Origin of the sequence: Vibrio sp. S11_S32 (assembly GCF_014694465.1) — a bacterium.
Lineage (GTDB): Bacteria > Pseudomonadota > Gammaproteobacteria > Enterobacterales > Vibrionaceae > Vibrio > Vibrio algicola.
On the sequence record NZ_JAAUWS010000002.1, the window covers coordinates 173,015 to 230,685 of the forward strand.

Below are 57,671 nucleotides of genomic sequence, written 5' to 3' on the forward strand. Positions count from 1 at the left end.
TCTTTTAGGATCGCAACTTCTTGTTCCATTGCGCCAATAATGCCAACTTTCATAATGTTCTCTGCTTCAATCTAGGTCAATAATGGCGCGATTGTATCATATTAAATGCGAGGGTTAAGGCTGGATCAGATTTTGTTCGAGTAACTTGGTGCGCAGTTTTTGTAGGCGCTCACGATTGACGCCAAAATCTGAATGCCCGACACGAGACTTAGAGCGAATGTGTAAATGGATACCCTCTTTAACGATCTCTACATCATCGGTAAAGCGCAACACTAAACTGGTAAAAGTTAAATGCAGATAATCATCGTTTTTTTCTATCGTTTCAGTGCGAGGAAAGCTTAATGCCACCGTTTCGATTTGGCTTAGACTAATATCGCTGGAAGTCAAAACAAACGGCGCAACTTGATAATCTTTGCGCGTTTCTTGAGTGGATACACAGTTGGGTTTTGAACTGCATAGCATTGGCGCATGAGGTGATGTTTGATTAGATTCCATAATTTTACTCTGGCTGCTGCAACTGGTTAATAGTATAACCATAGCGAATGAGATGAATTTGTGCATATAAACCCTAAGAAAATAGTGATGTTAATCGAATTATTTATATCTAAAAATCTAACCAATATGGATTGATAGTATTAGACTAAATTTACCTTTTAAAGCGTAAAAATAAAGCCCTACACAGTGAACTATGTAGGGCTTAAAGCGTGACTCAGATTCAATGAGCTTATGCAGATTTCATTAATGAATCGGCGCGAGCTTCAAGGTTTGAACTGCCCATTAAGTAACTGTCGATAGCGCGAGAACACTCACGACCTTCGTTGATACAACGCACCACTAAAGATTGTCCAGTACGCATATCACCGGCAGCAAACACACCTTTTTGGTTGGTTTGATAATCTTGGCTGGCCACATTACCGCGATCATCCAATTTAATATCAAGCAGTGCTAGTACGCCTGTTGGTTCTGGGTGTAGAAAGCCCATTGCCAAGAAAGCTTTGGTACATGGGATCACTCGCTCAGAGCCTGCTACTTCATCAAAGCCTGGGCGCTCACCGGGTTTCGCATCTTGCCATACGATATCGGCGATACGTAAACCGGTCACATTACCTTGCTCATCACCAATAAACTCTTTGGTCAGAATATTCCAATGACGCTCACAACCTTCTTCATGTGAAGAGGTGGTTTTCATGATCATTGGATATTGTGGCCAAGGTTGGTTAGCTGGGCGCTCACCTGGTGGAATTGGCATGATCTCAACTTGCGTAATGCTGGTTGCACCATGACGGTTGGAAGTCCCCACACAGTCAGAGCCCGTATCACCACCACCAATCACCACCACATGAGCATCTTTGGCGTGAATTTCTTCCGTTTTAAGATCCATATTATTGGCACGGCGGTTATTTTGGCCAAGGAATTCCATGGCAAAATGAACCCCTTTAAACTCACGTCCAGGGATCGGAAGATCACGCGGAACGGTTGAGCCACCTGTGAGCAAGAGCACATCAAAATCTTGACGCAGTTGCTGAGCGTTAATATCGACACCGATATGCGCATTGACTTCAAACTTAACCCCAGCTTCACGCATCAAATCGATTTTACGATCGATAACGTCCATGCTGAGTTTGAAGTCAGGAATACCAAAGCGCAGTAGGCCGCCGATTTTCTCGTCACGTTCATAAACGGTAACCGAGTGACCCGCCGCATTTAATTGCTCAGCTGCCGCCAGTCCTGCAGGGCCAGAGCCGACAATCGCAATGGTTTTTCCGGTACGTGAACGTGGTTTACGCGGCTTGGCATAGCCTTCTTGGTAAGCGCGCTCAACGATGTTTTTCTCGATATTACAAATCGTGATTGGATCTTGGTTAATCCCAAGCACACAAGCGGTTTCACAAGGTGCAGGGCAGACGCGACCGGTAAACTCCGGGAAGTTATTGGTGCTGCTTAAGATATTCCATGCTTCTTCCCAACTATCACGATAAACCGCATCGTTAAATTCAGGAATGATATTGCCGATAGGGCAACCGCTATGACAAAACGGCACCCCACAATCCATACAACGAGACGCTTGAGTGTTAATTTTTTCACCAAACTCTTGGTCGAGTACGAATTCTTTATTGTCTTGTATACGAACACTCGGATCGACCTTTTTAGGTAGTTCACGACCGTGCTCTAAAAATCCAGTAGGCTTACCCATTTTATACTGCCTCCAACTGTTCCGTGTTTTTAACCGCTGCCTTACGTTTTAACATGACCGCTTTATAATCGCGTGGCATTACTTTCACCATCTGCGCTAAATTGGCGTCAAAATCATTAAGGAAACCTTTTGCTACACTACTTCCGGTGTAGTCAACATGCTTGGTGAGCATATCGCGTAGCAAGGCTTTATCTTCTGCTTCTAGTGGATCCAGATCGACCAGTTCAGCGTTGAGTTTGGTTTCGAAATCACCATCTTTGTCCCAAACATAAGCGACACCGCCACTCATGCCGGCAGCAAAGTTACGTCCGGTAGAACCGAGGATAATGGCACTTCCGCCGGTCATGTATTCACAACCGTGGTCACCAATGCCTTCAACTACCACATGCGCGCCAGAGTTACGAACACAGAAGCGCTCGCCAGCCATGCCGCGAATGAAAGATTGACCAGAGGTGGCGCCGTAGAAACATACGTTACCGACCACAATATTATCTTGTGCTACTATGGTCGATTTTGTATCTGGGTAGAGTACGATAGTACCGCCAGATAAGCCTTTACCCCAGTAATCGTTGGCATCGCCTTCGACTTCAAACTTGACGCCTTTAGCTAAGAATGCGCCAAAAGATTGACCAGCAGAGCCTTTGAACTTAACGTTCATAGGTTGTGGTAAGCCCTGATCTTTATACACTTTCGATATTTCATTCGATAGCATAGTACCAGTACTACGGTCGGTGTTAATGATAGGGAACTCAGCCTCTACCGCTTCACCTTTAGTTAACGCCGGTTGCGCCGCTTCAATTAACTTGCGATCAAGCACCGCTTCAAGGCCATGATTTTGTTGCTTCTGATTGTAAATACCATCTTCAGCACGCGGTTTCTCAATAAACAGAACAGGGCTTAAATCGAGATTTTTGTATTTCCAATGTTGGATATCATCACGCACTTTTAACTTGTGAGATTGACCGACCATTTCTTGAATAGTGCGGAAACCAAGCTCAGCCATGATTTCTCGTAGACCTTCCGCCAAGTATTGGAAGAAAGTGACCACATCTTCTACACGGCCATCAAAGCGTTCACGCAATGATTTATTTTGAGTTGCGATACCAACAGGGCAGGTGTTTTTATGGCACTTACGCATCATGATACAACCTTCAACGACGAGCGCTGCGGTTGCTACACCCCATTCTTCTGCGCCAAGTAATGTTGCCATAGCTAAATCGCGCGGCGTTTTCATTTGGCCGTCAGACTGAACCACGATGCGGTTACGCAAGCCGTTTTTCAGTAGAGTTTGGTGGGTTTCGGCTAGGCCTAGCTCCCACGGCAAACCGGTATGACGAATAGAAGACATTGGTGATGCGCCTGTACCGCCATCAAAACCGGCGATAAGTACCACATCTGCTTTGGCTTTTGCAACGCCTGAGGCAATGGTCCCGACACCTGCTTCCGACACTAACTTAACGTTAACGCGGCTATCACGGTTGGCATTTTTCAAATCATAAATCAGCTGGGCTAAATCTTCGATTGAATAAATATCGTGATGCGGTGGCGGTGAAATTAGACCAACACCTGGGGTGGAGTGACGGGTTGCACCAATCCAATCATCGACTTTGTCACCTGGCAATTGACCACCTTCACCCGGTTTCGCGCCTTGTGCCATTTTGATCTGTAGCTCGGCTGCGTTGGTGAGGTAGTAAGAGGTGACACCGAAACGACCCGAAGCCACTTGTTTAATTGCCGAGCGCTCCCAATCGCCGTTGTCTTTTTTCTCAAAACGAATAGGGTCTTCACCACCTTCGCCTGAGTTAGATTTTGCGCCAATACGGTTCATCGCAACCGCAAGAGTTGAGTGTGCTTCGTACGAAATCGAACCAAAGCTCATTGCGCCAGTGGCAAAGCGTTTTAAGATGCTTTCAATCGGTTCTACTTCCGCTAAAGGAATCGAACCGGCTGGGTTTTTAATGAAATCTAATTGGCTGCGTAGTGTCGCTGCATTATCACCTTGGTCGTCAACGGTTTTCGTGTATTGCTTAAACTGACTGTAATCTTTATTACGGGTTGATTGTTGCAATAAAGCAATGGTTTCAGGGTTAAACAAGTGTTTTTCACCACGTTGTTTCCACTGATAAACGCCGCCTACATCCAGCATTTGCAATGGCACTTCACGAGTCGGGTAACCAACACGGTGACGAACCAAAACTTCTCGTGCGATATCATCAATGGTTAAACCTTGAATGCGCGAGACAGTACCGGTGAAGTATTTATCTACCACAGATTTGTTGATACCAAGCGCTTCAAAGATTTGCGCGCCATGATAAGACTGTAGCGTTGAAATCCCCATCTTAGAGAAGATCTTCAATAGACCGGCGTTAATGCCTTTACGGTAGTTATTGAAAAGATCATCCGATGGCGTTTCAGGATCCAGCTTTTTCTTCTTCTGAAGATCAATAATGGTTTCCATTACTAGGTATGGGTTAACCGCATTAGCGCCATAACCAATTAAGGTCGCAAAGTGGTGAGTTTCACGTGCATCACCGGTTTCAACCACGATGTCACATTTAGCGCGTAGACCTTTGCGGATCAAGTGGTGATGAACTGCGCCCACTGCCAGCATGGCTGGAATCGCAGCATGGTTGGAGTTGGCCGCGCGGTCAGTCAGTAGAATGATAGAGTAACCATCGACCACAGCATCTTCAGCGTACTGAGAGATTCGTTTTAGTGCGCGCTCTAACTTGCCTTTTTCTTCGGTAGCACGGAAGACGATATCCAGTGTTTTTGCTTGTAAGTGCTCGTTATCAATCGCGCGTAATTTTTCCAATTCGGCATTGGATAATACTGGCGATTCTAACTCTACTTTTTGGCAATGCTCTGGCGTTTCGGTTAGCAGGTTATGATCACGACCTAAATAGGTATTGAGTGACATCACCATTCGCTCACGGATCGGATCGATCGGTGGGTTAGTTACCTGAGCAAAAAGCTGTTTAAAGTAATGAGACAGATGTTGTGATTGATGCGATAAAATTGCCAGCGGCCAGTCAGCACCCATCGACATTAATGGCTCATAACCGGTTTCAGCCAACACTTGAATGATATCTTTCACTTCTTCAGAAGTAATACCAAACGCTTGTTGATGTTGCAGTAAACGTGCGGTTGACGGCTGATGGTGCATATTATCGGCTTCAGGTAAGCGTTTAAGGATTAACAGATTATCGTTGACCCATTGTTCATAAGGTTTTGAATTGGCAATGCCATCTTTCACTTCTTCATCAGAAATGATGCGGCCTTGCTCAAGGTCAGCGACAAAAATACGCCCTGGTTGTAAGCGGCCACGATATTCGATGTTCTCTGGGGCAATTTCAACTGCGCCAGATTCAGATGCCATAACCAAGAAGTCATCTTTGGTCACAGTATAGCGAGACGGACGTAGACCATTACGGTCTAATGTAGCACCGACTTGAACACCATCGGTGAAACAGACTGATGCCGGGCCATCCCATGGTTCCATAATATTGGCGTGGTACTGATAGAAAGCACGACGAGCTGGGTCCATGTTTTTGTTTTCTTGCCATGCTTCAGGGATCAGCATCATTAACGCATGTGGCAAAGTACGGCCAGAAAGAACCAGCAGTTCTAGTGCCATATCAAAGTTAGAGGAATCAGAACTGTTTTCTGAACAAATCGGCAATAGCATGTCGATTTCAGCTTGAGTGAATAGGTCGGATTCTAAAATAGCTTCGCGTGCTTTCATCCAGTTTAAGTTACCGCGCACGGTGTTAATCTCACCATTATGTGCAATATAACGGAATGGTTGCGCTAAGCGCCATCTTGGGAAAGTATTGGTAGAAAAGCGAGAGTGAACCAAAGCCAGTGCAGTGACCATGCTTGGGTTTTGTAAGTCTAAGAAATACTGAGGAACTTGATCTGTGGTTAATTGCCCTTTATAAACCAAAGTCTTGTAAGACATTGAGTTAATATAAAAATCATCACCAATATTAGAAACTGACTCTAAACATACTCGAACGGTGTAGTTACGCAGAACATAAAGTTTACGTTCCAGTTCTGCAGGAGTGGTACTCGGGCCACCTGAAATAAACACATGTTCAAATTGAGGTTCGGTGCTGAGGGGATCTTCACCGATCATGGAATTATCAACCGGCAATACACGGTAGCCAATAATTTCGAGATCAAGACGAGCCGCATTGCGCTCTAGAATATCGCGACACTGTTGACGCTTGTATTCATCTTTAGGAAATAGAACCACACCGACGCCATATTTTTCAAATGACGGTAGGCGAATGCCGAGCTTAACGGTTTCTTCTAATAAAAATTCATGCGGTTTTTGCAGTAAAATACCCGCGCCATCACCACTGCATGGGTCGCAGCCTTGACCTCCACGGTGTTCCATACGAGCCAACATATCGAGGGCTTGTGTGACCACGGCATGAGATTTTCGGTTTTTTAAGTGGGCAACAAAACCGATTCCACAGGCGTCATGCTCCAATTCCGGAGTGTACAATCCCTGTGTACTTTGCTCTCTACTTACCATAGATACATCCTTCCAAGTTAATGGCAGAACTAGGCTGGGCATCATGCCCCACAACTAGTACTACTTGTCCTTTATATATTTATAATCTTTTGCTGATCTCACTCAAACTTGGGAAATCAACCCGATTCCTTTCCATTATTCGCAGAAAAATATGTGCGAAAAAAATGATTCCATAGGTGTTTCGTTTGCTATTTTAGTAAATCGACAGGGATTTCTATTGCCAATATGGCGAAATCTAGCGATTTATATTTTCCTTTTAGCGTGACAATTATCACGAAAAAAGCAGTTTCGTATAAACATCCTACATTTTTGTACTATGTAATTCCAACGAAACTTTACTCGATAGATACATTTTTTTGACATTTGTTGAATATTAAATACTTAAAAACGTGGATTAATGATTTCTTATGCCAATTAGTTGAATTTATATTGCCATTATTGGTTTATTGATAACTTGCTTTTTTGTTATGTGATACGCATAAATTTAAGCGTTAATCTTTGTGTTTAGTCTCGATATGATGCGATCAAACACTTAGTTTTGATTGGTGGATTAAGAACAAGAGTTCTAGATATATGCCCACATTAGAAGGGAGTGAATATTGGCTTGCGAATATGTGAAGGTAGATAAGAATAAATACCTCTTTATGGTAGGTTTCCTTGTATTATGTAGGTGACAATTTTAATAAAGTATTTAATGTAATTTAAATGGGTGAAAAATGAATGAACTCGCCGCTGTCAATCATGGGCTTATTGTCGACTTGATCCTGCTCACTGTAGTGATCAGTATTGGGCTTTTTTTGTATTATCAATGTCAGTCTAGATTATCTAACTTAGTCCAAGATACCCCGATTGCTATTTTGCAGATTGATAAAAAAACCGGTCAAGTGGTAGATGCTAACCGAATGGCAATGCAAACATTAGGGGTACGGCATGTAGGTCGGCGTTATTTACTTCCGCCTCTGATGTCTTGTGAAATCCTATTGGAAATGATTCAAAGTGCCAATAAGCAAGAATTTAAACGATGGCAGGTGTCGGAGTCTCGTAGCATACAAGTGCAGCTTACAACCAATAGTACCACTGTTTTTCGTCGTCCTATTTGGGTGGTGCATGCGCTACCTGTAAGCAATAATATAGCGTCCTCTTCGGAAGGATATATCAAAGATTATTTAGCGAAGTTTGCGCTAGATTCGATATCGGAACTGGTGTTTTTTAAAGATAAAAATGGTCAAGTATCAGGCACCAATCGAGCGTATGACCGTTTTTGGCTCGAGCGAGAAGCAGAAAGTTGTGCCAAATTAAGTTGGGATGATCAAACTTCGCGCGCCACTGTTAAACGTTGGACCACGTTACCAACCGGTGAAAGTTGTTTACTTGAAACCCATATTAGCGCTTTGATGGGAGATGCAGGGATACCTATTGGAACCATTGGCATTACTCACGATGTGACCGAGTGGTATAACACCGAACAATCTTTTCTTTATGAAATGGAACGTCGTCAAAATATGGAAATTGAACTTGCTCAGCGTGACACTATGTTGCAATCATTGATGAATGCTTCCCCAGATCCGATCGCTATCTTCAACCAAAATCGAGTTCATGAGGCATGTAATCAACCGTATGCCGACTCTTTAGGGATAGCCAATCCCGACATGCTGATCGGTCAGCGTTTAGAGAATTTATTGCCAATCGAATTAGTCGAACGTTTTAAACAGTCGGATTTGGAGGTTTTAAAAGAAGGGAAAACCATACGTTTTGTTGATACCACTGAAAATACAGCGGGAGAATTAAATTGGTATGACATCGTCAAAGTGCCGTATACCGATCCACTCTCTAATACCACTGGTTGTTTATTGATGGCGCGTGATATTACCGCTCGTATGCATGCAGAGCAACAACTTGCGCAAGCCAATGCGGAACTGGAGCAGTTAAGCTTTTTCGATGAGCTAACTAAAGTGGCTAACCGTCGTCGCTTTGAAGTGGAGTTAAAAGCGATTTGGGCATTGCACTTACGTCAAAGCAGTCCGTTTACCATTATTATCTGTGATATCGATTACTTTAAAAAATACAACCAATTATATGGTAGAGAGCAAGGCGATATCACCTTAACTAAAGTCGCTCAAGCACTAAAATCTGTACCATTACGTGGTGCGGATTTAGTCGCCCGTTATCTCGATGGCCAGTTTGTGTTCTTACTCCCCGAAACCAAAATGCCAGGCTGTTTACATATTGCTGACAAAATCCATCAAGTGATTGCGGATCTTAATATTGAGCATGCGAAATCACCGATTTCAGATAAATTAACCGTTAGTCTAGGTGTATCATCCTTGATCCCAAGGCGCAGTATGCTAGAAAGTGAATTTATCGCTCTGGCGGAAGATGCCCTAGCTCAAGCTAAAGAAAAAGGCCGGATGCAAACTCAAGTGCAATTACTCAATGATGATTACACCCCAACCATACATGCTTCACGTAGGGGAGGCGTCGATGAGTCCAATTAAAAACCTCGCTCAATATTATGTCGACTTATTGGTTAAGCTTGGTTTGGTTAAATTTTCCATGTTGTTGGCGGCGGCGCTAGTCTCATTTTCGGTATTGATCCAAGCTTGTGTCAGTTTGGTATTACGCGGTGATATTGAAAATGTGGTAATTATAAGCTCAGTTTTTTTTGGCTTATTAGTGACACCATGGGCAGTGTATTTTATGACCGTGGTGGTGGAGCAATTAGAAGACTCTCGCCAACGGTTAAGCCAATTAGTTGAAAAGCTAAAACAGATGCGCGCACGCGATGTTGAGTTGCATTTAAAGCTCCAGCAAAATATTGAAGAGCTGAATCAACAAATAGAAGAGAGAGAAAAAGCCGAAGAAGCGCGTGAAGAAGCGATGCAAGATCTCGAAAACGAAGTGTTTGAACGGGAAAAAACCCAAGTAGAATTAGCGGAACGAACCGCGCTATTACGTTCATTTCTCGATGCTTCTCCCGATTTAATTTACTACCGTAATACCCATGGTGAGTTTTCGGGCTGCAATAAAGCGTTTGAAAATTTAGTCGGTTTAACCTTGAATCAATTAGTCGGTTTATCTATTTATGATGTGTATTCCGATCAAACTACTCGCCAACAAGTTGAAGCCACCGATGCCAAAGTATTTGCCGACAATAAAGAGCTGACTTATGAGATCTGGCTTAGTTATCCCGATGGTAAAAAGGCTTGTTTTGAATTTCGTAAATTGCCATTTTACAGCAAAAGTGGCGAGTTATTAGGCTTGGTCGGCTTTGGACGTGATATTACTGAGCGTCAGCAATACCAAGATGCGTTAGTCAAAGCCAGCCAAGATAAAACCAAATTTATCTCCACCATTAGTCATGAGCTAAGAACTCCGCTAAATGGTATTGTAGGGTTAAGTCGTATTTTGTTAGATTCCAAGCTGGATACTGAGCAGCATCAATATATGCAAACCATTAATGTCAGTGCCATTACTTTAGGCCATATTTTTAATGATGTTATTGATTTAGATAAGTTAGATCGTAGTGAATTAGAACTGCTGCCGGTGGATACCGACTTTCCGAGTTTTATCACCGATATTGAAACTATTTCTCATCTTATGGCAGAGCAAAAAGGCTTGCGCTTTGATATGGATCGCCTGACCTCACTGCCGAGCGGGGTCAGTATTGATGCCTCACGTCTGCGCCAAGTATTGTGGAACTTAGTCAGCAACGCGATGAAGTTCACTAAAGAAGGTGGGGTAACGGTTAATATTAGCGCCGACTATGATGAGCAATATGCCAATATTGAATTTGAAATTGAAGATACTGGCATTGGGATCCCAGAATCTGAAATTGACAGTATTTTTGGCATGTATTATCAAGTGAAATCGGGCAAAGATAACTTACACGCGGTCGGAACCGGTATTGGTTTAGCGGTGTCGCAAGAGATCATTCATCGCATGGATGGCGAGATCTCGGTATCGAGTGAACTGGGCTTTGGTAGTACCTTTAATGTCTCGATTCGTGTGCCTGTCGCTCAAGTGGCCGCGATGCCATCTAGCCATTATCAATCACAGTCGAGTTTGCGTATTTTTATGGTGGAAGACATCGAACTCAACGTGACCGTCGCCCGATCAGTGCTAGAAAACTTAGGTCATACAGTTGAAGTAGCAATGAGCGGAGAAGTGGCTCTACAACGCTTTAATCCAGAAAATTTTGATTTGGTATTATTGGATATTCAATTGCCGGATATGACCGGTTTTGATATTGCGCAAATCCTGCGTCAGCGTTATGCACACTTGCCGCCATTAGTGGCATTAACCGCTAATTCGATGACAGATAAAAGTGAATACTTAGCCAATGGTATGGATGATGCGATCAGCAAGCCATTATCCGTCAAAGCCATTTATCGAGTTATCGAAGACTGCATTGAACACCATCTGCACGAGAATAAATCAGTGGCAACTAGCTTTGAAACTGAGCTCACTATATCTGACCCTGTGGACTCCATGATAGTAGCAGAAGCTCCGATTGTGGGTGACTTATCGTCTGAGTTGTTTGATATTGAAATGCTAGAATCTTATATCGAGATTGTTGGGGTCAAACCTATGCTGGAGGGCTTGGATATGTTTGCCCAAGCACTGCCTGAATACCTAGCCGATCTTGATGGTTATATCGAGCGTTGGGATAAGCATAATATGGAATCAGAAGCGCATAAAATCAAAGGCGCAGCAGGATCGGTTGGATTAAAACGCTTGCAGCAATTGGCTCAAAAAGCGCAATCTCCCGAACGAGAAGATTGGCAGCAAAGTGTGGTGTCGTGGATTGATGCAATCAAACAAAATTATCAAGCCGATATTGAACAACTGAAGCAGCATTTAGCTAAATCATACTAGGAAGGGGATTAGAGACTTATTCCGATGACAGTCACTACCTGTGATTTTCCAGTGACCTGATGATCGAGTTACTCTCATTAATATTAAATGAGTCTTGAATATAAAAAAACCTCGCATTGTAATAATGCGAGGTTTTTTATTTGAGGCGATAAATAAATCATTCTTAATATTGAATAAAGTTAAGCCGGTTATTAACGCTTAACTTAGCAATACAAGTTAATTTAGTTACTCTGCTAACTCACCACAAAAGCGGTAGCCTTCGCCGTGAATGGTCGCAATGATTTCTGGGGTATCTGCTACCGATTCAAAATGCTTGCGGATGCGACGAATTGTAACATCTACAGTACGATCATGTGGTTTAAGCTCACGACCGGTCATCTTCTTCAGTAAGTCTGCACGAGTTTGGATTTTGCCTGGGTTTTCACAAAAGTGAAGTAGGGCGCGAAACTCAGAGCGAGGTAACTTGTAGCTTTCACCTGCTGGGTTAACCAAAGAACGGCTATTAATATCGAGCGTCCAATCGTTAAATTCATATTTTTCGACACTGCGTTTTTCTTCTTGAGCTTCACCTTGATTCATTGAGCGTTGTAGCAAGTTACGCGCACGAATAGTCAGTTCACGAGGGTTAAACGGTTTAGTGATGTAATCATCAGCGCCGATCTCAAGACCAAGGATCTTGTCGACTTCATTGTCGCGACCGGTTAAGAACATAAGAGCAACGTTTGCTTGCTCTCGCAATTCACGAGCGAGTAATAAGCCATTTTTACCTGGTAAGTTAATGTCCATGATGACCAGGTTAATTTGATTATCCGTTAGGATTTGGTGCATGTTGTCACCATTGATGGCTTCAAAGACAGTATATCCTTCTGCTTCAAAAATAGTCTTGAGCGTATTGCGTGTGACTTGCTCATCTTCAACGATAAGAATTTGTGGGGTATGCATAGGAGTACCTAAATCGTGAATAATATAAGTAATTTTAGTTTAAAAAATAACATTTTGTTAGCTTGATTATGAGTTGGTTAAGTCATTGTTATATAGAGTAACCAATTATGAATTACCTTTAATATCAATAATTGTACCAAATAGACCAAACCAACATTCTATCATTTGGAATGTCGACTGATGAAAGAGAGTTTACAGTCTTAACAGGCTGCTAACAATATCCGATTGTTAACTAATATTAACTTTGTTGATTTGCATCAATGGAATCAAGCTAGACAAGGTAACTTAATACTGAATACAAGCAAGATAAGTGAATTTGAACGATGTTAAATAAGTAAAATTACCACATTTTACCACATTTTTTCACATTCACTCATATCAACTGATTTAGATGAATTATGCGAAATTAATCACTGATTATTATTTATCAGTAGGTTTTACCTGTGGGTTTTTAATGATTAATTAGTCAATTGTAATGTGTGTGTTTTTTGGGGGGGCGAGTTTAATGCTAATAAAATGAAGTTTTGATTGACTCATCGAGCTTAAATCGGTATTTCTAGTATCAGTTCTTAAGTTAAGTAGATTTTTTATATGTTTTCGACTAGCGCTATGATGATGACCAGCACCACCATTATTATTACCGACACTATAAATGTTGGAGCAGGCTGGTAAGCGAAAGTTTTCAAAAAAAGGCCTGTATCTCTCACCAGATACGGGCCTTTTTTATGCGAGATTAAAACTAAGGAATACCGGAGGAAGGGATGCGAGTATTAAAATTTGGCGGCTCATCATTGGCCTATGCGGATCGATTTTTACGAGCCGCGGACATTATTATTAATAATGCCCAACAGGAAGAAGTGGCAGTGGTATTGTCAGCTCCAGGAAAAACAACCAATAAGTTAGTTGCAGTCATTGAAGCGACATTAAAAAACGGTGAGGCTGAATTACAAATAAATGAGCTAGAGCAGTCATTTTATGATTTGTTTAAAGCGATTAAAGCGGAAATAGGCAACCTAGAAAATAAAAATTTCGATGCCCAAGTTAAAACCTCAATGTTACAGCTGCGCCAGTATGTGCATGGTATTAGCTTACTTGGTATGTGCCCCAATCATGTTAACGCGCGAATCATCAGTAAAGGCGAAAGGATTTCGATCAAACTGATGCAAGCGGTTATTGAAGCTAAAGGTAAATCTGCCAGTCTTATTGATCCGGTGGCCTACTTATTGGCCAAAGGCGATCACCTTGAAGCTATGGTTGATGTTGATGCGTCAACGGTGAATTTCCAACATAACCCGTTACTTCAAGGTCATATCAATATTATGCCAGGCTTTACTGCTGGTAATGCTCAAGGTGAACTGGTTACCCTAGGGCGTAATGGCTCGGATTATTCTGCGGCAGTTCTTGCGGCTTGTTTGCGCGCCGATTGTTGTGAAATATGGACCGATGTCGATGGCGTTTATAATTGCGATCCACGCTTAGTTGAAGATGCGCGTTTATTGAAATCGCTGAGTTATCAAGAAGCGATGGAGCTGTCTTACTTTGGCGCTTCGGTACTGCATCCGAAAACCATTGCCCCTATCGCACAATTTCAAATTCCATGCTTAATCAAAAATAGCTTTAATCCTCAAGGCGCGGGTACTTTAATCGGTCAAGACACCGGTGAAGATAACTTAGCAATAAAAGGCATCACCACGTTAAGTAATTTAACCATGGTTAATGTGTCAGGTCCTGGCATGAAGGGCATGGTAGGCATGGCGAGCCGAGTATTTGGCGCGATGTCGATTTCGGGTGTGTCAATTGTCCTTATTACTCAATCGTCTTCTGAGTACAGCATCAGCTTTTGTATTGAAGCCGCCGATAAACTCAAAGCGGAGCAATCCTTACAGGCAGCCTTTGAGCTTGAGTTAAAAGATCATCTGCTGGATCCTATTGAATTTACCGATGATGTGGCAATTGTGACCTTAGTGGGTGACAAAATGCGCACCGCGCGTGGCGTGGCATCACAGTTCTTTGCCTCGTTAGCTGAAGTGAATGTCAATGTGGTGGCGATTGCGCAAGGCTCATCTGAGCGCGCGATTTCAGCGGTGATCCCAGAAGATCGCATCGCAGTGGCGGTGAAAGCGTGCCATGAAAATCTGTTTAATTCTAAGCATTTCTTAGATGTGTTTGTGGTCGGTCTTGGTGGTGTCGGCGGCGAACTTGTCGATCAATTCCAACGTCAACAAGCCAAACTAGCTGAAAAAGGTATTGTGATCCGAGTGTGTGGTCTGGCAAATTCAAAAGGTTTATTGCTAGATAGTGAAGGCTTGCCTCTTGATGATTGGCGTGAGCGTATGGGGCACGCGACGGAAGAGTTTAGTCTTGCTCGCATGATCGCATTAGTGCAACGTAATCATATTATCAACCCTGTGCTGGTGGACTGTACCTCAAGCGAATCTATTGCCAATCAATATATTGACTTTCTTGCCGCCGGTTTCCATGTGGTCACCCCGAATAAGAAAGCCAATACAGCTAGCATGAGTTACTACCATCAATTACGTGAAACTGCGCGCAGTACTCGTCGTAAACTCATGTATGAAACCACGGTTGGCGCAGGTCTTCCGGTGATTGAAAACTTGCAGAATTTGATTTCAGCCGGTGATGAGCTCGAGAAGTTTAATGGCATTTTATCCGGTTCGTTATCCTATATCTTCGGCAAGCTGGATGAGGGCATGACTTTAAGTCAAGCGACTAATATTGCTAATGATAATGGCTTTACTGAACCCGATCCACGGGATGATTTATCGGGAATGGATGTGGCGCGTAAACTGCTTATTCTTGCCCGTGAAGCTGGAATGGAACTTGAGTTAGACGATGTCATTGTTGAGCAAGCATTACCACCGGGATTTGATGATTCAGGCAGCATTGATGAATTTATGGCGCGTTTGCCACAAGCTGATGGTTACTTTATTGAGTTATCGGCCAAAGCGGCAGCCGAAGGCAAAGTATTGCGTTATGTTGGCAGCATTGATGGTGGTGTATGCCGAGTAAAAATGATCGCGGTTGACGATGATGACCCTATGTACAAAATTAAAGATGGTGAGAATGCGCTGGCTTTCTATAGCCGCTATTACCAACCGATCCCATTGGTGTTGCGAGGTTACGGCGCGGGTACTCAAGTGACCGCAGCGGGAGTGTTCTCGGATGTTATGCGCACCCTTGGCTGGAAATTAGGAGTCTGATCATGACATTAAAAAATGAAAGTGTAGTGGTGTATGCCCCCGCTTCAATTGGTAATGTGAGTGTCGGCTTTGATGTTTTGGGCGCGGCAGTGTCACCGATTGATGGCACCTTGTTAGGTGACCGCGTATTAGTTGAATCTGGCAACTCGCCTTTTGAGTTAAAAACCGCCGGTAGTTTTGTGAGTAAACTGCCCACCAATCCGAAAGAAAATATCGTTTATGATTGCTGGCGTGTGTTTGCGCGCGAGCTTGAGAAAAAAGGCATTGATTTGCAACCGTTAGCCATGACGCTTGAAAAAAACATGCCGATTGGTTCGGGGTTGGGATCAAGTGCTTGTTCGATTGTAGCGGCGCTTGATGCGTTAAACCGTTTCCATCACCAGCCTCTTAATAAGATGGAGTTACTGGCGTTAATGGGCGAAATGGAAGGCCAGATCTCAGGTGGTGTTCACTATGATAATGTGGCGCCATGCTATTTAGGCGGCTTACAATTGATGCTAGAAGAATTAGGCATTATTAGTCAGCAAGTACCGTGTTTTGATGACTGGTATTGGGTGATGGCGTATCCGGGGATTAAAGTTTCGACCGCTGAAGCGCGATCTATTTTACCGTCGCAATATCGCCGCCAAGATATTATTGCTCATGGTCGGCATTTGGGCGGTTTTATTCACGCTTGTCATTCGGCGCAACCTGAACTAGCTGCCAAACTTATCAAAGACGTGATCGCCGAACCGTATCGTGAGAAGCTATTACCAGGCTTTGCTAATGCGCGACAATATGCGATGTCGGCCGGTGCGTTAGCATGTGGCATTTCAGGTTCAGGGCCAACTATCTTTACCATTTGTTCGAAAAAAGATGTGGCAGAGCGTGTGGCTCACTGGTTAGAAGAAAATTACCTACAAAACCAAGAAGGTTTCGTGCATATTTGTCGCTTAGACAAGGATGGTTCGAGCGTAACAGGAAGTGAATTATGAAGCTGTACAATATCAAAGAAAATGATGAACAAGTCTCTTTCGGCCAAGCGGTACGCCAAGGATTAGGTCGTAACCAAGGGTTGTTTTTTCCTGCCGATATCCCACAATTTGATGATATCGATGCGCTGCTAGCAGAAGATTTTATTTCGCGTAGCAGTAAGATTTTATCGGCATTAATTGGTGATGAGTTATCAAGTGAGCAAGTGGCTCAATTGGTGGATGCGGCATTCCAATTCCCAGCACCGATTAAATCGGTTAAAGATGGCGTCTATGCGTTGGAGCTATTCCATGGCCCGACGTTGGCGTTTAAAGATTTTGGTGGTCGTTTTATGGCGCAATCACTGGCTGCCGTCACTGCTGATAAAAATCAAAAAATCACGATTTTAACCGCCACATCGGGTGATACTGGCGCGGCGGTGGCGCATGCGTTTTATGGTATGGAAAACATTAATGTGGTGATCTTATATCCGAAAGGTAAGATCAGCCCACTGCAAGAAAAACTATTTTGTACGCTGGGCGGGAATATTCATACCGTGGCGATTGATGGCGATTTTGATGCCTGCCAAGCGTTAGTGAAACAAGCGTTTGATGATCAAGCGTTACGTGAAGAAATTGGTTTGAACTCGGCGAACTCAATTAACATTAGTCGCTTGATGGCACAGATCTGTTACTACTTTGAAGCCGCGTCTCAAATGAGCAAAGCGGAACGTGAAAACCTAGTGATTTCAGTGCCAAGTGGTAATTTTGGTAACTTAACGGCCGGCTTACTGGCGAAAGCATTAGGTTTACCGATTAAACGCTTTATCGCCGCCACCAATGCTAATGACACCGTACCGCGCTACCTTGAAACCGGTAAGTGGGATCCTAAACCAACCGTTGCCACCACCTCGAATGCGATGGATGTCAGTCAACCAAACAATTGGCCACGAATTGAAGAACTGTGCCGGATTAAAGGTTGGGGTTTAGATACCTTAGGTAAAGGGATGGTAACCGATCAACAAAGCGCTGAATCTGTGGTAGACCTTAATCAACTGGGCTACTTATGTGAACCGCACGGTGCGATCGCGTATCGAGTATTGACTGAACAACTTCAAGCAGGTGAAACTGGGTTGTTCTTATGTACCGCGCATCCGGCTAAGTTTAAAGAAGTGGTGGATGAGATTTTAGGCTCGGATATCGATGTGCCTGCGCCTTTAGCTAAACATGGTGCGATGGAATTACTCTCACAAGACCTGGCGGCAGACTTTGATTTACTTAAAGTGGTATTAAGAAGTGTGCAAGGGTAATAATAAGTCGCTCTTAACCAGTATGCTTTAAAAGCGGGATTGCCTATCTATTGACTATCTATTGCCTTAGCACAGGGGGTACAGGGCACAGATATGAACTTACGTTTTTTTGGCTTCTAAGCAGAAAAAAGACACAAAAAAGCTCAAGAGTGATCGCCACTTTTGAGCTTTTTATTTGCTTGCCAATCCGAATAACAAACAAGGTTATTCGGAAGCAGTCATTTACATAGTTTCTGTAAATGTACGTGCGATAACGTCACGTTGTTGCTCAGCAGTTAGAGAGTTGAAACGTACAGCGTAACCCGAAACACGGATAGTTAGCTGTGGGTAGTTCTCTGGGTGAGCAACGGCATCCTGTAGAGTTTCACGAGAAAGCACGTTTACGTTTAGGTGTTGACCACCTTCTACGCGTGGTGCAGTTTCGATTGCAACTTCACGGAATTCGATTTCGCCTAGTGCGTCAGTAGCAACAACTTGATCAGCTTCAAAGCCAGCGTCTGCAGCAACACAACGAGCTTCGTTTTTCTCGTTGTCTAAAAGCCAGATTGAATTTAATAATTCGTCATTTGCTGCTTTAGTAATTTGGATACCTTGGATCATGTCCATCTCCTTTGCCACACAATGTGGGATTAATATGTGCTCACTTTCTTATGGGAAAGCGTCGTTTGTCTCAATGTCGCTATTATATACGCAATAACCATAAAATTCATATTGATTTAAGTCAAAAAACTACCAATTTTATTTTCCATTATTGGTGGTTTTTGTTGCTGTAAATCAAGAAAACCTTAATAAACGTGGCTTTGTAACTTGTTTTTAAGATTTAAAATATATTTGATAGCTCATTTTGTCGTAATTTTACGACGATTTTAAATGAATTTTTTATGTCAGCAGAGGTAAGTTAGAGGTAAAATAAACCCAATACTGACAAATTTGAGTGACAAGAGGCAATGAGATGGATTGGGCAACAATAATCAAACAGCAGCAACAACTGCCATATTTTCAGCAATTGATGGCATTTGTTGAATCGCAACGTTCTGATCCTGAGATTGAGATCTTCCCTCCTCAAGAGCAGGTTTTTAGCGCATTTGATTACACGCCATTTGAGCAAGTGAAAATAGTGGTGCTAGGGCAAGATCCCTATCATGGACCGAGTCAAGCTCATGGTTTGGCTTTTTCTGTATTGCCCAATGTGAAAGTGCCACCGTCGTTGGCCAATATTTATAAAGAACTTGCTTTGGATATTAAAGATTTCACCACGCCTTCGCATGGTTATTTGGAAAGCTGGGCTAAACAAGGGGTGTTATTGCTTAATACTGTGTTAACGGTGGAACAAGGCAAAGCACATTCTCATGCTAAATCAGGCTGGGAGACCTTTACCGATCACATTATTGATCAGATCAATCAGCATAAAACGGGTGTGATCTTTTTATTGTGGGGGGCTCATGCGCAAAAGAAAGGTGCGAAAATCGACAGTGACAAACACTTTGTACTCACTGCGCCACATCCTTCTCCTTTGTCTGCTCATCGTGGTTTCTTTGGCTGTGAGCATTTCTCGCGCAGTAATCAGCTATTAGAGCAGCAAGCAATGACCCCGATTGATTGGCTTTTGCCACCACTTTGATGATCATGGATTAAAATGACTGATGATTTTTTGTTCTCATTTTGTTGCTTTATTGATCGAGAATAAGAGGGACTATCGAAATCGCGCTATAATTAAAGCAGCGAAACTGCACAAGGAGACAGTTATGTTAGGCGAAATTATTAGTCGAGAACACAGCTATATGGTGCGATTGTTGGTGGTGTTAGATAAGCTTTTAGCCGATTTAAAGGCTGAAAAAAGTATTGATTATAATGTGATAGCAGAAGTAATCCATTATCTGCAACAGCATTCAGAACAAACTCATCACCCTAAAGAAGACATTATTTATCATTATTATTTAGAGCATTATGGCAATGATGAACAAATCGCCAATCTTGAACAAGCGCATCATGAGTTAGCGCAGGTGAGCCAAGAGTTTGCCGAACTGGTTGAAATGGTTAATCAAGATGCGGTGGTGCCACATGATGTTTTTTACCAAGCATTAGCCAATTTTATTCATCAACAAAAGAAACATCTTGATTTTGAAGAGCGAGAAATACTGCCGCAATTGAAGAAGATGTTTACTGACCAAGACTGGCAACAGGTTGAATCTCTATGGGGCGAAGCGGATAAAGACCCGCTATTTGGTGCTGATATCGAGCAAGATTATGCCAAATTAGTGGCGTTGATATAACCGTTAAAAATGGTGAACTCAAGATTGAAAATAGGCGCTATTAGCGCCTATTTTTGATGATAAACATGAAACGGTATAACCAAATTATTGATGTTTCAGTTATGGTTAAATTTGAATATCGTCGAGCTTGTACTCACCACTGTAATCCAATTCCATTAATTCCTTTTGGAGTTGTCTTCGGTCGAGAATCGCTTCAATTTCTCTCCATTTACGTTTGCCTGCTTTTACTCTGGTCGAGCGGTACTGATCCGTTTCCATATCCATGATGCTATCGAGTTGAAAACCTTCCATAATATGATCCCTCTCTACTATAGATTATCCAAGAATAGTGTGACTCAAGAATAAATTTATCCCAGACAAACACCTTAAACCTAATGCTTATTTGGAGAGTTATAGATACCACACTTTTGAAAAGCTTAACTTTGAACTATTTCTCATTTGTTTCTAAATAATGAAATTTTCATGTCATTCTGCAAAGACTATCAAACTTTTTGAAGGTGAGGTTAAAAAGTGACCACTTGGTTGTGTTTATGTAAAATTAAATCTCATTAATAACTCTGATAATTGTTAATATTTCGTTACCAATGTCAATTGGAAGGAATAGTGATTTTTTGTTAGGTGGTTCTGTTGATGACATGGTTCGAAGTAATTTATGCAAAGTTAAAAAGGCCTTGTTTCATTGGTGGTTTTTTAGGTCGAAGTCAGATTGTTATATTTGAATAGCAACAGATAACACATCTCTAAAGATTAGGGTTTAATGCCATTTTTATGATCATTTACCGACTAAATATATTGAATACTTAGGTTTCGATAGCAAAATAACGCATAGTTATGAAATCAGATTCATATTGATTTTTGACGCTTAGCCCTGCATTATCCTGCTGGTCATTATATTTCTCTGCCGATCTTATATTGGTATAGACTGATGAGCGTTTGAGTGTCGGCATCGAGGGAAAGTTTGGTGTCAGGGTTTTACCTTTTGTGATTATGACAAGATTATAAAGATAAAAGGTAAGACAGAAGGAACCTACCAATGAGTGGTGGGGGTGAATGTTGTCATAAATTTATGTGAGGTTTACGTGACGGATCTACTTGGGTTAGTAAACGGTCTTCTTTGGGGATCGATCTTAGTGTATTTATTGGTTGGGGTGGGCGTGTTCTTCACTGTTCGTCTTGGCTTTATTCAATTTCGCCACTTCGGCCACATGTTTTCGGTTTTAAAGCATAGCCGTAAAGCCGACAAAGATGGTATATCTTCCTTTCAAGCTTTTTGTACTAGCTTAGCCGCGCGTGTCGGTACCGGTAATATGGCCGGTGTGGCAGTCGCGCTTATGGTGGGTGGTCCCGGTGCTATTTTCTGGATGTGGTTGATTGCCATGGTCGGTATGGCAACGGCATTCGCAGAAAGTACTTTAGCTCAGCTTTATAAAACCCCCGGTGAAGATGGTGTTTACCGTGGTGGTCCAGCTTATTATATGGAAAAAGGCCTAGGCATGCGTTGGATGGGGACTTTATTCTCTGTCTTTTTGATCATTGCTTTTGGTTTGGTATTTAATGCGGTGCAATCTAACTCGATTGCTGCGGCTATGCATACTGCTTTCCATTGGGATAAAACCATGGTTGGTGTTGTATTAGTGCTGCTGTCTGGTTTTGTTATCTTTGGTGGTATCCGTAAAATTGCACGAACTGCCGAATTGTTAGTGCCGATTATGGCGATTTTCTACTTAGTGCTCGCTGTATTCGTTATTATCATGAATCTTGATAAAGTGCCTGCCGCATTTGAGCTTATCTTTAAGAGTGCTTTCGGTCTGCAAGAAGCCGCCGCAGGTGGTGTTGGTTATGCGGTTATGAACGCAATTAAAACCGGTGTTGCTCGTGGTTTGTTCTCCAACGAAGCGGGTATGGGTTCTGCGCCTAATGCTGCCGCCGCCGCTACGCCATACCCTCCACACCCAGCATCGCAAGGTTATGTGCAAATGCTAGGTGTATTTGTTGATACTATTGTTATTTGTACTGCTACCGTGTCTATCATTTTGTTATCGGGTGAATATGTTCCTGGTATGCAAATGGATGGCATCGTATTAACTCAGAATGCATTGAGCTCTCAAGTTGGCGAATGGGGTAAAACCTTTGTGGCGATTGCGATTTTCTTCTTCGCATTTACTTCAATTATTGCTAACTATTCTTATGCTGAAGGTAACATTGTCTTTATCTTCAAAAAATCACAGCATGCAAAAAATATCTTCCGTGTGATGGTGTTAGGGATGGTAATGTTCGGTGTGGTAAAAGATGCGCCAACCATCTGGGCATTGGCCGATGCATCAATGGGTTTAATGGCGATTGTTAACTTGGTGGCGATTATTTTGCTATCGGGTATCGTGATTAAACTGGCAAAAGATTACAACAAACAACTGGATGAAGGTAAATTACCGACGTTCGATGCCAATGATTTCCCTGAATTGAAATCACAAATCGAACCAGGTGTTTGGGGTACAGAAAAGAAAAAAGAATCCGCTAAGTTGTAATAACCCACGCAGATGAGACTAATAGAGAAAACCGTACAGTGATGTGCGGTTTTTTTTGTTATATTGATAACCATTGAATTTGAGAATGAATAATTATAGTCATTCGATGGGATCTTTGGTCCATTTGAACATGCCGAAAAGACGCGACTCTACCCTTGGACACTTGAAAAAGACCGTCCATGGCCTTTGACTCTTTTCTCTATGCTCAATATTGGCAGAGTATAAAACCCCTTGGATTGATATCAAAGGACGGACAAATTATGTTGATCTTGGTTTCCCCGGCAAAGACGTTAGATTACGACTCACCTTTATCCACGCGTAAGCATACCCAGCCAGAGTTTATTTCACACTCTGCGCAACTGATCGATGTGTGTCGCAAGCTTTCACCACAAGACATTTCTGGCTTAATGAAAGTTAGTGATAAAATTGCTGGTTTGAATGTGGCGCGCTTTGAGCAGTGGAGCGACCACTTTGATTTTGATAATGCTCGCCAAGCCATTTTTGCTTTTAAAGGCGATGTTTATACGGGGTTGGATGCGACCAGCTTATCCGATGCTGAGCTTGACTATGCTCAATCGCACCTGCGAATGCTTTCCGGTTTGTATGGTTTATTAAAGCCGTTAGATCTGATGCAACCGTATCGTTTGGAAATGGGCACTCGCCTGGCTAATGAACGTGGTACTAACTTGTATCAATTCTGGGGCGACATTATTACCGAGGCGGTTAATCAAGCGCTACAGGCACAAGGGGATGATTTTCTAATTAATCTTGCTTCGAATGAATACTTTAAAGCCGTGAAACCAAAGAAAGTGACAGGCCAGATCATTACGCCGGTGTTTAAAGATTGCAAAAATGGCACTTATAAAGTGATCAGCTTTTATGCCAAAAAAGCCCGTGGCATGATGGCGCGTTATATCATCGAGAATAAGGTTTCATCATTAGCGGATCTAAAAGAATTTGATGTCGCAGGTTATTATTTTGTTGAGGCTGAATCGAGCGCGACCGAATTGGTGTTTAAGCGCGAAGAGCAGAAGTAGCACAAGCTGTTCGATTAAGCGTGCTATTCCAACGAATCAATGGCCATAAAAAAAGGGAGCAAATGAATGCTCCCTGTTTAGATTTGTCTTTAGTGCTACTGAACTGAGATCAGCGGACTATTTCTTTTTCTTCTTCACGGCGGTCTTTTTCTTAGCTGCCGCAGCCGCTTTAACTTTCTTTTTATTTTTCTTCTTCAGCGCCGGTTTTTTGTGCTCAGGGCGCATCTCTTTAATGTAGCGTTCTTTGATTTCTTCTTGAATGTAGCGCATCACACGTTCAATCATTTCTTGGTCGTGGGCTTCAACAATAGAAAGAGCATTACCTTTTTTACCAGCACGAGCGGTACGGCCAATACGGTGTAAATAGACATCGGCGCTGCGCGGCATGTCGTAGTTGATCACATGGCTGACGTCGGGTAAATCGATACCACGCGCGGCAACATCGGTTGCTATAAGGACATTGACTTCACCATCACGGAAACGAGAAATCGCATTGTTACGACGATCTTGTGGCATTTCACCTTGGATCCATGAACAGACAATTTGCGCGCTTTCTAATTGCAGGCGCAATGAAGCAAGACGTTCACGAGTTTTCACAAAAATAATGGTGCGTTCAGCTTGCTCGGTTAAAATGTGCTTTAACATCGAGAACTTGTGCTGAGGTGAATCTGCACGGTGATACCATTGAGTGATCTTCTTGCGCTCACGACGAGAAGGATCCGCTTCTAGTTTTACTGGGTTTTTAAGTAGGTCTTCAGTAAAACCTTCCACCCCACGGCCTTCTAAAGTCGCAGAGAAAAGTAAGGTTTGTTTACGCCAGCGACATTCAGCCGATAGACGGTCAACCACAGGACCAAAGCCCATATCCAGCATGCGATCGGCTTCATCTAAAATTAGCCATTCAATCGCACGGCAATCAAAGCGCTCAGATTCAATGTACTCCATTAAGCGACCCGGAGTTGCTACCACGATATCTTGTGTGGTCGCCAAAATATCGGCGTGCTCTTCGTACATCACACCACCAGTAATGGTGAAGACATTCAAATTAGTATTTTTTGCCAGTGTGCGAGTTTGATCGGCAACCTGCATCGCCAGTTCGCGAGTTGGGGTTAAGATCAAGATACGAGCGGGGCCTGCACGTTTGCGCGGAAAGTCTTGCAAGTATTGCAGCGCAGGCAGTGCAAAGGCAGCTGTTTTACCGGTACCGGTTGGCGCAGAGGCAAGAATATCTTTGCCATCAAGTGCTTGCGGAATAGCTTCAGATTGAATTTGAGTTGGACGTTCAAAACCCATATCTTCAATAGCAGAAATAAGGTTTTGGTCTAGTTCGAGTTCAGCAAAAGTTCTGATCACGTATATTCTCCAGCAAGCTTGTGGTTATGGATGTTACCACTCGCAATAAATAGGGATGGTAAAACGGTCGCGCATTATACACCCAAAGTCTTAAAAATTACATCTTTAAGTAAAAGGCTTTAGTGAGATCAATAAACGCTTCACTGTAACCACTGTCTTGATGAATAGTTAATTCGCTTTGTTGAGTCTCACTGGGGCTAAGGCTTAATTCGAATAATACACGATAACTGGTTTTTTTTAGCGTGGTATGAACCAAGCATAACCGGCTTAAATACCAACCTTGCGATTGAGCTAATTCAATAAAAGCGAGCCCTTCGACTTTAGGTAAGATAAAACTGGCGCGACCTTCGCAAGTTAACCATGTTTTGCAAGCCGTTAATAATGCGTGATGAGACAAGGTGAGAGTATGACGAGCTTGCGCGCGAGCCTGATGTTGAGTGGCCTCTCCGCTGGTGAAATAGGGCGGATTACAAATGATACGGTCAAATTGTTGCTTTAAATCGGCGTGGGTAATATCCGTTTGCTGCACTTTAAGTCGCTGATGCCAAGGGCTTTGCTCGGCATTATAGCGCGCAGCGCACACGGCCCCCTCGTCAATATCAACGGCGGTGATTTGGCTTTTGTCACTGCGTTGGGCACACATCAAGGCAAGTAAACCGGTGCCGGTGCCAATATCTAAAATCTTATGTTTATCATGTAATTGGATCCACGCACCGAGCAAAACCCCATCGGTACTGACTGCCATTCCAGATTGGCCACCGCAAATTGAAAATTGCTTAAAGCTAAAATCTTTCGTCTTATTCATGGTGTTAATACTCCCACTAAAACTAGCTGTAAATGCTATTGATTACTCATTAATTGGTCTTTTGTTTTGCTACGGTTGTGTATTTGTTTACTTATTGTTAAGCATTAAACGCTGCCAATTTACTAATTAGCCAGTTTAATGAACTGCTTTGTGGTTAATAACTTGTTATATTATAGTGTTTTTGTTGGATCTATTGCGCATCTTGTACCTTTTGGTCATTATCTTATCATTATGCAGTTGATTGGGTTGTTCTACTGAATCGAATCTTAGATGTACTATTATTTTATTAAGGGATTACTTTGAACCAGAAGTTAAAAATAACGGATGTTATTGCCTTAGGCTTTATGTTGTTTGCCTTCTTTCTTGGCGCTGGCAACATTATCTTCCCACCGCTTGCAGGTCAACTGGCGGGCGATCACGTTATTCCGACCATGGTGGGTTTTTTGATCACGGCGGTTGGCCTCCCTCTACTGGGTATTATTGCAATTGCCTTGGTCGGTGGTGGTTGGGATAAACTGACTCAAGATCTACCAAAGAAAACCGCAACTATTATCGCGGTGTTGTTCTTTATTATTATTGGTCCTGCGTTTGCTGCGCCTCGTACAGGCTTAGTAGCGTATGAAATGGGCATTAAACCCTTTTTAGATGTCCCGTCACAAACACAATTAACGCTCTTTTCAGTTCTGTTTTTTGTGGTTGCGATGTTTTTTGCTTGGTCACAAGGCCGATTACTTGATGTGATAGGTAAAGTGCTGACGCCAGTATTATTTATTGGTTTAGCCGTGTTATCTGTGATGGTGTTTTTAAACCCGCAAGGGGATATTTTAGCCGCCCAAGCCAGCTACATTCAGCAACCCTTTAGTACTGGTTTCCTTGATGGTTACAACACCATGGATACTTTTGCCTCTTTGATGTTTGGTACCTTGATCATTGAAGCGCTGCGTAGCAAAAAAATCACTCAAAAAGCGGCGGTAACGAAATACGTTATCTATGCTGCCTTTATTACGGCGGCAGGTTTAGCATTAGTGTACATCTCATTATTTTACTTAGGCGCGACCAGTAATTCGATTGCTTCTGGTTTGGATAATGGCGGTGCAATCTTAAGTGTTTATGTACAAGCGTTATTTGGCACTGAAGGTCAGTTAGTGTTGAGCACCATTGTATTATTGGCATGTTTAACCACATCGATAGGCTTGATTTCGGCTTGTTCGGATTACTTTAGTTCATTAACGCCAATCAGTTATAAAGTTTGGGTTGTGGTAATTGGTTCTGCTTGTGCGCTTGTGGCGAATGTTGGACTGACACAATTAATCGCGCTATTTGTGCCGGTCTTGTTTGCCTTGTATCCGGTTGCGATTGCGATTGTATTTTTGACCTTGGTGCGTTCTCGTTTACCAAACCGTGCATTGGCGTATCGTGGCGTGGTGTTGATTTCGCTGCTGTTTGCGTTAATCGATGCTGCTAAAGCGGTTAATATTGATGTGTCGGCACTGAACTTCTTACCATTATTCGATTATGGTATGGCATGGATGTTACCAACGTTGGCGGCAATCATGTTTATGCTAATAGTGCCGAAAAAGGTAGATCAAGGCGAGACTGAATTGTCAAACCAAGCAGACAATAACGTTGAGTTTGAAGCGTTGTAATTAGCTTGGCAATGAACGGATAAAAACAATAAAGGCTGAGCTATCTTACCGATGACTCGGCCTTTTTTATTTTATAATCGATAAGATAAAAGCGAGCTCCCGTATCTTCTTCGCTTAGGCTCATGTACGGGATGACGAGAGAGGTGTGTGTTTTTGCAATCAATCATAGCGATAACAGGGTGTTATACCAATTTCATAAATTGAATGATCGTTCAAAATTGAGTACAGAGAAAAGTGTCAAAGGCCATGGATGGCCTTTTCTCAAGCGACCAAGGACGGATCAGCGTCTTTTCGGCGTATTCAAATTGATCAAATATTAAATAGAATTGATATTAAGCTGTCATTAAGCGAAGACAATGTGCAACATTTACAAACTATCGTAGTACTCAACTAAGATCTGTTCACACCAAGTGGCAATCCGTTCATCAGTTTGTTCATACTGAGAGTCTTCATCTAGCGCTAAACCGACAAAGAATTTTTTGTCTTCGGTCAGGGCTTTCGATTGCTCAAATTGATAGCCTTGATTAGGCCAGTAACCTAAAAATTGGCACCCTGTGGCTTGTAATTCATCATGCAATAAACCCATCGCATCTAAGAACCATTCGCCATAACCTTCTTGATCGCCGAGTCCAAATAACGCGACCTGTTTATCTTTGAGGGTTAGGCCATCAAGTTGGTCCCACACCGCGCTCCAGTCTTCTTGAATTTCGCCAAAATCCCAAGTGGAAATCCCCAGAATAAGCAGTTCGTAATCTTGCAAGGTCGAGACTGGCGTATCTTTGATATTGTAGATATCCACCAACTCTTCACCAATAATGGCGCGAATTTTTTCTGACACCATTTCGGTGTAGCAAGTGCTGGAGCCGTAAAATAGACCAATTTTCATAATGGTATCTTTGCAAGTGAGGAATAAAATTGACTGCTATTCTAACAAACATCGAAGCAAAAAGGGTGGTAATTCGCAATCGGCTGCCGTACTCTCGCTAGCATTAAAATAATGTTATTGATGAGGTTGTAAATGGAGCCCAAACAAGCGGAGTTAATCGTCGTTGAGAGCTTTATTGATGCTATTTGGCTAGAGCGTGGGCTGTCGGAAAATACCTTACAATCCTATCGCCATGACCTTGATCGTTTAATCGGTTGGATGATGCCGTTATCATTAACGTGGAACTCGATTCAGCATGCTGATTTGCAGGATTATCAAGCATGGCTGGTTGAAAAAGACTACAAACAAACCACTCGTGCTCGTATGTTGTCGGCGATCCGTCGTTTCTTTCAATATTTAACCCGTGAAAAAATTCGCGCCGATGATCCAAGTGCCTTGCTCTTGATGCCTAAACTGCCTAAGCGTCTGCCTAAAGATCTCTCCGAGCAACAAATTGATGATCTATTGATGGCGCCAATTGTGGAAGACCCGATTGAGCTGCGTGATAAAGCGATGCTGGAGTTACTTTATGCTACCGGTTTACGTGTTACTGAGTTGATAAGCTTGACGATGGAAAACATGAGCTTGCGTCAGGGCGTGGTGCGGGTGATTGGTAAAGGCGGCAAAGAGCGTTTAGTGCCAATGGGTGAGAACGCGATTGAGTGGATTGAAACCTTTCTCGAACAAGGTCGCCCTGCATTATTAGGCGAAACCAGTTCCGATGTGGTGTTTCCCAGTAAGCGTGCTCGCCAGATGACCAGACAAACTTTTTGGCATCGGATCAAGTTTTATGCGGTGCATGCTGGCATTGATACCGAAACCTTATCTCCCCATGTTTTGCGTCATGCTTTTGCCACACATTTACTAAATCATGGTGCGGATCTCAGAGTAGTACAAATGCTACTCGGTCATAGTGACTTATCCACCACACAAATTTATACTCATGTCGCAACCGAGCGATTAAAACAAATTCATCAACAACATCACCCACGAGCGTGATACTGTTGTTATTTATAGCCACTTTTTTTTTTATTTCAATTTTTAAGGTGAATCATGCGTTATTTAGCATTTATGCGTAACGGTTTTATTGTTCTTCTTTCTTGCTTAGCGTTAACGGCGCAAGCGGCTGATGCTCCCGTTTCTGACAGTCACGTCACTGATAACCAGGCCGCTGGAACTCATATCGATAAACAAGAAATTGCCTCTCGTTTTGGTAAGTTAGGTTTAGTGCCTACTTCAATTCAAGCATCACCAATTACTGGGTTAGCGGAAGTGACCACAGAGCAAGGGATCTTCTATGTCACGGCTAATGGTGATCACTTTTTGCAAGGTAAAATGTACGGATTAGATAAAGACGGTAATTTCACCGATTTAATGGCAAAGAAATACGCCAAAATGCTCGAGAAATTTGCAGGCGACATGATTGTCTATAAAGCTAAAAATGAGAAATATGTGGTGACGGTATTTACCGATATCACTTGCGGCTATTGTGTGAAGTTGCATAAAGATATGCAAGCGTATAATGATTTAGGCATTACGGTGCGTTATATGGCATATCCGCGCCAAGGTCCACGCAGTGAAGTGGCAAATTCAATGGCCAAAGTATGGTGCGCCGATGATCGAAAAGCGGCATTGGATGCGGTGAAACTTAATCGCAACTTTGATTTTGACAGTAAACATTTAACTCAGTGCCAAGATATGATCGCCAAGCAATACGCCTTTGGAGCGTTAGTTGGTATTACCGGAACCCCAGCCATTTTGTTACCGAATGGTCAGTTAGTGGGTGGTTACTTACCGCCAAGCCAATTGATTCAAGCATTAGAGTCAATGAAATAATGGCTAAGTCTGCTCCTATCATTCCGACTACCATGACGTTTTTTGCCCGCTTTGAAGCCGATATTTTAGCGGGTAAGAAAACCATTACTATTCGTGATAAAGCCGAAAGCTATTATGTTCCTGAGAGCATTGTGACGGTATCGACACTAGAGCAAGGTCGGGAGTTTTGTCAGTTACAGATTGATTCGGTTGAAGCGATTCAATTTTGTGACTTGAGTGAGTTTCACGCACAGCAAGAAAACATGACTCTGACTGAGCTTAAAAATGTGATCCGCGATATTTATCCCGATCTGGATGCTTTATATGTGATCCATTATCATTTGATCCGCTCTTTAGCCTGAGCGGTTTTTCATTTTTGAGCCATGATTAATAAATCTATCGTTAAATCAATCGCCAATAAAGAAGCCGATTACTTATGACCGCCATTGTTCGCCGCCCAGATGTAGACCTTTCACTCCTACCAGAGACGATTCCCGCTTTGCTGCGTCGCTTGTATCTCAATCGTAATATTAGTGATGAAAAGCAATTAGAAAAAGGCGCAAAAGGACTGCATTCTTATCAATCATTGCACGGTATTAGCTTGGCGGTTGAGTTGCTGTTTGAAGCAATTAAAACCCAGCAACGCATTATTGTGGTAGGGGATTTTGATGCTGATGGCGCCACCAGTTCGGCGTTATCGGTATTGGCGATCCGTATGCTAGGCAGCAACAATGTTGATTACTTAGTGCCAAACCGATTTGAAGATGGCTATGGCTTAAGCCCTGAAGTGGTTGATCAAGCGATTGAACTTGGTGCACAAGTGATCATGACGGTCGATAACGGCGTGTCATCGATTGATGGTGTCGCTTATGCTAAGCAAAAAGGTTTAATGGTAATAGTGACCGATCACCACCTGCCTGGCCATGAACTGCCGATCGCCGATGCGATGGTCAATCCTAATTTGCAACAATGTCAGTTTCCCTCAAAAGCGTTGGCAGGGGTCGGGGTGGCGTTTTATTTAATGTTAGCCCTGCGCGCGCACATGCGTGAACTCAATTGGTTTGTCGAGCAAAATATCCCTCAACCCAATCTAGCTGAACTGCTTGATCTGGTAGCGCTTGGTACGGTGGCCGATGTGGTGGCGCTGGATGAAAATAATCGCATTTTAGTGCATCAAGGTTTACAACGTATTCGCGCCGGTAAAGGTCGGCCAGGAATTCAAGCGTTAATTGAAGTCTCGAAACGCGATGCGAAAAAATTAGTCGCGTCAGATTTTGGTTTTGCATTAGGCCCAAGGCTTAATGCGGCCGGTCGATTAGAAGATATGTCGTATGGCGTAGAATTACTACTAAGCAATAACATTCATGCCGCCAGACAAATGGCAAGTGAATTGGACGGCTTAAATCAAATGCGACGTGAAATCGAGCAAAGCATGAAACAAGAAGCGATGGCTTTTTGTGAACGTTTGCTAAATGGTAAAGATTGCTTAGCCAAAGATAGTCAATTGCCGTATGGCGTAACGCTATATCAAGCCGATTGGCATCAAGGCGTGATTGGTATTTTAGCTTCGCGGATCAAAGATGAATTTTATCGCCCAGTGATCGCCTTTGCTGATGGTGGCGAAGATAACCAAGGTCGGGCGCTAATTAAAGGGTCTTGTCGCTCGATTTCCGGATTACACATGCGTGATGTACTGGATCGGATTGATACCCAAAACCCAGGTGTGATCCTTAAATTTGGTGGTCATGCGATGGCGGCAGGCCTTACTATTAAACGCGATCAATATGCGCATTTTAGTCAATTATTTGATCAAGCGGTACGAGCTGAATTAGATGAGTCGGCGCTTAAAGGGGTGATTTTATCCGATGGTGAATTACAGCCTGAAGAGTTCTCGATGGACACCGCCGAAATTTTGCGTGCTGGTGGACCGTGGGGACAAGCCTTTCCAGAGCCGATATTTGATGGCGAGTTTAAATTACTCAATCAAAAACTGGTGGGCGAAAAGCATTTAAAGATGATGGTTGAGCCGATATTTTTAGATCCAGAGACATTGCAACCACTGGGCAAAGGGCGCAGTACCAGCATCATGATCGATGCGATTGCGTTTAATGTTGATTTACGCCGTTGGCCAGATGCTTCGGTTAAAACGGTACATTTAGCCTACAAGCTTGATATCAATGAATTTCGCGGCAATCAATCGCTGCAATTAATGGTCGATCATTTAGAAGCCAAATAAGAGCCAGTTTGGCATCGATAGTGCTTAACAAAATACCTGTAAAGTTCAAGTGATATTAGGTAGAATTGCGCGGTTATCTCGATCTTAAAGATAATCCCAATTTTCTAATTTTAGCGATGAGCCCAAATGTTTGAAATCAATCCTATCAAAAACCGCCTTCAAGACGTTGCCGAGCGCACACACGTTTTGAGGGGGTACCTTTGACTATGATGCTAAGAAAGAGCGTCTAGAAGAAGTCAACGCAGAACTTGAACAACCCGATGTTTGGAATGAACCACAACGAGCACAAGCGCTTGGTAAAGAGCGTGCCGCACTAGAAGCGGTCGTCGAAACCATAGATCTACTCGATCAAGGTGGTGAGGACGTTGAGGGTTTACTCGAACTGGCGGTTGAAGAAGACGATCAAGAAACCTTCGATGAAATTGAACCAGAGTTGAGCGAGCTTGAAACTAAGCTAGAAAAGCTAGAGTTTCGCCGTATGTTTTCCGGCGATCACGATCCATCAGATTGTTATATCGATCTGCAATCAGGATCTGGCGGTACCGAGGCGCAAGATTGGACTTCAATGATGCTGCGTATGTATTTACGTTGGGCTGAATCCAAAGGTTTCAAAACCGAAATTATTGAAGTATCAGATGGTGATGTAGCAGGCCTAAAAGGTGCAACCGTTCGTATTTCAGGTGAATATGCTTATGGTTGGTTGCGTACTGAAACTGGCGTGCATCGCTTAGTGCGTAAGTCGCCGTTTGATTCTGGTGGCCGTCGTCATACTTCATTTGCTTCTGCATTTATCTATCCAGAAATTGATGACAACATTGAGATCGACATTAATCCATCCGATCTGCGTATTGACGTTTACCGTGCTTCCGGCGCGGGTGGTCAGCACGTTAACACCACAGAATCTGCGGTTCGTATTACCCACGTTCCAACTAACCTTGTGGTTCAATGTCAAAACGATCGTTCTCAGCATAAGAACAAAGATCAGGCAATGAAACAAATGCGCGCTAAATTGTTTGAGTATGAATTACAAAAACAAAATGCAGAGAAGCAAGCCAGCGAGGATTCTAAATCTGATATCGGTTGGGGCAGCCAGATCCGCTCTTATGTATTAGATGATTCACGCATTAAAGATTTACGCACTGGGATCGAAAATCGTAATACTCAAGCAGTATTAGATGGCGATTTAGACAAATTTATTGAAGCAAGTTTAAAGTCAGGTTTATAACTGGTTAAACAACTTGCGGCACAACAGAATAATGCTCAGATAGAGCGTACTAATTTTATTAATTAAGGGCACCTGATGACTGAATCAACTAGCCAAGACCAAATTGATGTAGCAGAAGAAAATAAACTGATCGCAGAGCGTCGTAGTAAACTTGACCACATCCGCAAAGCTTGTAAAGCCAATGGTCACCCAAATGATTTCCGTCGTGAAAATCTAGCGGCAGATTTACAAGCTGAATTTGGCGAAAAAACCAAAGAAGAATTGGTTGAGCTTAATTACATTGCAGCCATCGCCGGTCGTGTAATGGCAAAACGTGGTCCTTTCCTTGTGATCCAAGAAGTGTCTGGCCGCATTCAAGCGTACGCTGCTAAAGATGTGCAAAAAGATCTTAAAGAAAAATACCAAGGTCTTGATATCGGCGACATCATTGGCGTAAAAGGCACGTTGCATAAATCAGGCAAAGGTGATCTTTACGTTAATATGGAAAGCTACGAATTGCTGACGAAAGCACTGCGTCCACTGCCAGAAAAATTCCACGGTTTAACTGACCAAGAAATGCGTTACCGTCAACGTTATGTTGATTTGATCGTAAACGAAGATTCGCGTAATGCGTTTATCATTCGCTCTAAATTAGTAATGGCGATCCGTAACTTCATGTCTAAGAAAGCGTTCTTAGAAGTGGAAACCCCAATGATGCATGTGATCCCTGGTGGTGCAACTGCGCGTCCATTTATCACTCATCATAATGCGCTTGATATTGATATGTACTTACGCGTTGCTCCTGAGCTTTACTTGAAGCGTTTAGTGGTAGGCGGTTTTGATCGTGTATTTGAAATCAACCGTAACTTCCGTAACGAAGGTTTATCGCCACGTCATAATCCAGAATTCACCATGATGGAATTCTACATGGCGTACGCTGATTATAACGATCTAATCGATCTTACCGAAGAAATGTTGAGCACAGTGGCGGTTGAAGTTCTGGGCGATACCTCAATGCCTTACGGTGAAGAGCGTGTTGAGTTCGGTGGCAAATATGCCCGCATGACCATGATCGATGCGATCAAATATTACAACCCTGATCACGCTGATATTGCCAACTTAAATGAAGAAACGGTAAAAGATCGTGACTTTATGGTTAAGATCGCGAAATCTGTGCATGTTGAAGTAGAAACTTTCTGGACTTGCGGCCAACTGCTTGAAGAGATCTTTGGTGAGACAGCTGAACCTCAGTTAATCCAACCGACTTTCATTACGGGCTACCCAGCGGATATCTCGCCTCTTGCTCGTCGCAGCGATTCAAACCCATTCTTTACCGATCGTTTTGAATTCTTTATTGGTGGTCGTGAAGTGGCTAATGGTTTCTCTGAGCTTAATGATGCAGAAGATCAAGATGCCCGCTTTAAAGCGCAAGTGGATGCGAAAGATGCTGGTGATGATGAAGCCATGTTCTACGATGCCGATTACATCAATGCGCTAGAGCACGGTTTACCACCAACAGCAGGACAAGGTATTGGTATTGATCGTTTAGCAATGCTATTTACCAATACGCATACAATTCGCGACGTTATTCTATTCCCTGCGATGCGTCCACAACAATAAAGTAAATTACGGACTTCGTCCTTATTTACATAATTGTTATTTAATAAATAAAACCCGTCTCTATGGCGGGTTTTTTAGATCTCAGCAATAACGGATACATTCTATTATCAGAATAATGTTAATTCGATGGCAGAAATACGATTAAATTTTAACTTGTCTCATTGATGATACAAACAAACTTTTATTTAACGATATAGTGATGGCTTTTATAACAGCATAAAATGCTACTGATAAATTAGGTAATACTACGGTTGGTATCAGTACCCGTTCAAGGATGAAAAAAAAGTATTATGGAACGCCAGTTTAAAATAGGTATTATGCCTGGATCTTTAATCACAATTGGAGGCTCAGCTGAAACTTGGTTTGATTCAATTCAACAAACTGGCTGGATGTGCCATCGATGTGATGATCTAAGATTGGCACAACAACAATTAGAGCAACTTGGCCCATGCATTGGTATTATTGATTTGTGCCAAGAAAATTTAAGTTTAAATGCCATTTCTTGCTTGGTTAGCACCAATAAACAAGTGCGTTGGATTGCCTATATTAAAGAGAGCCAATTAAATTCAGATCCTGTTCGCCAATTTATTGTCAATTATTGTATCGACTTTTTCACTTCACCAATGCCTGAAAAACGATTACTTAATTGTATCGGCCATCAATTAGGGATGCTTAAATTAGAGCAAAAAGTATGGCCAGATAATCCATTAGATCAGCAAGTTGGTTTAATTGGTGACTCATTACCGATGAAGCGGCTGCGTGAGCAAATTAAACGTATTGCGGTGACTGATGCGTGCATTATTATTTCTGGCGAGCAAGGTTCAGGTAAAACAATAGTTGCGCAATATATCCACCAATATTCTTCACGCAATAAAGGTCCGGTGGTGGTGGTTAACTGTAGTGCTTTACCCGAGCAACGGCTGGAACAAGAGGTCTTCGGTCACAATAGAACCCACACTACTGGCTATATTGATTGTGAGATCGAGAAGGCAAAAGGCGGCACCTTGATTTTTAAAAATGTCACCGCATTACCTTTGTCTCAACAAAAACACCTGCATAGCTTGCTCAGTGCTAATCATTCAGGGTCCTCGCAAACGATAGAGTCAAATGATGTGCGTATTCTCGCCACAACCCATAATGATATCGAACAGTGCGTGCGTGAGAATACTTTTTTGTCTGAATTATTTTTCAGCCTTAATGTATTAAAAATTTATGTTCCACCGCTAAAAGAACGTTGCACCGATATCAATTTACTCGCGCAATATTATCTGCAACAAAATAGTCGTGAATATAATTCCCAAGCAAGGACATTATCAAATAACGCGGTCAAACAACTGACCCAATATCATTGGCCTGGTAATGTGCGTGAATTAAGTAATCAAATCAAGCGAGCAGTATTAATGTCGGAAGGGACAATCTTAGATGTGCATCATTTGGATCTTCCAAGCCGATTAACCAAAAAACGTAATTTGCGTACGATTCGAGAAGATTCGGAACGTAATGCTTTGATTTATGTATTGGAGAGTCATAACGGCCAAATATCACCTTCGGCTAAAGAATTAGGCGTATCAAGAGCCACCATGTACCGATTACTCGGAAAACATAATGTGGCAGTTGAAAATAAAAGTTTGGCTTAAGTCTTAATTCTGGGGTGAATAAAAAGGTAGACCAATATTTTGGGCTACCTTTTATTCTTTAATGATAAATGTTTTCTTTAAGGGCAAGGATTTGAGAATTGAATACCGACTTGCAAAATATCCTGCAATAATTCGTCACCGAGCTCACTCTCAATACTGTTAATATTGGCTTCTAATTGGTTGATGCTGGTAGCGCCAATAATATTGGATGCAACAAAAGGGCGCTGATTGACAAAAGCTAATGCCATTTGTACCGGATCGATATTATGTTTATTGGCGACATCGATATAGGCTTGAGTCGCAGCTTCTCCTTGTGGTGTCATATAACGCACAAAACGTGAGAACAAACTGCAACGGGCTCCCGTTGGACGTTGACCATTTAAATATTTACCGCTGAGTACCCCAAACGCCAGTGGAGAATAAGCCAGTAACTCGATCCCTTCATGATGACTGATTTCAGACAAACCAACCTCAAAACTGCGGTTGAGTAAGTTATAAGGATTTTGAATCGACACAATTCGTGGCAAGTCATGTTTTTCCGCTAAGCGAAGCAAGGTCATTACGCCCCATGGGGTTTCATTCGACACGCCGATATAGCGAGTTTTCCCAGCTTTAATTAATTCAGCCAGTGCTTCTAAGGTTTCAATTAAGGTCACTTCTTGTTGTTCATCTAAGTGGGGGTAATTGAGTTGACCAAAGCAATTGGTATTACGTTGTGGCCAATGGATCTGATAAAGATCGACATAATCGGTTTTCAAGCGTTGCAGGCTGCTATCCATCGCTAAATGAATATTACGGCGATCAAGGCTCATATTGTCACGAATATGCGACATGCGACCGGGGCCGGCTACTTTACTTGCTAGTACGATTTTCTCGCGTTTGCCGCTTTTCTCTAACCAGTTTCCAATATAAGCCTCGGTTGAACCTTGGGTTTCTGCCTTGGGTGGCACTGGGTACATTTCGGCTGTATCTATAAAATTAACGCCACGCTCAATAGCATAATCCAATTGCGAGAATGCATCCGCTTGACTGTTTTGCTCACCAAAGGTCATGGTGCCTAATGCGATTTTGCTCACTTCTAGGTTTGAATGCGGGATCTTATGATATTTCATCTAACGTCCTTGATTTTCATTCTTAATATGAAAACCAATATATAACAAAAAATTGTGGTGAGTAAATTCTGCCGAGCCAATTTTGGGTGATTAATTCAAGATCTTGCAGCCGCTTAAGGATCGACTAAGATTAAAGAAGGATGTTGGGGGAGTAATATGAAAAAACAACAATTAGATCATTGGCTGCAAGCCAGTAAAAGCACAGATTGCGGGCCACCAAAAGTCTTTGTGGTCAGTTGCGCTGATCTTGCGCATTACTCTTTAGCTGTGGAGTATAAGCATCAGTTAGAGCCGATCTTAATGAAAGATCAACTGCTGTATTTTTCTTCTTTAGAGCAGGTGAAATCAGAGTTGAAAAAGTTAGGCTTATCTTCGGCTTATTTGCGTTTGCATAATGCTTACGATGAATTCGGCCATGATGACTACGCAGTGACATTTCAAGATATTGAATTGCATTTAGCCAGCTAAGATCAGCCGGATCTTAATCTGTTTGACGAGAAAAAGATCTCTGTTCTTAATTGTTGGGGAGATTGAGGTGGCGAGCTAAAATATTGGCGGTAAATTGGGTGCGTAAATAAAAACCGCGCGGCAAGGTTTTAAACGGTTGACCGGATGCGCTATAAGCCTCGGTGACCACTTTACTGTTGGCCGCTTTTGGTCTTAGTTGCATCACTTCTCCATGTTTGGCGGTGATTTCTTCCACTCGTCCTAACACAATAAATTCCATCAGCTCTTCCCAATCTTGTTGTAATTGCTGTTGCTCCTCTTGATTCGGTGACCAAAGCAGCGGCAGACCAACCCGCCGCTCGGCTAATGGGATCTCGCGCTCACCTTCCACTGGGATCCATAATACTTTGGCGAGTTTATGCTTAACGTGTGAAGCTTGCCAAGTTAAGCCTTGCACGCCAGTTAATGGCGCCACGCAAACAAAGGTTGTTTCTAGTGGTTTGCCATTATAACCAATCGGTAAGCTTTTTAATTCAATGCCTAAATGTTCAAAATCGGGTTGGGGTTTACTGCCGGCTTCTGCACCTAAATGCCATTCCAATAATTGTCCGACCCAGCCTTTTTCACGGGTAAGATCATCGGGGATCGCAATATTGGCTTGTTGGGCGAGCTGGTAAAATGTTTGACCAGCCAGCTGTTGCGCCCGTTGTAATAGTTCTTGCTCGGTTTTTGGTGCTAAAGGCATGGTCGATAGTCTGAGTTAGGCATCATGAGGCCACACTATAACAAAATAAGAGCGGGATCTGGCGCGAGAGGATTGAAAAATGAAATTAAAAGTTATCCACAAGTAACTTAACCATTGACACTGATGTGACGTTTTTAGATCGAGTTATTTACATTTAAACCAATAATAATTCAAGGGTTGTTGGAAAATCAGCCGAAAAGCGAGATTAAATGTGGATAATCCATAACGTGATGGATCTTTGACCGATCTGTGATTAAAAAAGATCCTGCAGATCCTTGGGTAAGGTTTTACCTTTGGGTGTTGGTGTAAGTCGATGTTTAATAAGTGTAAATGAAGATATTGAAATTAATGTTGCTTAGGGTTTGTTCGACTAGTTATGTGATTAAAATTGCTAATGTCACTTTCTTCACACATTTATTCACAGAAAAAGTGAATAAATGCCAAGTGACCAGCATTTCAGTGTTGATAACTTGTTTTTAAACGAACTTTATCCCAAAAGTGGGCGTTAGGTAATAAAAAACACCAGATTATGCACTTGAAATTTGCCCCTTTTGTGGATATGTGAAAAAATCACTGGTAACAGAGATTTATATTAGAGGTTAGCCGTGATAGATGGCGATGGTTACCGCTTAAATGTGGGGATTGTAATATGTAACAACCATGGTCAGGTATTCTGGGCAAAACGATACGGACAACATTCTTGGCAGTTTCCTCAAGGTGGTATTGATGACGGTGAAACGCCGGAGCAAGCCCTTTATCGAGAACTGTACGAAGAAGTGGGTTTGACTAAACAAGATGTGAAACTGATTGGAGTGAGTCGTCATTGGTTAAGGTATAAATTACCCAAGCGACTGGTCCGTTGGGATTCAAAACCGGTTTGTATCGGACAAAAACAGAAATGGTTTTTACTGCGACTTGAATGTGATGAAGCAAATATCAACATGAATCGCGGGACGACCCCTGAGTTTGATGGTTGGCGCTGGGTGAGTTTTTGGTATCCAGTCAGGCAAGTTGTTTCTTTTAAACGAGATGTTTACCGACGCGCGATGAAAGAATTTGCCGCATTAGCGATGCCGTTTCGTGAACCAAGCTATAAAGCTAAGCGTAAAACACGCCGATAATTAGCCGATAGCAGAGCGCAATGAGCAGTGTAATAGAACCAGCCCTATTTTAATTTTCACCGATTAAAGTAGTGCTGATTTTTCATAATGGAATAGCAGGTATCATTCTAGGAGGGAAGTACCCTGTATGTTGATTCAACTGAGGGACATTGTTGAACAAGTTTCTAAGGCCGAAAACGTACACCAAGCCTTAACTATTTTGGTGCAAGAAACCTGTAAAGCAATGCAGACGGAATGCTGTACGGTTTACCTTGCCAATAACGATCGTCATCGGTTGGAATTAATCGCCACACAAGGTTTAAAGTTCTCAGGTCAATCGGTTCATATTCCTTTTGAACAAGGTCTGGTTGGGTTGGTACGGCGCAGTGCAGAGCCATTAAACTTAGCACAAGCACAGCAACATCCTGATTTTAAATATTTTCCTAAGCTTGGCGAAAATGTTTACCAATCCTTTTTAGGCACTCCCATCATTCATCGCCGTCAAGTGTTTGGCGTGTTGGTGATCCAGCAGCGATCGCCGCGTCAATTCAGTGAAATCGAAGAATCCTTTCTAGTCACCTTAGCCACTCAATTAGCGGTTATTATTGCGCATAGTCAAGCGCAAGGGGTGTGGACATTAAAAGGTCGTCAAGTTCGCTCGTTTAAAGGGCTGGCCGCTTCACGCGGTATCGCAATTGGTAAAATGTGGTGGGACGATACTCATCCAGATCTTAGTAAAGTGGCACCGGCTTCCAGTTTAGATATCGAATACGATCAAGAGTGGTTAGCCTTAGCGGTTGAGCAGGCGATTGCCGATTTCCGCCGTATGCGTAAACGTTTTGATAGTGAACTGAATAAAGATACCTTAGCGATCTTCGAGTTATATATTCACTTATTGCACGATCCTATGTTGAAAGCGGATCTTAATCGTCAAATTGAGCAAGGCGATCGGGCCGATTGGGCATTAAGGCAGGTCATTGAACTGTATGCTAAACGCTTTGCGACAATGTCGGATCCATATCTGCGAGAGCGGGCGAATGATATTAAAGAATTAGGCCATCGGTTATTATTCTTTTTGCATAATCATGATAAGCGCGAGTCTGGATTTAAAGATCCGGTGATCTTAGTGGTGCGTGAGTTAACCGCTTCTATTCTTGCTGGTATTCCAAGAGATAAGTTATTAGCCGTAGTGTCGCTTGAAGGGGCTGCAAACTCCCATGCGGCTATTTTGGCGCGCGCTTTGGGGATCCCCGCCATTATGGGGGCGCAACTAAAACCGGAAATATTACGCGGTAAGTTGGGCATTATTGATGGTTATAGCGGTGATATCTTTATTGAGCCGACCAAGCAATTACTCAAAGAATACCGCTCGCTGTCGCATGAAGAGCAAGAATTATCGCAGTTGGTTGAGCAAGAATTATCTAAGCCGGCCTACACGCAAGATGGCCAGCGAGTGGAGTTAATGCTTAATGCCGGCCTGAGCGCTGATACCAATATTGCCATCAACCAAGGTGTCGATGGGGTGGGTTTATACCGCACAGAGATTGCGTTTTTAATGCAGCATGGCTTTCCGTCAGAGGAAGAACAAACTCAAAATTATCGCCTGATTTTATCCTCCTATCCGGACAAACGAGTGGTGATGCGCACCTTAGATATTGGTGGCGATAAAGCCCTACCGTATTTTCCAATCGAAGAGGATAACCCTTTCCTTGGTTGGCGTGGTATTCGTTTTACCTTAGATCACACTGATATTTTCTTGATCCAATTACGCGCAATGTTAAAAGCCAGTGCTGGGATCGGCAATTTGAATATTATGTTGCCAATGATCTCCAGTAGCCAAGAGATCGATGAATCGAAAGCCTTGCTTGAGCGTGCTTATCAAGAAGTATTAAAGACCATTCCTGAGCTAGAACGACCTCAACTCGGTATTATGCTTGAGGTACCATCAATGTTGTATTTATTGCCCTTGGTGGCAGATAAAGTCGATTTTGTTTCGGTTGGCACCAATGACTTAACCCAATATTTATTGGCGGTCGATCGTAATAACTCCCGTGTTTCCGATCTGTATGAACATGTGCATCCTGCGGTGATGATGGCGCTAAAACATATTTTTGAGACCTGTCAGCAACACAAGTTACCTGTATGTATTTGTGGCGAACTGGCCGGCGATCCGATTGGGGCACTGCTCTTAATTGGCTTAGGTTATCGTTCGTTAAGTATGAATACCTCGAACGTAGCCAAAATTAAATATATTTTAAGAAAGGTCAGTGCCAAAGAGTTAGCACAATTAAGCCAGGATGCTTTAGCTAAGCCTTATGCTGATCAAATTTATCACACCGTTTTTTCTTATCTTGAGCAAAAAGGCTTAGCAGGCTTTATCCGCGCCGGTAAAAAATAGAAGCGAATCTCAATGCCATTTAATATTTGATCAATTTGAATACGCCGAAAAGACGCTGATCCGTCCTTGATCGCTTGAGAAAAGGCCATCCATGGCCTTTGACACTTTTCTCTGTACTCAATTTTGTTCGAGCATTAAATTATGGCATTGCTATTACTTCGATTGGTATGGCACTTTGTCTATGCTCAATATTGTCCAGCCTGACTATGATTAAAATTACTATTCCTCTATGATACGCCTCATTATCTGTTTGTTATGCTATGGCACTATTTGAACCTTAGCTTGTCAGACATTATTGACTATTTTCAATTTTTACAGAGAGACCGTTATGAGTCAGGGATTTTTTGTCTTTCCCCATATAGACCCCGTTATTTTTTCTATCGGCCCGATTGGGGTGCGTTGGTATGGCTTGATGTACTTACTTGGCTTTGCATTCGCGATGTATGTTGCCAATCGCCGCGCTGATAAACCAGGCAGTACTTGGACTCGTGAGCAAGTATCGGACTTATTATTTGCCGGTTTTCTTGGGGTTGTATTGGGCGGTCGTATTGGCTATGTCCTATTTTATGGCTTTGATTACTGGATGGCCGACCCACTGTACATCTTCAAAGTGTGGACTGGCGGCATGTCATTCCATGGTGGTTTGATGGGCGTTATCACCGCAATGTGGTGGTATGCGCGCAAAAACAAACGTACCTTCTTTGGTGTTGCTGACTTTATTGCCCCATTGGTACCGTTTGGCTTAGGCGCCGGTCGTATTGGTAACTTTATTAATGGCGAATTATGGGGGCGCGTCACCGATGTGCCTTGGGCGATGATTTTCCCAAGTGGTGGTCCTTACCCACGTCACCCATCACAATTATATGAATTTTTGTTAGAAGGTGTGGTGCTGTTCTTTATTTTAAACTGGTTTATTCGTAAGCCTCGTCCTGCTGGCGCGGTATCGGGTTTATTCTTGATTGGTTATGGTGTATTCCGCTTTAGTGTTGAATTTGTACGTCAACCGGATGCTCAGCTAGGCTTATTTGATGGGGTGATCTCTATGGGACAAATCCTATCCACGCCAATGATTATTATTGGCGCGCTGATCATGATTTGGTCTTACAAAACTCAAAAACCTCAAGCAGTCGCTGGTACACAAAGCTCGAATAAAAAATCAGTAAAAGGAAAATAAGCGGTGAAACAATATTTAGATTTATGCCACCGAATTATTGAGCAAGGCCACTGGGTTGAAAACGAACGCACTGGTAAACGTTGCTTAACCATTATCAATGCTGATTTAACTTACGATGTGGGTAATAATGCTTTTCCGTTAGTCACCACCCGTAAAAGTTTTTGGAAGTCGGCAGTGGCGGAATTACTGGGCTATATCCGAGGTTACGATAACGCCGAAGATTTTCGCAAGTTAGGCACCAAAACATGGGATGCCAACTCAAACTTAAATCAAGCTTGGCTTAATAATCCTTACCGTAAAGGCGAGGATGATATGGGGCGCGTCTACGGCGTTCAAGGTCGCGCTTGGGCTAAACCCGATGGCGGCAGTGTCGATCAACTGCGTAAAATTGTTGATGATTTAAGCCGTGGTGTGGATGACCGAGGGGAAATCTTAAATTTCTACAACCCTGGTGAATTTCACATGGGTTGCTTACGTCCTTGTATGTACAGTCATCATTTTTCTTTATTGGGTGATACCTTATACCTAAATAGCACTCAGCGTTCGTGTGATGTACCGTTAGGGCTAAATTTCAATATGGTTCAGGTGTATGTATTCCTTGCTATTATGGCGCAAATCACTGGCAAAAAAGCGGGTGTGGCTTACCATAAGATCGTTAACGGTCATATTTATGAAGACCAACTGGCGCCCATGCGGGATATCCAATTAAAACGTCAACCCTTTGACGTGGCTACTTTTCATATCAATCCAAAAATTAAATCATTAGAAGATTTAGAAACTTGGGTAACGCTTGATGATTTTGAAGTGCGTGATTACCAATGCCACGAAGGGATTAAATACCCGTTTTCAGTGTAATTTTAATTCGTTTTAGTCACTGTATTCATCAACATGATGAGCCCTTACTCCGCTATCTCGCTGTTTAGATAGTGTGAGTAGGGGCTTTTTTGTTACTCGTAAAAAGATCGGAAAAACTTTATTATTACCGGCTATGTAATGCTTTTTTCGAGGTTAAGGATGTCGCATTTAAATTATAACCATCTGTATTATTTTTGGATGGTATGCAAGCAAGGTTCGGTGGTTAAGGCGGCAGAGGCATTATTCTTAACCCCTCAAACAGTGACAGGGCAGATCAAATCCTTTGAAGAGCGTATGGATGGCAAACTCTTAAAGCGCAGTGGTCGTAGCGTGGAGCCAACGGAACTAGGGCAAATGGTGTTTCGCTATGCCGATAAAATGTTTGGCCTGAGTTATGAGATGCTGGATATCGTCAATTACAGCCAGCGAAAGAATGTTTTGTTTGATGTTGGCGTGGCGGATGCGTTATCTAAGCGCTTGGTGAGCAAAATACTCATGACCACTGTACCGGAAGATAACAGTATTCATTTACGCTGTTTTGAATCGACCCATGAACTATTGCTAGAACAACTCTCGCAGCATAAGTTGGATATGATCCTCTCAGATTGTCCGGTCGATTCGAGTCAAAGCCCAGGATTATTTAGCAAAAAACTGGGCGAATGTAATATGAGCTTCTTTTCTTCTAGCCCGATCGATGCCAAAAGTTTTCCTGCTATTTTACAAGATAAAAAATTATTGATGCCTGGTCGTCGAACCGCAATGGGGCGTAATATTTTGCATTGGTTTGAAAGCCTAGCGATCACGCCTGATATTTTAGGTGAGTTTGATGATGCCGCATTAATGAAAGTATTCGCTCGTTACCACAAAGATGCCATTTTCTTAGCGCCGTCGATTTATTTTAATGAAGTGAAAGATGAAGTACCTATTCATTTGGTGAGTGAAATTGAAGGATTAAAAGAAGAATACTACGTTATTTTTGCAGAACGTATGATCCAGCATCCGGCAGTTAAGAGTGTGTGTGAGGCTGACTTTAGTAATCTATTTCATTAATGCAGATTCAAGTATTGATGATGAAGAATGTTCCAGTTTATGAGGCAGTAAGATGGATTTAGTCAAAATGGAAGGCAACGTAGCGCAAGCGGTGGTACTTCTTAAAGCCATGGCCAATGAGAGCCGATTGCAAATCCTGTGTATTTTGCACGATCAAGAGTTATCGGTCGGCCAGTTGGGGGAATTGTTAGCATTAAGCCAATCGGCGTTATCGCAGCATTTGGCATGGTTGCGCCGTGATGGGCTAGTCACAACCCGTAAGCAGTCTCAGACGGTGTATTACTCGCTACATAGTACCGAAGTGAAAGCCATGATACAGCAGTTGCATAAGCTGTATTGTGATTAAAGAATTATCCCCATTCCATTTAATATTTGATCAATTTGAATACGCCGAAAAGACGCTGATCCGTCCTTGGTGCTTGAGAAAGACCATCCATATCCTTTGACACTTTTCTCTGTACTCAATTTTGAACGATCATTAAATTTATGGAATTGGTATTAGGGGCTGTGAGTGACAAATATTAAATTTATAGAATGGGTATTAGACGTTGTGAGTGACAAATTTTAGATATAAAAAAACCGGCCGAGGCCGGTTTTTGTGCAATTAAGCGTTTAATATAAAATTAAAGTGCTTTGATTGCTGCAGTGAAGCGAGACTTGTGACGAGCAGCTTTATTCTTATGAATAAGGCCTTTAGTCGCCATGCGATCTAGAAGAGGTGTAACTTCAACTAGAGCAGCAGTAGCCGCTTCTTTATTACCAGCTTCAATAGCGGCAATAGTTTTTTTCATGTAAGTGCGCATCATTGAGCGACGGCTAGCATTGTGCTGGCGACGTTTCTCAGCTTGGATCGCGCGCTTCTTAGCAGATTTAGTGTTTGCCAAGGGTCTAACTCCCAAAACTTTAGTTCGGTGACAATTTAAGGGCGAGGACTATGCCTCTTTCCTACGTGGTTGTCAACAGATTTGTACGAAAACCAAGCTTTTCCAAAGAAAACTTTGGAGAAGTGAGGTCTACGCGGTTAAGATGGCGTGGATTCTATCAGCATTTGTTTTCCAATGCTATTAATTATCTCATCACATGAGTAACTCTTTTGCTTTGTTTTTAATTTTAATCCTGTGAGCGAAAGATTGCTTATTTTGTTGTACCCACTCTTTATATTTGAGGCACGTGTGAGTAGAAAACTGCTTAAATCTGGGCTTATTGTAAGCGCAATGACCTTTGTTTCTAGGATATTAGGCCTAGTCCGTGATGTTGTGGTGGCTAATTTGATGGGGGCGGGGGCAGCAGCGGATGTCTTTTTCTTTGCCAACCGAATTCCCAACTTTTTACGTCGCTTATTTGCAGAAGGGGCATTCTCGCAAGCTTTTGTACCAGTCTTAACCGAATATCACGCGGCAGGAGACAAAGATAAAACCCGCGATCTGATCGCTAAAGCCTCCGGTACTCTAGGGGTGTTAGTGACCATAGTGACTATTTGTGGGGTGGTAGGCTCTGGAGTGGTGACGGCTATTTTTGGTGCGGGTTGGTTTATGGACTGGTTACATGGCGGTCCGAATGCGCATAAATTTGAGCTAGCAAGCTTCCTACTCAAAATTACCTTTCCTTATTTATGGTTTATCACCTTTGTGGCGCTGTCGGGCGCGGTGCTTAATACCATAGGAAAATTTGCCGTTTCATCTTTCACCCCCGTTTTTCTTAATGTGATGATGATTATTGCGGCGATTTTTATTGCTCCGCACATGCAACAACCGGAAGTCGGCTTAGCAATTGGGGTCTTTTTAGGGGGCTTAGTGCAATTTGGCTTCCAAATCCCGTTTATGTACCGCGAAGGCTTATTGGTAAAACCACAATGGGGTTGGAATGATCCGGGGGTGAAAAAAATTCGCACCTTGATGATCCCTGCTTTGTTTGGTGTGTCTGTCAGTCAAATTAACTTATTGTTCGATACCATGGTGGCGAGTTTCCTAATGACCGGCTCGATCAGTTGGCTGTATTACTCAGATCGCTTATTAGAGTTTCCGTTAGGCTTGTTTGGGATTGCGATTGCGACCGTGATCTTGCCAGCCTTGTCGCGTAAGCATGTCGATGCTGAATCAAAAGGTTTCTCCGATACTATGGATTGGGGAGTACGCATGGTGATCTTACTGGGCGTACCAGCGATGGTGGGTTTGATCGTATTAGCTAAACCTATGCTAATGGTCTTGTTTATGCGTGGTGAATTTATGCCAAGCGATGTACACAATGCGTCATTATCGTTGTTTGCTTATGCCTCCGGCTTGTTAAATTTCATGTTGATCAAAGTATTAGCGCCGGGTTATTACTCAAGACAAGACACCAAAACCCCTGTGCGCTACGGCATTATCGCAATGCTGACCAATATGGTCTTTAATGCGATTTTTGCTTACTTCTTTGGTTATGTTGGTCTAGCGATGGCGACTTCGCTTTCGGCCTTGGTCAATATGGTGTTGCTGTATCGTGGTTTGCACATTGCAGGAGTGTATCGTTTATCGCGTGAAACCTTGATTTTTGCCTTGAAAGTGGTGATTGCAGGTGGCGTGATGGCCGCGTTATTGGATTGGCAATTAGCGGATATGAGTGTGTGGTTAACTTGGCATATTTCGACCCGTGCTTACTGGTTAATTGGCTTAATTGGTTTGGGGGCGGTGGGGTATATCGTCTCAATCTTAACGTTTGGCATTCGGGTGAAAGATCTAAAAGGCCATTAATCCGCCATGATACACATAAACTGCCGCTAGGATGCTCGCATTGGTAGGGGGTTTATGTGTATAATTCGCCAGTTTAACGCACAATAAAACCCTGGTAATAAGAACCTTAATATGGAATTAATCCGCGGCATTCACAATATCAAATCGCATCATAAAGGGTGCGTGCTCAGTATTGGTAACTTTGATGGGGTGCATTTAGGCCACCAGCAAGTGCTAAGACGATTGTGTCAACATGCTGAAGTATTAGATTTACCTGCGGTTGTGATGACATTTGAGCCTCAACCGATGGAGTTTTTTGCTAAGCAATCAGCGCCTGCGCGGTTAACTCGGCTGCGAGATAAGTTTGTTAAATTGGCCAAATGCAACATTGACCGACTACTGTGTGTTAATTTTAATCAAAGCTTTGCTAACTTAACTCCCGATGCTTTTATTCGAGATTTATTGATTGCTAATTTAGGCGTCAAATATTTAGTGGTTGGGGATGATTTTCGCTTTGGTAAAAATCGTCAAGGCTCGTTTGATGATTTAAAATTGGCCGGACAACAATACGGCTTTGAAGTGGTGAGCACCGACAGTTTTTGCATGCATACGCCAAAACACAATGCTCAGCCAGATTCTATTCGAGTCAGCAGTACAGCAATAAGACAAGCACTGGCGCAAGATCACTTACCAGAAGCTGCCGCCATGTTAGGGCGTGATTACAGCATAAACGGACGAGTGGCTCATGGTCGTAAACTGGGTCGTACCATTGGTTTCCCAACCGCGAACATTGCATTAAAGCGCAACGTATCACCGGTTTCTGGTGTGTATGTAGTGAAGATTGTTGATGTTAATCAACAGGTTGTCGGTGGGGTTGCGAATATCGGTAACCGCCCAACGGTCAATGGGGTTCGCCAACAATTGGAAGTGCATTTATTTGATTTCCAACAAAATATTTATGGTAAACAACTCGAAGTGGTGCTGTTGCATAAACTTCGAGATGAAAAAAAGTTCGATAATTTCGAGCTACTGAAACAACAAATAGACTTAGATGCTCAAGCCGCAAGGGTGTGGTTGCTTGAACATAATATACTTTCCGAGCCTGGTTGCTAACGCGAACAGCCCAGAAATTAAACTTCTCATTAATGTCGCCCAATGTAACGGAATTAAGAATCGATGACTGATTATAAAGATACTCTGAATCTACCTGACACAGGGTTTCCAATGCGTGGAAATCTGGCCAATCGTGAGCCAGAAATGCTTAAGCGTTGGTACCAAGAAGATCTTTACGGCGCAATCCGCGCAGCAAAGAAAGGCAAAAAATCGTTTGTATTACACGATGGCCCTCCTTATGCCAACGGTGATATTCATATTGGTCACGCTTTAAATAAAATTCTTAAAGACATTATTATTAAATCAAAGACGCTATCTGGCTTTGATGCTCCGTACGTTCCAGGTTGGGATTGCCACGGTCTACCAATTGAATTAATGGTAGAGAAGAAAAAAGGCAAGCCAGGTCAAAAGATCACGGCGGCTGAATTTCGTGAAGAATGTCGTAAATACGCAGCAGGTCAAGTTGAAGGCCAAAAAGAAAGCTTTAAGCGTTTAGGCATTATGGGCGAGTGGGACAAACCTTACCGCACCATGGATTTTGGCACCGAGGCCAACATTATCCGCTCATTAGGTAAAATTGCCGATCAAGGTCACTTGCTAAAAGGTTTTAAACCTGTTCACTGGTGTACTGACTGTGGTTCTGCATTAGCCGAAGCGGAAGTAGAATATAAAGATAAAGTATCGCCCTCTATCTATGTGCGTTTTAAAGCGACAGATGAAGCGGCGACACTGGCAAAATTTGATTGTAAAGAAGGTCATCAAGGTCAAGGTGATGTGTCGGTTGTTATCTGGACCACCACACCATGGACCATGCCGGCTAACCGCGCGGTTTGTTTGCGTGATGATCTTGAATACGTATTAATCCAAATTGAAGCCAATGGCGATCAACCAGCAGAGCGTATTATCGTGGCTTCTGAGTTGGCGACAGCGGTAATGGATAGCGTGAATGTTGAGCACTACCATAACTTAGGCTTTACGACTGGCGCAGATCTAGAGCTATGTCAGTTTAATCACCCATTCTACGATTTCACCGTACCGGCTATTTTAGGCGAGCACGTGACCACTGAATCCGGTACTGGTGTGGTTCATACCGCTCCGGGCCACGGTCAAGAAGATTTCGTGGTCGGTAAGCGTTACGATCTTGAAGTGGCGAACCCTGTAGGGTCAAATGGTGTGTATCTACCCGATACCGAGCTATTTGCTGGTCAACACGTATTCAAAGCCAATGCTTCGGTATTAGAAGTGTTACAACAAAAAGGTGCATTGCTGCATCATCACTCTTTTGAGCATAGCTACCCACATTGCTGGCGTCATAAGACTCCGATCATCTTCCGCGCCACGCCACAATGGTTTATCTCGATGGATCAAGCCGGTCTACGTACGAAAGCATTAAGCGAAATCAAAAACGTTGAATGGATGCCAGAATGGGGTCAAAGCCGCATTGAAGGTATGATCGAAGGTCGCCCAGAATGGTGTATCTCACGTCAACGTACTTGGGGCGTACCAATCGCATTATTCGTACATAAAGAAACCGCAGAATTGCACCCAGACTCTCCAGCACTGATCGAAAAAGTGGCAAAACTGGTTGAAGAAAAAGGCATTCAAGCATGGTGGGATCTTGATCCTGCTGACTTAATGGGCGCAGCCGATGCCGCCAATTACGAAAAAGTACTCGATACTTTAGATGTATGGTTTGATTCAGGCACGACTCACTATTCAGTAGTAGATAGTCGCGGCGAATTCAATGGCAACAGCGCTGATCTGTACCTTGAAGGTTCGGATCAACACCGTGGTTGGTTCCAATCCTCATTGATCACCTCTGTGGCAATGAAAGATAAAGCCCCTTACAAACAAGTATTAACTCACGGTTTTGTGGTGGATGCTAACGGCCGTAAGATGTCGAAATCTATCGGTAACGTGGTTTCACCAAAAGATGTGACCAACAAACTTGGCGCGGATATTTTGCGTTTATGGGTTGCTTCTACCGATTACACTGGCGAAGTGGCAGTGTCGGATGAAATTCTAAAACGCAGCGCCGATTCTTACCGTCGTATTCGTAATACTGCGCGTTTCTTCCTCGCTAACTTGAAAGGTTTCAACCCTGCTACCGATATGGTTGCGCCACAAGATATGGTTGCACTCGATCGCTGGGCTGTGGGTCGTGCACAAGCGGCGCAAACTGAAATCGTAAAAGCTTATGAAGAGTACAACACCCATGGCGTAACTCAGCGTTTGATGCAGTTCTGCTCAATTGAAATGGGTTCATTCTACTTAGATGTAATTAAAGATCGCCAGTACACAGCCAAATTGGGCGGTCATGCTCAACGTAGTTGTCAAACCGCTCTGTACTACATTGTAGAAGCATTAGTGCGTTGGATGGCTCCTATCATGTCGTTCACGGCAGATGAAATCTGGAACGAAATGCCAACCAATCAAGCCAATGGCGAAGCGCGTGATACTTTCGTGTTCACCGGTGAGTGGTTCGACGGTTTATTTGGTCTAGAACAAGGCGAAGCACTAAACAACGATTTCTGGGCTCAAATCCAATCGGTTCGTGCTGGCGTGAACAAATTGCTCGAAACTGCGCGTAAAGACAAAACCATTGGTGGTTCGCTACAAGCGGAAGTGGTGTTATACGCCGATGACGCATTAGCAGCTAACCTGAACAAACTTGAAGATGAACTTCGCTTTGTGCTATTAACCTCTAAAGCACAAGTTCAACCATTAAGCGCTAAAACCGATGCTGCCCAAGCAACTGAAGTTGAAGGTTTATTTGTTGAAGTGACGGCTTCAGAAGCTGAAAAATGTGATCGTTGTTGGCACCATGTGGCCGATGTTGGCACTATCGCAGGACACGAAACTGTGTGTGGTCGTTGTGTGACTAACGTTGACGGTGACGGCGAAGCGCGTAAGTTTGCCTAATGACGACTCAATCGTTAACACTTAAACAATCAGGCGTACGCTGGCTTTGGCTAGCGGCGCTGGTATTTTTTGCTGATATTGGCATTAAATTATTAGTGATGAACAACATGGGTTACGGCTGGGTAAATCGGATTGAGATTTTGCCTTTCTTTAACCTACTGTATGTTCACAACCTTGGTGCAGCGTTTAGTTTTTTAAGCGATCAACCGGGTTGGCAACGTTGGTTCTTTAGTGCGATTGCATTTGCGGTTACCGCGATGCTGATCTTCTGGATGCGTAAACTACCGGCGACAGAGCGTTGGAATAATCCCGCTTATGCCATGGTGATTGGTGGCGCGCTCGGTAACGTATTTGATCGTTTAGTGCATGGTTTCGTGGTCGATTACCTCGATTTTTTCTGGGGTAACTACCATTGGCCTGCCTTTAACTTAGCCGACTCAGCGATTTGTATTGGCGCGGTTATGATTGTACTGGACGGTTTTCGTACAAAAAAAGAGCAGTCGCAAGATTAATTCGTAATCTAAGCCTCAGTTTATTAGCGCCGCACGTTTATCGTGCGGCGCTTTTTTATATACTCATTCTAGATAGTTGAGATTGAGGTTGAGATTGCGGTTGGGTTATACCAATGCCATTTAGTCTTTGATTACTCTCTCACCCTAATCACATAGGATCTCAATTTTAAACCCTATATAAATAAGGATATTTTTGTGTCGAACATAACCAATACTAGCCAAGTTACCTTGCATTTTACCATCAAGCTTAAAGATGGTTCCGTTGCTGATAGTACCCACAATCAAGGCAAGCCAGCTAAGTTTGTGATGGGAGATGGCAGCTTAAGTGAGAACTTTGAGCACTGCCTTATTGATTTAACCACTGGCGATAAAAAAGCGATTGAATTGGCAGCCAAGGATGCGTTTGGTTTGCCGAATCCAGATTTTATCCAACATATGGATCGCACTCGCTTTAATGGCCAAGAGCTTGAAATTGGAACGATTATGGCGTTTACCGGACCAGATGGTCGTGAAATCCCAGGCATTATCTCTCAAATGAGCGGTGACTCAGTGACGGTCGATTTTAATCACCCACTTTCAGGCCAAGATGTTATTTTTGATGTGGAAATTTTAAACGTCGAATAATCACTATTTGATTTTAGACGCCAGGCGATATTGGAATTGATATTACATCTCATCTAGAGGTTGTCAGTGAGTTCGTTATAGGTAGAATAGCGCTATTATTGACGCACAAGAGATAGCTCAGGACATGACTCAAAAAATGAAAATTTTATTAGCAAACCCGCGTGGTTTTTGTGCTGGTGTTGATCGTGCGATCAGTATCGTCGAACGTGCCTTAGAAATGTATCAACCACCGATTTATGTTCGCCATGAAGTGGTGCATAACCGTTTTGTGGTTGAAGGCTTAAAAGCGCGCGGCGCAGTATTTGTTGAAGAGCTATCTGAAGTACCAGATGACAACATTGTTATTTTTTCGGCGCATGGTGTCTCTCAAGCGGTGCGTAGTGAGGCAAAAGAGCGTCAATTAACCGTATTTGATGCCACTTGCCCTTTGGTAACGAAAGTGCACATGGAAGTCGCTCGTGCCAGTCGTAAGAATATGGAAGTGGTACTTATTGGTCATGCGGGTCATCCTGAAGTGGAAGGCACTATGGGGCAATATGCCAGTGACGTTGGTGGTATGTATCTGGTTGAACGCCCTGAAGATGTTGCCAAATTAACGGTAAAAGATCCCACTAATCTACATTATGTTAGCCAAACCACTTTGTCGGTGGATGAAACTTCGGATGTGATCAATACATTGCGTGAAGTATTCCCTGATATCCAAGGGCCACGTAAAGATGATATTTGCTACGCGACTCAAAACCGTCAAGATGCAGTGCGTATTCTAGCCAGCAGTGTCGATATTATGGTGGTGGTGGGCTCTAGAAACTCATCGAACTCGACCCGATTAAAAGAATTAGCTGAAAAACTCGGTACTCAAGGTTATTTAATTGATTGCCCTGAAGATATTGATGCAACTTGGTTTGATGGCAAACACAAAATTGGCGTCACCGCTGGAGCTTCCGCGCCAGAAGAGTTAGTCGATCAAATCATTGCACGCATTCAAGAGCTGGGCGCAACCGATGTAGAAGAAGTGTTAGGACGAGAAGAGAATATGTTCTTTGAAGTGCCAAGAGAGCTGCAAATTAAAAATGTAGAGTAGCGGGTCTAGGAAAAACGTTACTCGTAGCTCGAAAAAAATTAGAAAGGTCGCTAGATGAAAGTCTAGCGACCTTTTTGTTTTTGCAGTGGTTTATTTGAGTATTGATTAATTGGCGAGTCCATCGCACAGCCTTCGGCGACCAACCTTTTTTCAACAGCCAAAAAAGGTGGCAAAAAGGCCGCTGCTAGAAATTTTGTTGACCTTGGTTACAACACTCGATTTTATCCCCAAAGTAATTGAAGTTATAGTGAGGCGGCAAGTAAGCGAAGCCCCATGAGCTTAGTTCACTAAGTGATTTGGGGTGAGTGAACGCAGCCAACAAAGCTGTAGCTTCAAATAAGAAGGGGATAGATATTGGCTTCAACTGCACATCCGTATGCGCAAGAAGCCTCACCAATCATCCATGATTGGTGTATCAAATAGAGTCTTTCCACCAAGCAAAATTTAGGCAGAGTTGACGCGTTTCTGCCCCAAAGTCATTTAAGAGTGCAATTTTAAACACAGCCTATGGTTCAATTTTCCAATATATTTTCTAATGTGAAAGATTACTACGCTTTATGCTTTTAAACTCGTTAGAGATAGTGAGATAGTGAGATAGCTAGTTTTGATGTAAAAAAATAATGTATAGCATCATCAAACGATGAAATTTTCCTTATGTAAAATAGTATGAAATTAAGTATTGCTCATATACTAATTAAGGAATTCGTTGTGCACCAGGCCCTTGCTTTTTTAGTCTGTCATTCGGATTGAGTAGGTGGCATTTTTCCATACTTAAGCAACCACAACCAATACAGCCGGATAGATTATTCTTTAAGGATTGTATTTTTGCTATTTTTCCATCGAGGTTTTTTTGCCACTTTCTGGCCACTTTATCCCAGTCATTTTTATTAACAGTCTTGTTAATTGGCAGGCTATCTAATTCTTCACTGATTTCTTCAAGTGTAAAGCCGACAGATTGAGCAACTTGAATAAGTGCAATTCGTCGTAACATCGAAGGTAAATAACGCCGTTGGTTCCCTGTGGTGCGAATTGAAGCAATAAGTCCTCTAGTTTCATAAAAGCGTAATGCGGATGTAGCCACGCCACTGCGCTTTGCAAGTTGCCCAACTGTTAGGTAATCATTTCGAATCATGCCAACACCTACTTTCTAAACTATTGCTTTACTTAAAGTTAACTTCAACTTTTATACTACCCAAATTCTCAAGAATTAAATAGGGACTTTATCTTTTGAAGCAATCAAAATCACCGCTGGTAGGACAAATTTTAGCATCTGCAATTTATGCACTTGATTATATGGTAATGGTAATTGCTATGCCTAAGATAACCCAAGAATTACATGGTAGTAATTGGTATACCATGGGTTTTGGTATTTTCATTTTATTAACACTAGCTGGGGTTGTGTGGGGTGGGAAAATTACAGATAAGAAAGGAGCCCACATCTCTTTTTATCGAGGCTTCGTTATTTTCTTTGTAGGGTTAGTGGTAGGTGCGGTGGCACCGAATTTCTTTGTTTTTATGTTGGCTCGAGCGCTGCAAGGCTTCGGTGGAGGAATGGCATTTACAACAGTGAATGCGTTAACTAATTTAGCGTATGACAGCACTCAACGACCAAAAATCATTGCCATACTTAATACATCATGGATAGTTCCAGCGCTACTAGCCCCAGGGCTTGGTGGATTATTACTGGATACGATTGGATGGCGTTATATTTTCTGGATTCAATTACCTTTTGTTGCCCTAGCACTTTATTTACTCCTCCCAATTATTAAGCAATATGCACCTGTAAATAAACAATCAATAGATGCATTGTGGCCTTCTTTCCAATTGGTTTTAGGTGCTACGTTAGTATTATTTGCTTTAAATGAGCCTGTGCTATCTTGGGAGGTATTATTTCTTCCATTCGGCTGTATTATTACCTACGTCCCGTTAAAACGTTTACTGCCGGATGGAATATTCATCGCGAAGTCTGGATTACCCGTTGGATTGGTTTGCTTTGCATTAGTTGTATTTATTTTTCATCTCTCCGAAATTTTCATTCCTTTGTTATTAATTCAACACTATCAAATTAGTTCTTCGGCAGCAGGCTTAGCTTTAAGTGTTTCAGCTATTTCTTGGCCGCTAGGAGCTATGGTTCAAGCTCGATTATCAAGGACGTATAGCCATGGCTTTAGCCTCAAGCTTGGTTTCTTCTCCGTTATAATTTTATTATTCTTGATGGTATTACAAAGTTATTTGAGCTGGTCTTATTATTTCATTTATTTTTTATGGGGATTGACAGGATTTTGGCTAGGTTTACTCAAATCAACTTGTCGAACTTATGCAATGGATCACACTCCAAAAGGTGAAGAAGGTGCGACAGCAAGTTCAAAGGGATTATTAGATGCACTTTCAGGTGGTCTCGCAGCTGGTATGGGGGGGATGATTTACACATTGAGTAAACAGGATGTACCTTTATCCGAAACGGTCAGCTTTGTTTGGGTACTATCTGCTTTGGTCGGTATGTTGGGGCTCACATTAGCCATAGTTCGTATGAAAAAGTAAAATAGAGTAGAGTTTGAGAATTTTCCATATATATTTTCATATGAATTAGATCTGAGTAATTTGTATTCGTAACAGGGAATTGTTTAAAAACGTACCCGAATGTTGAAGTAAAGATACATGAACACTGGATAATAAGAGTTAAACTTTTAACTTCACACCAGACAAGGAATGTTAATTT

The 57,671-nt window shown here is 42.6% G+C and carries 46 protein-coding genes and 1 other annotated feature (2 of these 47 running past the window's edge); of the genes, 32 read left to right on the plus strand and 14 right to left on the minus strand.

Annotated features, from left to right (window positions below):
• From mtnN to gltB, 4 genes are all read right to left on the minus strand, one after another.
• Positions 1-53, minus strand: partial view of a 5'-methylthioadenosine/S-adenosylhomocysteine nucleosidase gene (mtnN, locus tag HC723_RS02450; protein ID WP_190338119.1) — the 5' portion only. 646 nt of this gene lie to the left of the window's left edge; the window shows 53 of its 699 coding nt (coding positions 1-53); it begins with the start codon at positions 51-53; the stop codon falls past the left edge of the window.
• A 61-nt stretch (positions 54-114) separates the two neighbouring features.
• On the minus strand, positions 115-495 hold the full coding sequence (locus tag HC723_RS02455; protein WP_225874263.1) for a DUF1499 domain-containing protein: 381 nt from the start codon (positions 493-495) through the stop codon (positions 115-117).
• A gap of 229 nt (positions 496-724) precedes the next feature.
• Positions 725-2,194, minus strand: a complete 1,470-nt coding sequence (locus HC723_RS02460) for a glutamate synthase subunit beta (protein WP_190338123.1) — start codon at positions 2,192-2,194, stop codon at positions 725-727.
• A gap of 1 nt (position 2,195) precedes the next feature.
• Complete coding sequence (gltB, locus tag HC723_RS02465) at positions 2,196-6,737, minus strand: glutamate synthase large subunit (protein WP_190338124.1); 4,542 nt, start codon at positions 6,735-6,737, stop codon at positions 2,196-2,198.
• 716 nt (positions 6,738-7,453) lie between these two features.
• Between gltB and HC723_RS02470 the strand changes: the two genes are divergently transcribed.
• Together HC723_RS02470 and arcB are read left to right on the plus strand one after the other, a co-directional pair.
• Positions 7,454-9,232: a diguanylate cyclase domain-containing protein gene (locus HC723_RS02470; RefSeq protein WP_190338125.1), complete on the plus strand. Its 1,779-nt coding sequence runs from the start codon at positions 7,454-7,456 to the stop codon at positions 9,230-9,232.
• On the plus strand, positions 9,219-11,612 hold the full coding sequence (gene arcB, locus HC723_RS02475) for an aerobic respiration two-component sensor histidine kinase ArcB (protein WP_190338126.1): 2,394 nt from the start codon (positions 9,219-9,221) through the stop codon (positions 11,610-11,612). The genes HC723_RS02470 and arcB overlap by 14 nt, the downstream gene beginning before the upstream one ends.
• Positions 11,613-11,837: 225 nt before the next feature.
• Here arcB and arcA read toward each other — a convergent pair whose 3' ends face one another.
• Positions 11,838-12,554: a two-component system response regulator ArcA gene (gene arcA / locus HC723_RS02480; protein WP_153447720.1), complete on the minus strand. Its 717-nt coding sequence runs from the start codon at positions 12,552-12,554 to the stop codon at positions 11,838-11,840.
• Between the two features lie 610 nt (positions 12,555-13,164).
• Positions 13,165-13,281, plus strand: a sequence feature (Thr leader region).
• Between the two features lie 34 nt (positions 13,282-13,315).
• On the opposite strand from arcA, the gene thrA reads away from it, so the two are divergent.
• Genes thrA through thrC form a run of 3 tightly spaced genes read left to right on the plus strand, consistent with a single transcriptional unit; the run spans position 13,316 to position 18,035 of the window.
• Positions 13,316-15,775, plus strand: a complete 2,460-nt coding sequence (thrA, locus tag HC723_RS02485) for a bifunctional aspartate kinase/homoserine dehydrogenase I (protein WP_190338127.1) — start codon at positions 13,316-13,318, stop codon at positions 15,773-15,775.
• Between the two features lie 2 nt (positions 15,776-15,777).
• Entirely contained in the window at positions 15,778-16,749 is a 972-nt protein-coding gene (thrB, locus tag HC723_RS02490; protein WP_190338128.1) for a homoserine kinase, read from the plus strand.
• Positions 16,746-18,035, plus strand: coding sequence for a threonine synthase (gene thrC / locus HC723_RS02495; RefSeq protein WP_153447717.1), 1,290 nt, complete (start codon positions 16,746-16,748; stop codon positions 18,033-18,035). The genes thrB and thrC overlap by 4 nt, the downstream gene beginning before the upstream one ends.
• 222 nt (positions 18,036-18,257) lie before the next feature.
• Here thrC and grcA read toward each other — a convergent pair whose 3' ends face one another.
• The gene (gene grcA, locus HC723_RS02500; RefSeq protein ID WP_153447716.1) at positions 18,258-18,635 is read right to left on the minus strand and encodes an autonomous glycyl radical cofactor GrcA; all 378 of its coding nucleotides are present in this window, start codon (positions 18,633-18,635) and stop codon (positions 18,258-18,260) included.
• A 352-nt stretch (positions 18,636-18,987) separates the two neighbouring features.
• On the opposite strand from grcA, the gene ung reads away from it, so the two are divergent.
• Both ung and HC723_RS02510 read left to right on the plus strand, forming a co-directional pair.
• Positions 18,988-19,656 (plus strand): uracil-DNA glycosylase, encoded by a 669-nt coding sequence (ung, locus tag HC723_RS02505; RefSeq protein ID WP_190338129.1) that lies wholly within the window; start codon positions 18,988-18,990, stop codon positions 19,654-19,656.
• Between the two features lie 124 nt (positions 19,657-19,780).
• Positions 19,781-20,308 (plus strand): hemerythrin domain-containing protein, encoded by a 528-nt coding sequence (locus HC723_RS02510; RefSeq protein WP_153447714.1) that lies wholly within the window; start codon positions 19,781-19,783, stop codon positions 20,306-20,308.
• A gap of 105 nt (positions 20,309-20,413) precedes the next feature.
• Here the strand turns inward: HC723_RS02510 and HC723_RS02515 are convergent, their stop codons facing one another.
• The gene (locus tag HC723_RS02515; protein ID WP_153447713.1) at positions 20,414-20,599 is read right to left on the minus strand and encodes a DUF3545 family protein; all 186 of its coding nucleotides are present in this window, start codon (positions 20,597-20,599) and stop codon (positions 20,414-20,416) included.
• Positions 20,600-21,387: 788 nt separating this feature from the next.
• Here HC723_RS02515 and HC723_RS02520 point away from each other — a divergent pair.
• Both HC723_RS02520 and yaaA read left to right on the plus strand, forming a co-directional pair.
• Entirely contained in the window at positions 21,388-22,833 is a 1,446-nt protein-coding gene (locus HC723_RS02520) for an alanine/glycine:cation symporter family protein (protein WP_153448203.1), read from the plus strand.
• A gap of 260 nt (positions 22,834-23,093) precedes the next feature.
• Positions 23,094-23,870, plus strand: coding sequence for a peroxide stress protein YaaA (gene yaaA, locus HC723_RS02525; protein ID WP_153447712.1), 777 nt, complete (start codon positions 23,094-23,096; stop codon positions 23,868-23,870).
• 117 nt (positions 23,871-23,987) lie between these two features.
• On the opposite strand, the gene srmB is transcribed toward yaaA, so the two are convergent.
• Both srmB and HC723_RS02535 read right to left on the minus strand, forming a co-directional pair.
• Positions 23,988-25,223 (minus strand): ATP-dependent RNA helicase SrmB, encoded by a 1,236-nt coding sequence (gene srmB / locus HC723_RS02530; RefSeq protein ID WP_153447711.1) that lies wholly within the window; start codon positions 25,221-25,223, stop codon positions 23,988-23,990.
• Positions 25,224-25,320: 97 nt separating this feature from the next.
• Entirely contained in the window at positions 25,321-26,028 is a 708-nt protein-coding gene (locus HC723_RS02535) for a tRNA1(Val) (adenine(37)-N6)-methyltransferase (RefSeq protein ID WP_190338130.1), read from the minus strand.
• 299 nt (positions 26,029-26,327) lie between these two features.
• Between HC723_RS02535 and brnQ the strand changes: the two genes are divergently transcribed.
• Positions 26,328-27,674, plus strand: a complete 1,347-nt coding sequence (gene brnQ / locus HC723_RS02540; protein WP_190338131.1) for a branched-chain amino acid transport system II carrier protein — start codon at positions 26,328-26,330, stop codon at positions 27,672-27,674.
• A gap of 367 nt (positions 27,675-28,041) precedes the next feature.
• On the opposite strand, the gene fldB is transcribed toward brnQ, so the two are convergent.
• Positions 28,042-28,560 carry a flavodoxin FldB gene (gene fldB / locus HC723_RS02545; protein WP_153447708.1) on the minus strand — a complete coding sequence of 173 codons (519 nt, stop codon included), beginning with the start codon at positions 28,558-28,560 and terminating at the stop codon, positions 28,042-28,044.
• Positions 28,561-28,692: 132 nt separating this feature from the next.
• Here fldB and xerD point away from each other — a divergent pair, with 132 nt between their 5' ends.
• The 7 genes from xerD to HC723_RS02580 all read left to right on the plus strand — a co-directional run bounded on the left by xerD (position 28,693) and on the right by HC723_RS02580 (position 37,111).
• Positions 28,693-29,598, plus strand: a complete 906-nt coding sequence (xerD, locus tag HC723_RS02550) for a site-specific tyrosine recombinase XerD (protein ID WP_153447707.1) — start codon at positions 28,693-28,695, stop codon at positions 29,596-29,598.
• Positions 29,599-29,652: 54 nt separating this feature from the next.
• A complete protein-coding gene (gene dsbC / locus HC723_RS02555) occupies positions 29,653-30,435 on the plus strand; it encodes a bifunctional protein-disulfide isomerase/oxidoreductase DsbC (protein ID WP_238925393.1) in 783 nt (260 codons plus the stop codon).
• Positions 30,435-30,776, plus strand: coding sequence for a N(4)-acetylcytidine aminohydrolase (yqfB, locus tag HC723_RS02560; RefSeq protein WP_218619083.1), 342 nt, complete (start codon positions 30,435-30,437; stop codon positions 30,774-30,776). Before dsbC ends, yqfB begins: the two co-directional genes overlap by 1 nt.
• Before the next feature lie 74 nt (positions 30,777-30,850).
• Positions 30,851-32,650 (plus strand): single-stranded-DNA-specific exonuclease RecJ, encoded by a 1,800-nt coding sequence (gene recJ, locus HC723_RS02565; protein WP_153447706.1) that lies wholly within the window; start codon positions 30,851-30,853, stop codon positions 32,648-32,650.
• Positions 32,651-32,776: 126 nt separating this feature from the next.
• A protein-coding gene (gene prfB, locus HC723_RS02570) for a peptide chain release factor 2 (RefSeq protein ID WP_153447705.1) occupies positions 32,777-33,875 on the plus strand; the annotation gives its coding sequence in 2 pieces (ribosomal slippage) (positions 32,777-32,851 and positions 32,853-33,875; 1,098 coding nt in all).
• Positions 33,876-33,950: 75 nt separating this feature from the next.
• Positions 33,951-35,474: a lysine--tRNA ligase gene (gene lysS, locus HC723_RS02575; RefSeq protein ID WP_190338132.1), complete on the plus strand. Its 1,524-nt coding sequence runs from the start codon at positions 33,951-33,953 to the stop codon at positions 35,472-35,474.
• 290 nt (positions 35,475-35,764) lie between these two features.
• On the plus strand, positions 35,765-37,111 hold the full coding sequence (locus HC723_RS02580) for a sigma-54 dependent transcriptional regulator (protein ID WP_190338133.1): 1,347 nt from the start codon (positions 35,765-35,767) through the stop codon (positions 37,109-37,111).
• A gap of 77 nt (positions 37,112-37,188) precedes the next feature.
• On the opposite strand, the gene HC723_RS02585 is transcribed toward HC723_RS02580, so the two are convergent.
• Positions 37,189-38,223 (minus strand): NADP(H)-dependent aldo-keto reductase, encoded by a 1,035-nt coding sequence (locus HC723_RS02585; protein WP_190338134.1) that lies wholly within the window; start codon positions 38,221-38,223, stop codon positions 37,189-37,191.
• A 156-nt stretch (positions 38,224-38,379) separates the two neighbouring features.
• Between HC723_RS02585 and HC723_RS02590 the strand changes: the two genes are divergently transcribed.
• Positions 38,380-38,691 carry a DUF6482 family protein gene (locus HC723_RS02590; protein ID WP_153447701.1) on the plus strand — a complete coding sequence of 104 codons (312 nt, stop codon included), beginning with the start codon at positions 38,380-38,382 and terminating at the stop codon, positions 38,689-38,691.
• Positions 38,692-38,737: 46 nt separating this feature from the next.
• Here HC723_RS02590 and mutH read toward each other — a convergent pair whose 3' ends face one another.
• Positions 38,738-39,415 carry a DNA mismatch repair endonuclease MutH gene (gene mutH / locus HC723_RS02595; protein WP_153447700.1) on the minus strand — a complete coding sequence of 226 codons (678 nt, stop codon included), beginning with the start codon at positions 39,413-39,415 and terminating at the stop codon, positions 38,738-38,740.
• Between the two features lie 605 nt (positions 39,416-40,020).
• On the opposite strand from mutH, the gene rppH reads away from it, so the two are divergent.
• The 6 genes from rppH to HC723_RS02625 all read left to right on the plus strand — a co-directional run bounded on the left by rppH (position 40,021) and on the right by HC723_RS02625 (position 46,338).
• Positions 40,021-40,536 (plus strand): RNA pyrophosphohydrolase, encoded by a 516-nt coding sequence (gene rppH / locus HC723_RS02600; protein ID WP_153447699.1) that lies wholly within the window; start codon positions 40,021-40,023, stop codon positions 40,534-40,536.
• 127 nt (positions 40,537-40,663) lie between these two features.
• Entirely contained in the window at positions 40,664-42,913 is a 2,250-nt protein-coding gene (gene ptsP / locus HC723_RS02605) for a phosphoenolpyruvate--protein phosphotransferase (protein WP_190338135.1), read from the plus strand.
• Positions 42,914-43,241: 328 nt separating this feature from the next.
• Complete coding sequence (gene lgt, locus HC723_RS02610) at positions 43,242-44,087, plus strand: prolipoprotein diacylglyceryl transferase (protein ID WP_153447697.1); 846 nt, start codon at positions 43,242-43,244, stop codon at positions 44,085-44,087.
• 3 nt (positions 44,088-44,090) lie between these two features.
• Positions 44,091-44,942, plus strand: a complete 852-nt coding sequence (locus HC723_RS02615) for a thymidylate synthase (protein WP_190338136.1) — start codon at positions 44,091-44,093, stop codon at positions 44,940-44,942.
• Positions 44,943-45,101: 159 nt separating this feature from the next.
• A complete protein-coding gene (gene nhaR, locus HC723_RS02620) occupies positions 45,102-45,992 on the plus strand; it encodes a transcriptional activator NhaR (RefSeq protein WP_153447695.1) in 891 nt (296 codons plus the stop codon).
• A 52-nt stretch (positions 45,993-46,044) separates the two neighbouring features.
• Positions 46,045-46,338 (plus strand): ArsR/SmtB family transcription factor, encoded by a 294-nt coding sequence (locus HC723_RS02625; protein ID WP_153447694.1) that lies wholly within the window; start codon positions 46,045-46,047, stop codon positions 46,336-46,338.
• 277 nt (positions 46,339-46,615) lie between these two features.
• On the opposite strand, the gene rpsT is transcribed toward HC723_RS02625, so the two are convergent.
• Entirely contained in the window at positions 46,616-46,876 is a 261-nt protein-coding gene (gene rpsT, locus HC723_RS02630) for a 30S ribosomal protein S20 (RefSeq protein WP_017023738.1), read from the minus strand.
• 288 nt (positions 46,877-47,164) lie between these two features.
• On the opposite strand from rpsT, the gene murJ reads away from it, so the two are divergent.
• From murJ to ispH, 6 genes are all read left to right on the plus strand, one after another.
• Positions 47,165-48,721 carry a murein biosynthesis integral membrane protein MurJ gene (gene murJ, locus HC723_RS02635; RefSeq protein ID WP_153447693.1) on the plus strand — a complete coding sequence of 519 codons (1,557 nt, stop codon included), beginning with the start codon at positions 47,165-47,167 and terminating at the stop codon, positions 48,719-48,721.
• A gap of 111 nt (positions 48,722-48,832) precedes the next feature.
• Positions 48,833-49,813 carry a bifunctional riboflavin kinase/FAD synthetase gene (gene ribF, locus HC723_RS02640; RefSeq protein WP_190338137.1) on the plus strand — a complete coding sequence of 327 codons (981 nt, stop codon included), beginning with the start codon at positions 48,833-48,835 and terminating at the stop codon, positions 49,811-49,813.
• A gap of 63 nt (positions 49,814-49,876) precedes the next feature.
• Entirely contained in the window at positions 49,877-52,735 is a 2,859-nt protein-coding gene (gene ileS, locus HC723_RS02645) for an isoleucine--tRNA ligase (protein ID WP_190338138.1), read from the plus strand.
• Entirely contained in the window at positions 52,735-53,247 is a 513-nt protein-coding gene (gene lspA, locus HC723_RS02650) for a signal peptidase II (protein WP_153447691.1), read from the plus strand. Before ileS ends, lspA begins: the two co-directional genes overlap by 1 nt.
• Positions 53,248-53,442: 195 nt before the next feature.
• Positions 53,443-53,871 (plus strand): FKBP-type peptidyl-prolyl cis-trans isomerase, encoded by a 429-nt coding sequence (fkpB, locus tag HC723_RS02655; RefSeq protein WP_190338139.1) that lies wholly within the window; start codon positions 53,443-53,445, stop codon positions 53,869-53,871.
• 124 nt (positions 53,872-53,995) lie between these two features.
• Positions 53,996-54,952, plus strand: coding sequence for a 4-hydroxy-3-methylbut-2-enyl diphosphate reductase (ispH, locus tag HC723_RS02660; RefSeq protein ID WP_178306471.1), 957 nt, complete (start codon positions 53,996-53,998; stop codon positions 54,950-54,952).
• 694 nt (positions 54,953-55,646) lie between these two features.
• Here ispH and soxR read toward each other — a convergent pair.
• On the minus strand, positions 55,647-56,081 hold the full coding sequence (gene soxR / locus HC723_RS02665) for a redox-sensitive transcriptional activator SoxR (RefSeq protein ID WP_190338157.1): 435 nt from the start codon (positions 56,079-56,081) through the stop codon (positions 55,647-55,649).
• 98 nt (positions 56,082-56,179) lie between these two features.
• Here soxR and HC723_RS02670 point away from each other — a divergent pair, with 98 nt between their 5' ends.
• Both HC723_RS02670 and HC723_RS02675 read left to right on the plus strand, forming a co-directional pair.
• Entirely contained in the window at positions 56,180-57,493 is a 1,314-nt protein-coding gene (locus tag HC723_RS02670) for an MFS transporter (protein ID WP_190338140.1), read from the plus strand.
• Positions 57,494-57,669: 176 nt separating this feature from the next.
• On the plus strand, positions 57,670-57,671 hold a 2-nt sliver of the coding sequence (locus tag HC723_RS02675; protein ID WP_190338141.1) for a GNAT family N-acetyltransferase. Its footprint extends 451 nt past the window's final position; a 2-nt sliver of its 453-nt coding sequence is all that appears in the window; only part of the start codon is in view: it crosses the right edge, with 2 bases visible at positions 57,670-57,671; its stop codon lies beyond the right edge, outside the window.

Bases quoted from the DNA above. Each gene is read 5' to 3' on its own strand.
- HC723_RS02455 (WP_225874263.1), bottom strand. From the start codon at position 495: ATGGAATCTAATCAAACATCACCTCATGCGCCAATGCTATGCAGTTCA.
- HC723_RS02460 (WP_190338123.1), bottom strand. From the start codon at position 2,194: ATGGGTAAGCCTACTGGATTTTTAGAGCACGGTCGTGAACTACCTAAA.
- gltB (WP_190338124.1), bottom strand. From the start codon at position 6,737: ATGGTAAGTAGAGAGCAAAGTACACAGGGATTGTACACTCCGGAATTG.
- HC723_RS02470 (WP_190338125.1), top strand. From the start codon at position 7,454: ATGAATGAACTCGCCGCTGTCAATCATGGGCTTATTGTCGACTTGATC.
- arcB (WP_190338126.1), top strand. From the start codon at position 9,219: ATGAGTCCAATTAAAAACCTCGCTCAATATTATGTCGACTTATTGGTT.
- arcA (WP_153447720.1), bottom strand. From the start codon at position 12,554: ATGCATACCCCACAAATTCTTATCGTTGAAGATGAGCAAGTCACACGC.
- thrA (WP_190338127.1), top strand. From the start codon at position 13,316: ATGCGAGTATTAAAATTTGGCGGCTCATCATTGGCCTATGCGGATCGA.
- thrB (WP_190338128.1), top strand. From the start codon at position 15,778: ATGACATTAAAAAATGAAAGTGTAGTGGTGTATGCCCCCGCTTCAATT.
- thrC (WP_153447717.1), top strand. From the start codon at position 16,746: ATGAAGCTGTACAATATCAAAGAAAATGATGAACAAGTCTCTTTCGGC.
- grcA (WP_153447716.1), bottom strand. From the start codon at position 18,635: ATGATCCAAGGTATCCAAATTACTAAAGCAGCAAATGACGAATTATTA.
- ung (WP_190338129.1), top strand. From the start codon at position 18,988: ATGGATTGGGCAACAATAATCAAACAGCAGCAACAACTGCCATATTTT.
- HC723_RS02510 (WP_153447714.1), top strand. From the start codon at position 19,781: ATGTTAGGCGAAATTATTAGTCGAGAACACAGCTATATGGTGCGATTG.
- HC723_RS02515 (WP_153447713.1), bottom strand. From the start codon at position 20,599: ATGGAAGGTTTTCAACTCGATAGCATCATGGATATGGAAACGGATCAG.
- yaaA (WP_153447712.1), top strand. From the start codon at position 23,094: ATGTTGATCTTGGTTTCCCCGGCAAAGACGTTAGATTACGACTCACCT.
- HC723_RS02535 (WP_190338130.1), bottom strand. From the start codon at position 26,028: ATGAATAAGACGAAAGATTTTAGCTTTAAGCAATTTTCAATTTGCGGT.
- fldB (WP_153447708.1), bottom strand. From the start codon at position 28,560: ATGAAAATTGGTCTATTTTACGGCTCCAGCACTTGCTACACCGAAATG.
- xerD (WP_153447707.1), top strand. From the start codon at position 28,693: ATGGAGCCCAAACAAGCGGAGTTAATCGTCGTTGAGAGCTTTATTGAT.
- dsbC (WP_238925393.1), top strand. From the start codon at position 29,653: ATGCGTTATTTAGCATTTATGCGTAACGGTTTTATTGTTCTTCTTTCT.
- yqfB (WP_218619083.1), top strand. From the start codon at position 30,435: ATGGCTAAGTCTGCTCCTATCATTCCGACTACCATGACGTTTTTTGCC.
- recJ (WP_153447706.1), top strand. From the start codon at position 30,851: ATGACCGCCATTGTTCGCCGCCCAGATGTAGACCTTTCACTCCTACCA.
- lysS (WP_190338132.1), top strand. From the start codon at position 33,951: ATGACTGAATCAACTAGCCAAGACCAAATTGATGTAGCAGAAGAAAAT.
- HC723_RS02580 (WP_190338133.1), top strand. From the start codon at position 35,765: ATGGAACGCCAGTTTAAAATAGGTATTATGCCTGGATCTTTAATCACA.
- HC723_RS02585 (WP_190338134.1), bottom strand. From the start codon at position 38,223: ATGAAATATCATAAGATCCCGCATTCAAACCTAGAAGTGAGCAAAATC.
- HC723_RS02590 (WP_153447701.1), top strand. From the start codon at position 38,380: ATGAAAAAACAACAATTAGATCATTGGCTGCAAGCCAGTAAAAGCACA.
- mutH (WP_153447700.1), bottom strand. From the start codon at position 39,415: ATGCCTTTAGCACCAAAAACCGAGCAAGAACTATTACAACGGGCGCAA.
- ptsP (WP_190338135.1), top strand. From the start codon at position 40,664: ATGTTGATTCAACTGAGGGACATTGTTGAACAAGTTTCTAAGGCCGAA.
- lgt (WP_153447697.1), top strand. From the start codon at position 43,242: ATGAGTCAGGGATTTTTTGTCTTTCCCCATATAGACCCCGTTATTTTT.
- nhaR (WP_153447695.1), top strand. From the start codon at position 45,102: ATGTCGCATTTAAATTATAACCATCTGTATTATTTTTGGATGGTATGC.
- HC723_RS02625 (WP_153447694.1), top strand. From the start codon at position 46,045: ATGGATTTAGTCAAAATGGAAGGCAACGTAGCGCAAGCGGTGGTACTT.
- ribF (WP_190338137.1), top strand. From the start codon at position 48,833: ATGGAATTAATCCGCGGCATTCACAATATCAAATCGCATCATAAAGGG.
- ileS (WP_190338138.1), top strand. From the start codon at position 49,877: ATGACTGATTATAAAGATACTCTGAATCTACCTGACACAGGGTTTCCA.
- lspA (WP_153447691.1), top strand. From the start codon at position 52,735: ATGACGACTCAATCGTTAACACTTAAACAATCAGGCGTACGCTGGCTT.
- ispH (WP_178306471.1), top strand. From the start codon at position 53,996: ATGACTCAAAAAATGAAAATTTTATTAGCAAACCCGCGTGGTTTTTGT.